This is a genomic window from Achromobacter sp. UMC46 (assembly GCF_014170335.1).
Taxonomy (GTDB): Bacteria; Pseudomonadota; Gammaproteobacteria; order Burkholderiales; family Burkholderiaceae_B; genus Achromobacter.
Window position 1 is genome coordinate 393970 of sequence record NZ_LZZS01000003.1, and the last position, 57671, is coordinate 451640.

Consider the following 57671-nt stretch of genomic DNA (forward strand, 5'->3'; position numbering starts at 1 on the left):
CGGTTGGCCAGCAGCCGCGCCACCGCGTCGGTGGCGCCGCCCGGCGTGAACGGCACGACGATCTTGATCGGCTGTTCGGGATACGCGGCATGGGCCTCGCCCGCATACGCGGCCACAGCAAGGTTGAACGCCATCACGGCGGCACAAAATCTAGCGGTCATGGCAAAGCTCTCGATCAGTCAGAGGGAAACATGGAAAAGGGCCGGACGGTCAGGCGGCCGCGGGAATAGCGCAGACGGCTACCGCCCCGCGCAGGGCGGCGCCCTGGTCGCCCAGGTCCCAGAACAGGCCGGCCATGATGGCCAGCCCCTCGCGCGCCACGCTGCCCAGCAGGTGCTCGTTGGGCGCGTGCTGCGCGCAAGCGGGGTAGGAGTGCGGCACCCACAGGGTGGGCAAGCCCAGCAGGTCGGCGAATATGTCGTTGGGCAACGAGCCGCCCAGGTTGGGCAGCAGCGCGGGGCGTTTGCCGGTCGTGCGTTGCAGCGACGCGGCGGCCCAGCGCACCCAGGCGTTGTCGGGCGACAAGCGCGTGGCGCCTGCCTGCATGCCAATCCGGACTTGCACGTCTTCAAACCCCGCCTGGCGCAAGTGTGCGCGCACATGGGTCTCAAGCGCACGCCAGTCGGTGCCGACCACGAAACGCAATTGGCACCAGGCCACCGCTTCGGGCGGGATCGCGTTGACGGGCTTGGCCGGGTCGCCCGCGCCGAAGGTCAGGACGTCCAGGCTGTTCCAGCCGAATACCTTCTCGGGCGCCGTCAGGCCGGGTTCGCCCCACCATGCGTTGATTTCGGGGTCGTCGGCGCCGCCGCCCACCTGCAGGTCGGCCAGCGCGCCGGCCACGGCGGCGGGGATGGGGGGCGGGCGCAGGCCGTCGACGGTGATGCGGCCGCGGGCATCCACCAGGGTGCCGATGGCGTGCATCAGCACGATGGCGGGGTTGGCCAGCAGGCCGCCCCAGTTGCCGGAGTGGTAGCCGCGTTCACGCGCGCGCAGCTTCAATTCGAAGTTCACCGCGCCGCGCGATCCCATGAAGAGCGTGGGGCGTTCCGCATTCAGGCGCGGGCCGTCGCTGGCGATGAACACGTCGGCCGCCAATGCGTCGCGCTGGGCCTCGCAAAAGGCGGCCAGGCCGGGCGAACCGGCCTCTTCGCCGGTCTCGATCAGCCAGGTCGCGTTGAAACCCAGCTTGCCGCCGCGCGCGGCGATCACGTGCCGCAAGGCTTCCAGGTTGATGGAGTGCTGGCCTTTGTTGTCGGCCGTGCCGCGGCCGTACCAGCGGTCGCCTTCGACCTGCAGGCGCCATGGGTCGCGCCCGGCGTCCCATTTGGCGGCGTTGCCGCGCACGACATCGCCGTGGCCATACATCAGCACGGTCGGCAGGCCGGCTTGTTCAATGCGGCGCGCCACCAGGACGGGCAGGTCCACGCCGGCGGGATTGGCATGGACCTCACAGGAGAAACCCAGTGCCGTCAGCAGCGGGATCAGGTCTTCATTCAGGTAGGCGTGCTGCGCGGGCGCCTGCTCCGGCACTTCGCTTTCCGTCGCGTAGGCGACGCGGCGCGCCAGCGCCGCCAGCAGGGCGCCGGAATCAAAGGCTTCAACGGCGTGGAGGATGGCTTGTTCGCGATTCACATCGACTCTCGGGTGCGCAAGGGAGGCACAAAGTTATTACGCTTCACCCCGTGCCACAATTAGATAATTAGCATCTATGCCATGCCTTTAAGGCATGGATTTCGGAGCCGACCATGATTTCACTGGCCTTGAGGTACTTCCTGGAAGTGGCCCGTTGCGGGTCCATCGCGGGGGCGGCGGCGGCGCAGCATGTGGCGGCCTCGGCCGTCAGCCGGCAGGTCGCCAAGCTGGAAGACGATCTGGGCATCGTGCTGTTCGAGCGCCAGGCGCGCGGCATGGCGCTGAGCGAAGCCGGCAGGCAGCTTGCCGCCTACGCCAATGCCGCGGCGCTGGAGGCCGAGCGCGTCACGACGCAGATCCGGCAGCGCGGCCATGTGGGCGACGTCACGATCAGGCTGGCCTGCACCGAAGGCTTCGCGCACCGTTTCCTGCCGCTCAGCATGGCCGAGTTCAAACGTGTGCGGCCGGAGGCGCGGTTCCACCTGCATGTGGAGCGGCCGGACGAGGTCAGTCGCCAGATCCTGGAGGGCCTGTCGCAGATCGCGTTGCGCTATTCCACGGCGCAGGACGATCGATTGAAGACTGAATTACTCACGCGGGCCCCCGTGTATGCGGTGATGTGCCGCGACCATCCACTGGCCAGCCGGCGCAGCGTAGGCATGCGGGACCTGGCGGACTACCCGCTGTCGCTGGGCGATCAGGGCACGACGGTCCGGCAGTTGTTCGACGCCGCATGCGCAAATGCCGGGCTGCATATCGAACCGGCCTACGTGTCGAACCATTCGGCGGCGTTCCTGCCGATGCTGCCAGGCAGCCGGATCGTGGCGCTGACGGGCTATCTGACGCTGATGGGCCAGGTGGGCAGCGACAAGCTGGCCGGCGTGCCGTTCACGAACCCCGAAATGCGGCAGCGGAGCATCCAGGTGCTGACGCTGCAGGGCAGGACCCTGCCGCCGCTGGCCCGGGAGTTCCTGGCGTTCATGTCCGAGCGGCTGACGGCGGCGACGCGCCTGCCCGAGTAGGTCCGCCGCCCCGGGACAGGCCGTCCCCGCGTGCCGGGGTCACTCGGGCGTGGCGCCGTCGCCGGGCTCGTTGCGGGTTTCGTTTCCAGCTTCGATTCCGGCGTCGTTTCCAGCTTCGTTTCTGGCTTCAATCGGCACGTCGATATGACAGGCGATGCCGTCGGATCTGAAATCCATGGCGGTCTTGGCGCGCAGCGTTAGCGCCAGCGCCTGCTCGATCAGGTCGCGGCCATAGCCGCGCCGTGTCGCGTCGGGCGCGGCGGGAAGCCCGGATTCGGTCCAATCCAGGATCAGGTGGTCGCGATTGCCGTCGCGGCGTTCGATGCGCCATTTGACGTCCAGCCGGCCCGATTCGTAGCGCAGCGCGCCGTACTTCACGGCGTTGGTCGCCAGTTCGTGGATGGCCAGCGCCAGGGTCTGGATGCGCTCCGGGGCGATGCGGACTTCCGGCCCGTTGATCGTCACCTGCCGTTCGTTGCCGACGGCGTCGAGTTCGCGGCGGATGACGCCGCCGAGTTCGATCTTGCCGCCATCGGATTCGGTCAGCAAGCCCTGGACGCGACCCAGCGCGGCCAGGCGGGTCTCGAATCGCTGAAAGGGCTCGCCGTCGCCCAAGGTGCGCCGCGCCACGCTCTGCACCAGCGCCAGCAGGTTGCGGGTGCGGTGCTGCAGTTCCGAGATCAGGACGCGATGGCGCCGTTCGGCGCGGGTGATGAGGGTGATGTCGATGAAGGTCACGACGACCCCGTCGACCTGGCTGTCGCTGCTGCGGTAGGGGACCAGGCGCAACAGGTAGTGCTTGCCGTCCAAGGTGCCCGCGATGCGGCGTTCGATCGGCTGGTAGTGGGTGTATACCTTGGCGATGTCGTTGGCGAACGAGGGCAGGTCGAAACGGCTGGCCAGATCGGTGATAGGGCGGCCGCAGTCGCTGGGCAGGATGTTGAAGACGTCGCCCATGGCCGGCGTGAAGCTGCGGATGATCAGGTCGCGGTCCAGGAACAGGGTGGCGATGGCCGTGCTTTCAAACAGGTTGTGCAGGTCGCTGTTGCTGCGGTCCAGTTCGTCGACTTTGCCGTGCAGTTCGGCGTTCACCGTGTGCAGCTCTTCGTTCAGCGATACGAGTTCTTCCTTGGAGGCTTCCAATTCTTCGTTGGTGGACTGGAATTCCTCATTCACCGACACCAGTTCTTCGTTGGAGGACTTCAGTTCCTCCAGCGCGGTTTCGTATTCCTCGATCATCGACTGCAGGCGTTCACGCGTGTCGCGCAATTCCAGTTCGATCTGCTGGGCCGCGCCTTGTTGCGTGACGCTGCCCTGCGCATAAGCCTCATCGCGGCTGAGCAAGGGGCCGTGGTCGGCGAACAGGATCAGGAACAGGGGCTCGTTTTCCTTGTGGTCGGCCAAGGGCTCCACCGTCAAGGTCACCATCTGGACGCGGCCGTCTTCCCCGTCCACGGCGACGTTCTCTCGCACCGCGGGCCGGCCGGTTTCGGCGGCTTCGTGCAACAGGGTGCGCAGGTCCAGGCGCAGGCCCTTGCGCGCCAGCGTCAGCACCTGGCGGGTCGGCACGCCGGCCGCGGCTTCCAGATACTTGCCGGTGCGGCCTGAGTAATAGACGATATCGCCGTCGCGGTTGACCAGCACGTGGGGCGGAGCATGTTGCGCCAGCACCTGGCTGTCGACGGAGTGGCGCAGCGTGGAGGTGCCGGTTTGCGTGCGGCGATGAGAGGAATGTGGCAGGTCCGGTTTATGCATGGAGGGCAAGGTGATCGGTGGGCGTGGGTGCGCGCCGATATCCGCTCGGCGCTGGAAGATCCGGTGCTTTTTGTCGATCGGGCTGAATAGGTCGTTGAATTGGCTGACGTTTTCCGACATGCCCAGGAACAGATAGCCGCCGGGACGCAGTGCATAGTGGAACGTCGGGATGACCTGCTTCTGGATGCCGCCGCCGAAATAGATCAGCAGATTGCGGCATGACACCAGGTCGATCCGGGAGAAAGGCGGATCGCGCAGCACGTTGTGAGGCGAAAAAATGCATAAATCCCGTACCGGTTTACTGACTACATAACTGTCGCCATCGGCTACAAAGTGACGTGCGCGCCGTTCGGGCGACAGGGCATCCAGCAAGGCGGCCGGGTAGCGCGCCGCGCGGGCGACGGCCAAGGCGCGGTCGTCGATATCGGTGGCGAAAACCTGCACCCGGGGCGCGGCAGGCAGCGTGTTCATGTGCTCGCGCAGCAGGATCGCCAGCGAATAGACCTCTTCGCCCGTTGCGCAGCCGGGCACCCACAGGCGTATGGTTTCGGTGGCCTCGCGGTCTTTCAGCAATTGCGGGATCACCAGCTTCTGCAGGGACTCGAAGGCCTCGGCGTCGCGGAAGAAATTCGTGACGCTGATCAGCAGGTCGCGGAACAGGGCGCCCGCTTCCTGGGTGTGTTGCTTCAGGAAAGCGACATAGGCGTCCAGGGTGGGCATCTGGTTCACGTGCATGCGGCGCTGGACGCGGCGCATGAAGGTCTTGCTCTTGTACCCGCTGAAATCGTGGCCGATGCGGGCGCGCAGGAGCGCATAGATTTCGTGTTTGGCGGCCTCCAGCCGGGCGCGCTCCGGCCCCTGGGCGGCGGTGTCGTCCAGATCGTCCAGATGGCCCAGCCCCGATGCGAAGTCAACCAGTTTCACGCCCATCTGATCCGCCGGCACGATGAAATCGACCAGCCCCGTGGCGATCGCGCTGCCGGGCATTTCCGGGCTGCTTGGCCCGAAGCCGTCGGTCGCCTGCGCCAGGGTCAGGCCACCTTGTTCCTTGATCGCCTTGATGCCCAATGTGCCGTCCGAGTCCCCGCCGGACAGCACCACGCCCGCAGAGGATTCGCCGCGGTCCAGGGCCAGCGAGGTGAAGAACAGGTCGATCGGGCGCGGCCCGCGCTGCTCGGGCACCCGTTGGCGCAGCCGCAGCCGACCTTCGTGGATCGACATGACGGCGTCGGCGGGCAGCACGTAGACGTTGTCGACCACGACTTCGGCGTCCTGCGTAGCCGTCTGGACCTTGAGCGGGGTGTAATGCTGGAGCACCTCGGGCAAGTGGCTTTCGCGCACGGGGCTCAGATGGGTCAGGACGACGAACGCCAGCCCCGGTTTTGGGGGCACCCCGCGGAAAAAGCCTTCCAGCGCTTCGACGCCGCCGGCGGAAGCGCCGACACCCACAATAGGGAAATCCGTTTGCACAGTCATGGTCTCTTCGGCCTGATCAAGCAGGTAAACAGCGTATGAAGCGTCAACGAATCAGAAACCAGGGAATGATGCGCCAGCTGCGGAAAAAAAGGAGGCGGCGCGGGTGCGTGCATAGTCCCCTTTTTTTCTGCGTCGGCGCCGGAACGCCATGGCTAACGCGCTGTTATCGGAATACACGCAGCGACATTACCATGGACGCCTGGGGATTGATATGCGAAGGACTAGCCCGGCCGGACTAGGGCGATTGGGCTATCGCAATCAGGACGCCGCCCGGACGCGCGCCGCGCGCACTTTCAGGCGCAGCCGTTCCAGCGCCAGATAGACGATGGGCGTCGTGTACAGCGTCAGGAATTGGCTGATCGCCAGGCCGCCGATGATCGCGACGCCCAGCGGGCGCCGCAGTTCGGAACCTTCGCCCATGCCCAGCACCAGGGGCAAGGCGCCCAGCAGACCCGCCAGATTGGTCATGACGATGGGCCGCAGGCGCAGCATCGCGGCGCGGTGGATGGCTTGCTCCGGCGTCAAGCCTTCCCGCCGTTCCAGGCTGAGCGCGAAGTCGATCATCAGGATGGCGTTCTTCATGACGATGCCGACCAGCAGGAACAGCCCCAATAGCGCGATCAGGGTGAACTCGATGTTGGCCAGCCGCAACGCCAGCAAGGCGCCCACGCCCGCCGAAGGCAGCGTGGACAGGATGGTCAGCGGATGCAGCGGGCTTTCATACAGGATGCCCAAGACCAGATAGATGGCGACCAGCACCGCCAGGATCAACCAGGGCTGGTCTTGCACGCTTTGCTGGAAGTTGCGGGCGTCGCCGCCCAGCCGCGTCTGGATCGACGAAGGCACCATCAGTTTGGCCGTCGTGGCGTCGATGGCAGCCAGCCCCTGTTCCAGCGATACGCCTTCGGCCAGGGAAAAACCCACGCCCACGGCCGCGAACAAGCCGTCATGGAACACGCGGTCGTTGACCAGGCCGTTCTCGTACGTGGCGAACGCCGTCAGCGGGACGCGCGTGCCGTCGGCGGCAATGACCTGCACCTGCTCCAGCACTTCGGGGTCTTCGGTGTAGCGGGGGTCCAGCTCCAGCACCACGCGGTACTGGTTCATCGCGTCGTACAGGGTGGCCACCTGGCGCTGGCTGAAGGAGTTGCTGAGCACGCTGCTGATCGTGTCCATGTCCACGCCCAGGCGCCGGGCGGCGCTGCGGTCGATGTTGATCACCACCTGTTGGGTGGCGCCGTCGCCCTCGGCGTCCACGTCGCGCAGTTCGGGGATGGCCTGCATGGCCTTGGATATCTTGCGCGACCATTCCCGCAGCGCGGGCACGTCGCTGGCCATGATGGCCAGTTCATGGTCGCCCGAGTTGCCGAATCCGCCGGGCATGCGCAAGTCCTGGTCCACGTTCAGGAAGAACATGCCGCCCGGCACCGGCGGCGCATTCAGGCGCAGCCAATTGATGACCTCGGTAGAGGATTCGCTTCGCTGGGACACGGGTTTCAACCGGATCAGGAACAGCGAATTGCTGATGCCCAGGCCGCCGCCGTTATAGCCGATGACGTCCTGCACGGCCGGATGCTTGAGCACCAGTTGGCGGTACTGGTCGATCTTGGGCTGCATGACCTGGAACGAGAAGCCGTCGTCGCCCCGCACGAACCCGACCAGCTGGCCGGTATCCTGCACCGGCAGGAAGCCCTTGGGCGCCGCGACATACAGGTAGACGTTCAGGCCGACGACGCCCGCCAGCAGCAGCAGCGTCAGGCGCGCATGGCCCAGCACGCGCGCAAGCGACGCGCCGTACCAGTCGTGCACGCGGGCGAACGCCGCCTGCATCCGCGTGGGGAGGACGGGTGTTGCCTGATGCGCCGTGCCGGGCTTGAGCCAGCGCGCGCACAAAGCAGGAATGATCGCGACGGATACCACCAGCGAGATCACCGTGGCGGCCACCAGCGTGATCGAGAACTCGCGGAACAGCCGTTCGACCAGCCCGCCCATGAACAGGATCGAGACGAACACCACGCTCAGGGCGACGGTCATGGCGACCAGCGTGAAGCCCACTTCGCGCACGCCGCGCAGCGCCGCCTTGGCGGGCGACAGGCCTCGTTCGATATGCCGCGAGATGTTCTCCAGCACCACGATCGCGTCGTCCACCACCAGCCCGGCGGCCACGATCAGCGCCATCAGCGACAGGTTGTTCAGTGAAAAACCCCACGCGTACATGACGGCGAAGGTGGCGATGAGGCATACCGGGATCGCCACGCTGGGGATGGCCGCCGCCCGCGCATTGCCCAGGAACAGCCACACGACCAGGATGACCAGCGCCGTGGCTAGCGCGAGGGTGATGTGCGCTTCGCGCAGCGTGGCGTTGATGCCGGGCGAGCGGTCCAGCGCCACGGTCAGGTCCACGTCGGCCGGCATCAGCGCGCGCAGGCCGGGCAGGGCCTCGTTGATGGCCTTGATGGTTTCGATGATGTTCGAGCCCGGCTGGCGGCTAATGGTCAGCACGACCGCCGGGTTGCGGTTGTGGAAGCCGCTGCTGTAGCGGTTTTCCACGGAATCGCTGACTTTCGCCACCTGGGCCAGCCGGATGACGGCGCCGTCCTGGTGGCGCACGATCAGGCTTTGGTATTCCTCGGCGCTGCGTGGTTGCGCGGGCGTGCCAACTTCCCAGCGCTGGCCGGCCGAATCCAACTGGCCTTGCGGGCGCATCGGCGCGGCGTCCGAAATGGCTTCGCGCACGTCGTCCAGCGCCACGCCGTAGTGCGCCAGCGCATTGGGATTGACCTGCACGCGCACGGCAGGCAGCGAACTGCCGCCCATCGTCACTTCACCCACGCCGTTGATCTGAGAGATCTTCTGCGCCAGCACCGTCGCGCCCAAGTCGTAGAGCTGGCCCGCCGGACGAGTGGGGGAGCTGAGCGCCAGCGCCATGATGGGCGCCTGCGACGGATTGATCTTGCGGTAGCTGGGGTTGCCGGGCATGCCCGCAGGCAGTTCGGCGCGGGCGGCGTTGATGGCGGCCTGCACGTCTCGGGCCGCTTCGTTGATGTCGCGGTCCAGGTCGAACTGCAACTGGACGCGCGTGGCGCCCTGGTTGCTGGACGAGGTCATGGCGCTGACGCCGGCGATGCCGCCCAGGGCGCGCTCCAAGGGCGCCGCCACGGTGCTCGCCATGCTTTCGGGGCTGGCGCCGGGCAGCTCGGCGCGCACTTCGATGGTGGGGAAATCCACTTGAGGCAGCGGGGCCACGGGCAGCAGCCGCCAGGCCACGGCGCCCAGCAGCGTCAGCGCCAGCGCCAGGAAAATGCAGGCGACCGGCCGGTGAAGCAGGGCCCGGATCATGCGGCGGGCCCGTCCGTCCTTGCGGGCTTGGCGCAAACGCCGCGCCGCTGGCCCAAGCGGTGGAAGAACAGGTAGACGGCGGGCGTCGTGAACAGCGTCAGCACCTGGCTGACCAGCAGCCCGCCCACCATGACCCAGCCCAGCGGCTGGCGCAGTTCGGCGCCGGAACCCGTGGCCAGCATCAGCGGCAACGCGCCAAACAAGGCGGCCAGCGTCGTCATCAGGATGGGGCGCAGGCGCAGCAGCGCGGCTTCGCGGATGGCGGCTTCCGGCGGCAGGCCGCGCGAGCGTTCGGCTTCCAGCGCGAAGTCCACCATCATGATGCCGTTCTTCTTCACCAGCCCGATCAACAGGATGATGCCGATGACGGCGATCAGGTCCAGCGGCCGGCCCGTGATCAGCAGCGCCAGCAGCGCGCCCACCGTGGCCGACGGCAGCGTCGACAGGATGGTGACGGGGTGGATCGCGCTTTCATACAGCATGCCCAGCACCAGATACATCGTGACCACGGCGGCCAGCATGAGCCACAGCGTGTTGGACAACGACGCCTGGAACGCCGACGCCGCGCCCTGCAGGCGCAGTTCGACGCTGGGCGGCATGCCGATTTCGTGCTGCGCGGCCTCGATGGCGGCGATGGCTTCGCCCAGCGAGCCGCCCGGGGGCAGGTTGAACGACAGGTTCACCGCCGGGAATTGCGACAGGTGGTTCACGGCCAGCGGCACGGCGCGTTCGCTGACGGTGGCCAGCGCCGACAGCGGAATCGCCTGGCCGGTTTCCGTCTGCAGATGGATGCGCTCCAGCGCGTCGGGGCTCAGGGCCAGCCGGCGGTCCACTTCCAGCACCACGCGGTACTGGTTGGACTGCGTGAACAGGGTGGCCACCTGGCGTTGGCCGAACGCGTTGTACAGGGTCTGCACCACGTCGTCCATCGTCATGCCCAGCCGCGCGGCGGTATCGCGGGACACTTGCAGGAACGCCTGGCGGCCGTCGCCTTGCAGGTCGGACGACACCTCGGCCAGCTCGGGCGACCGGGCCAGGCGCTGCGTCAGCGCGTGGCTCCATTGCGTCAGCAGCGCGCTGTCCGGCGATGTCAGCGTGAATTGGTACTGGCCGCGGCTGACGCGGTCTTCGATGTTCAGTTCCTGCACCGGTTGCAGGAAGAGCGAAATGCCCTGGATGTCGCGGGCGCGCGCGTCCAGCCGGGCCATGATGTCGGCCAGCGGCGCGCTGCGCTCGGCCCAGGGCTTCAAATTGATCAGCAGGCGGCCGGTGTTCAAGGTGGTGTTCATGCCGTCGATCCCGATGAAGGACGACAGGCTCTGCACGTCGGGGTCGGCCAGCAGGCTGTGCGCGACCGCCTGCTGGCGCCGGGACATGGCGTCGAACGAGGTGTTCTGCGACGACTGGGTCACGCCTTGCAGCACGCCGCCGTCCTGCACGGGGAAGAAGCCCTTGGGCACGGCCACGTAGAGCAGGCCGGTCAGCGCCACCGTGGCCAGCATGACCAGCAGCGTCAGGCGCTGATGGCGCAGGGTCACGTCCAGCCAGCCGGCGTAGCGCGCCTGGACGCGGTCCAGCAGGCCGGGGCGCGATTCCACGTGGGCGGGCAACAGGCGCGCGCACATCATCGGCGTCAGCGTCAGCGACACCGCCAGCGATATCAGGATGGCCACCGCCAGCGTGATGGCGAATTCGCGGAACAGGCGCCCCACCACGTCTTCCATGAACAGCAGCGGGATCAACACGGCGATCAAGGACAGCGTCAGCGACACCAGGGTGAAGCCGATCTGCCCGGCGCCTTTCAGCGCGGCCGACATGGGGCTATGCCCCTGTTCGCGGTAGCGCGCGATGTTCTCCAGCATGACGATGGCGTCGTCCACCACGAAACCCGCGCCGATGGTCAGCGCCATCAGCGTCAGGTTGTTGGTGGAAAAGCCGGCCAGATGCATGAAGCCGAAGGTGCCGATCAAGGACAGCGGCACGGCCAGGCTGGGGATCAGGGTGGCGGGCAGGTTGCGCAGGAACAGGAACGTCACCAGCACGACGAGGCCCACGGCGAACACCAGCTCCCACTGCACGCCGCGCACCGACGCGCGGATGCTCTCGGTGCGGTCGGTCAGGATGCGCACCTGCGCCGCGGCGGGCAGGCTGGCGGTTAACTGGGGCAGCAGCGCCTTGACCTGGTCGGCCACGGCGATCACGTTGGCGCCCGGCTGGCGCTGGATGTTGACCAGCACGGCGGGCTGCTTGTCGACCCAGGCGGCCAGGTAGCGGTCTTCGGCGCCGTCCTCGATCATGGCGACCTGGCCCAGCCGCACCGGCGCGCCGTTCTTCCAGGCCACGATCAGCTCGCGATATTCCCCGGCGCTTTGCAGCTGGTCGTTGGCGTCCATGATGACCGACCGCACCGGGCCGTCGAAACTGCCCTTGGGCTGATTCGAATTGGCCTTGCTGATCGCTTCCTGCACATCCGACAGTTGCAGGCCGCGGGCGGCCAGCGCCATCGGATTGACCTGCACCCGCACGGCGGGACGCTGGCCGCCGGCCAGGCTGACCATGCCCACGCCGGACAGTTGCGACAGGCGTTGCGTCATGCGCGTGTCCACCAGGTCGTAGACCTTGGGCAACGGCAGGGAATCGGAGGTGACCGCCAGGGTCAGGATGGGCACGTCGGCGGGGTTGACCTTGCGATAGATGGGGGGCGTCGGCAGGTCCGACGGCAGCAGCGAGCCGCTGGCGCTGATGGCGGCCTGCACTTCCTGCTCGGCCACGCCCAGGGATACGTCCAGGGAGAATTGCAGCGTGATCACCGAAATGCCGCTGCCGCTGGTGGACGACATCTGCTTTACGCCCGGTATCTGCCCGAAACGCCGTTCCAGCGGCGCCGTCACAGCGCGCGCCGTCACGGTGGGACTGGCGCCGGGGTAATGGGTGGTCACCTGGATGATCGGGTAATCCACCTGCGGCAGCGCCGCCACCGGCAGCATGCGCCAGGCCAGGATGCCCGACAGCAGCAGGGCGATCATCAGGAACGACGTTGCGACCGGGCGCAGGATGAAAGGGCGTGACAGGCTCATGCGCGGTTCAGGTTAGGGGCTCGACGATCTGGACGTCGCGTCCGTCGTGCAGGCGGTCCACGCCCTCGACCACGACGCGCTCGGTAACGGCCAGGCCCGCTTCCACGACCACGCGGCCGGCGTTGGCGGAACCCAGTTGCAGGACTCGCCGCGTGGCGCGCTGGTCGTCGCCGATGACGAAGACGAAAGCGCCCTCGGCGCCGTACTGCACGGCGGCGGACGGGATGGTGATGGCGTTGTCTTGCTGCACCACGGCCAGCCGGATGTTCACGAACTGGTTGGGGAACAGCGATTCGTCGGCGTTGTCGAAACGGGCGCGCAGCCGGACGGTGCCGCTGGCCGCCTGGATGCGGTTGTCCAGCGCCTCCAGCGTGCCTTCGGCCAGGATGCGGCGGTCGTCCGCGTCCCAGGCCTGCACGCGCAGCACCGCTGTCTTGGCCTGGGCCCGGCGCAGGATGTCCAGCCGGGTTTCGGAAATGCTGAAGATCGCCGAAATGGGCATCGTCTGCACCAGCGTCGTCAGGCCGTTGGTGTCGTTGGCCCGCACGTGGTTACCGGCATCGATGCGGCGCAGGCCGATACGGCCGTCCTGCGGGGCGACGATGCGCGTATGGCTCAGCAGGCGCTCGGCGTCGGCGACCTGGGCGCGGTGCAGCTGGCGTTGCGCGGTGTACGCGCGCACCTGGGCTTCGGCGGTGTCCAGTTGCTGGCCCGCCACGGATTCCTGACGCGCCAGCCGGCGATAGCGTTGCAAGTCGGCCTGGGCGTTGTCCAGCAGCGCCTGGGTGCGCGCCAGCTCGCCTTCGGCGGCGGCCAGCGCGGCCAGGTACGGCCGAGCGTCGATCTCGGCCAGCAAGTGGCCCCGGGTGACGGCCTGGCCTTCGGTGTAGTGCAGCCGGACCAATTCGCCGTCGACCTGGCTGCGCAACGTTACTTGCGCCAGCGGCGTGATGGTGCCCAGCGCGTGGAGGTCGCGCTGCAGCGGGCCCACGCGGGCGGCGGCAACGCTGACGGCAACGGGGATCTGCCCGTATTCGGGCAAGCGCGGGGCGGCGGGGCGCGTCTTTCCCGTCAGCCAGTACGCGGCCCCGATCAGCACGGCCAGCAACAGGGCGGCGGCGATCAGGATCAGGCGCTGGGTTCGGGAAGGGCGGCCCGCGAAAAAGGGCAGTGACATCAGGGCTGCCAGGCAGGATGTTGCGGACAGCCGGAATTCTATATTAATAATAATGATTAGCGTTATTAACGCCGTATTTCAAGAAGGGTTTTCGCCATGTCCCGGTAGGGAATTCAACGTAAAATCCGGCCGACGCCGTGAAGGTTCGGCGCAATACGCCTTCCCCTACGGCATGTACGTCGACCTCCATACCCTTTACCTCCTTATCATCGGGACGCTGCTGGCCAGCGCGGGGATGATCTTCTGGGAGCTCCGGGCCCACCCGCTGCGAAGCAAGACGCTGCGCCTGCTGGGCGTCGGCTTCGCGACATTGGCGGCCGGGTGCGTGCTGATCCTGTTCCGCCGCGAACTACCTGGGGCCTACGGCGCCGCGCTCAGCAATCTGGTCGTCCTGTCGGGCTATCTTCTGGTTTTGAATGGCGTGGCGTCCTTGCGTGGGCGCCAATACCGCGGGGCTTCCTTCGGCTTGCTGGCCGTGATGGCGCTGGTGTGGGCGGTCACGGGCGAACGATGGCTGGATATCGTCTGGGCCTATGCCAGCGCGGTGCCGATCGCGCTGATCAGCGCCATGACGTCGCTGGAGATGTTGCGCTGCCGGTCGATGCAGGCGTTGCAGCCGCGCCGGATCATCGTGGTGGTGACGGGCATCCATGCGCTGCTGTACGCGGGCAGGGCGTTCGTCTTGCCCTGGATGGTGGCGCAGTACGGTCAGCCGGTGCTGATGGCCGCCAGCAACATCACGATGTACGAAGGCGTGCTGTATTCGGTCATCTTGCCGATGACGCTGCTGAAGCTGATCCGCGAAGAAACCCACGGCCAGTTGTTGCAGGAATCCCAGACGGACTATCTGACCCGGCTGGGCAACCGCAGGTGGTTTTTCGAGCAGGGCGCGCGCGTCATCGGCGCGGCCGCGCCAGGCCCCGTTGCCGTCCTGGCGTTCGACCTGGACCACTTCAAGGTGATCAACGACCTGCATGGCCATGAAACGGGCGACAAGGTCCTGACGTCGTTCGCGGGCGTGGCCCAGGGCGCGGCAGGCCCGGGCGCGGTGCTCGCCCGGATCGGCGGAGAAGAGTTCGCGTGCCTGCTGGCGGGCGACGACGCGCGCCGCGCCCACTTGCTGGCCGAAGGCATCGTTCGGCGGTTTGCCGAGACCGTCGCGGATCCGGTCCGCGGCGTGGGGGTGCCGGCCACGGTCAGCGTCGGCCTGGCCCAGTTCGACGACGACGCCCCGGTGCTGGCTGCCGGACTGGCCGCGGCGGACCGGGCGCTGTACCGCGCGAAGGCGCTGGGCGGCAACCGCGTCGAATTGGCGGGCCTGTCGGCCAGTTCCGCGGCCGCCTGAGCCGCCAGTCGTTATAGTGGCGGCTATTTTCAATACCCGATCAGCAAGGAGCAGGTCCATGGGTGAGCATCCCCTCGAAAGTCCGCGGCAATGGTTCGAACGCCTTCAAGCAAGATTGGAGACCGAACGCGCCCGCTTGCGGCTGTGGCAGGCGCTTGAGGCGGATTACGGGCAGAAATATGCCGAAGGGTTGTCGCCGCTGGAGCAAAAGCTGCATGAACTGCGCATGAAGCTGGTGCTGTGCTTCGACCACGCGCACAAGAACATGGGGCTGTCCAAGTCGGAACGCGAATTCGTGTCCGAACTGGTAGTGGAGTTTTCAGAAGAACTGTTGCAATTGGCCGCCAAGGGTCAATTGCCGGCGGGCTGCGACGCCGGCCGGCTCAAGACGCTATATAAAAAGCATGGCGGATCCGACTACGACGCGGACGTGGCGGCAGAGACCGAGGATGCCAAGGTCGAGCTGGCCGATGCGCTCGGCCTGGATCTGGACGCCGATCCTGCCGCCTTGTCGCCCGCGCAGCTGCTTGCCCGCATCCAGGACCAGTACGAAGACGACGAGGCCGAGGAACTGCTGGCGCTGGCGCGGCTGGCCACCCGCACGTCCACGCCGAACGCCGTGGCGTGGCAAGCCTTGCAAGACGCCGAGCGCGCGCGTGTCGCCCAGGCCGCGCAGAACCCGGATCTTCAAGCCGTCGTGGATACGGCTGGCGACATCGCGGATGAGCGCCTGCCGCAAGTGAACGCCGTTTTGCAGGCCCAGCTGGACGAGGCCCTGCAGCAGGGCGCCTACGCCGAAGAGGGCTTCAAGTTGCGCTACGACCTGGACCCGTTCGCGTCGTTCGACCCGGAAACGGTGATGGAAGACCTGGACGCGGATATCGTCGACATCCAGGAATACATCCGCGAACTCGAGCACGAAGTCATGCAGTTTTCGGATCAGGGCTTGCTCAAGTCCTGGATCAAGGCGATGAAACGCGAAGTCGAGGCGATCGAGCGCCGTGAAGGCCAGGGGCGCGGCGGCTGAGGCTTTTGGCCTGGCGCTACGTGCGCCGGGCCACCGGCACCACGCGCATCACGGGCGCCGCCGGCTTGGCGGCGTCGGCGCGCGGCCGGATCATCATCGGGAAGAAACGCCACAGGTATAGCCCCAGGGCCAGCACCCAGGCGGTGGTCGAGGCGTGCAGGAAACCGATCGTGGCGGCGGTGGGCAGCAGGGCGGCCAAGCGCAGCAGCGCCGCCAGGATCATCAGCGCGTAGCTGGCCACCATGCTGCGGTCGGTTTTCAACGGCCGCCCCAGATGGCCTAGCGCGGTGCGCGTGACCATGCCCAGGATCAGGACCGAAAAACCGGCCACGCCGACCACATGGGCGGGCCAGGCCGGCCGCAGGACGTAGCCGGCCAGGTGCGCGGCGCCCACCAGCAGGCCGATCCCCACCCCCAGATACCCCGCATACAAAATCCATAGCAGCGGCACGCGGCGCACGGCCCAGGGCTTCCAGGACAGCCATTGCGCCAGTGCGATCAGACCGGTCGCCGCCAGCGCCAGCGCGGCCGCGCGCGGTGCGCCGGCGACCAGGCAGGCGATGGCGGCCACGCCCAGGGCCAGTTGCCAAAGCCCGCTGCGGGTGTGGGCCGGAATGTCCAGGCCCGGCACTGCGCGCTTGGCAAAAAAGGGCAGCACGCGGCGCGCGATCAGCAACGTCAGCACCGCCATGCACAGCAGCCCCACATTGAAGTAGCGCATCAGCGCCAGATAATCGCCCTGCACGGCGGCCCACAGATACATCGCGTTGGCGGCGGCCAGCCCCAGCAGCAGGAAGGGCACGCCGGCGTTGCGCTGGTTGCGCGTGACCCAGACAGCGCGGCCCAAGGCGGCGGCGCCCCACAGGAAAAACCCAAGATCCGCAGCGGCGGCGATCAGGAACGCTGGTCGGCCGGGCATCAGGTAGCCCGCGCGCGCCACGATCCACAGCAGGCAGAGGCCCGCCAGCGCGTTGCCGCGCAAGGGGTTCTTGCCCGTCCAGTTGGCCCCCGCCGTCAGCAGGAAGCCCACGGCGATGGTGGCGACGAAGCCCCACAGCATCTCGTGCGCATGCCAGAACACGCCGCCCAGCACGCCGGTGATGCGCGCGGGCGCATGCACCCACAGCCACACGGAGGCCAGCGCCCAGAAACAGCCCGCCAGATACAGCGGACGGAATCCCATTTCGGTGAAGGCGCGCCATTGGGGGCGGGGCGGCCGGGGCGGCTGCGCGGGTTCGTCGATGGTCAGTAACGGGGGCATGGCGGTCTGCGGTTTTAAAGGTGTATTCAAAATGCATATTAAACCTGGGGCGGCCTCGTCGCCAGCGGGTTTGTTTGATTCAGCGCAAACCCGCCCGGGAACCCTGCGGTGACTAGGCACATTGGCAGGGCCGGATGGTCAGCCGGCGAATGGCGGCGAAGGCGCCGGGTCCCTAGCCTAGCTGCATGTATCCGTGAGCCAAGCGAGAGTAACCATGACAGCAGCAACTTCCCCGTCCGGCAGGCCGATGCGGGTCCTGATTTCCAGCACGTTCGCCTTCACCATCTGTTTCGCGGTCTGGATGATCTTCGCGGTGCTGGGCATCCCCATCAAGGCGCAGTTGGGTCTTTCCGAAACGCAGTTCGGCCTGTTGGCCGCCATGCCCGTCCTGACCGGCTCGCTGGTGCGGGTGCCGCTGGGCATCTGGACCGACCGCTACGGCGGCCGCCCGGTGTTCTTCATCCTGATGCTGCTGGCGGTGGTGCCGATCTGGCTGCTGTCCTACGCGACCGAGTACTGGCAGTTCCTGGTGCTGGCGCTGTTCGTCGGCCTGACGGGCGGCTCGTTCTCGGTCGGCACGCCCTATGTGGCGCGCTGGTTCCCGCGCAGTAAACAGGGCTTGGCGATGGGCGTGTTCGGCGCCGGCAACTCGGGGTCGGCCATCACCAAGTTCGTGGCCCCGGCGCTGATCGCGGCCGCCGGCGGCGCCTGGGTCATCGTGCCCCAGGTGTACGCCGTGGCGTTGCTGGTCACCGCCGTGCTGTTCTGGATGTTCTCGGCCTCCGACCCGGCCCACCGCGTCACGCATGGCGCGACCCTGTCCGCGCAGTTCGCCATGCTGAAGGACCCGCGCGTCTGGCGCTACTGCCAGTATTACTCGGTGGTGTTCGGCGGCTATGTGGCGCTGGCGCTGTGGATGACCAAGTACTACATCGGCGAATACGGCTTCGACATGAAGCTGGCCGCGTTGCTGGCCGCCTGCTTTTCATTGCCGGGCGGGGTGCTGCGCGCCCTGGGCGGCTGGATCTCGGACCGCCACGGCGCCTACAAGACCACGTGGTGGGTGATGTGGGTGTGCTGGGTGGCGTTCTTCCTGCTGAGCTATCCGCAAACCGAATTCACCATCATGACGGCCAATGGCCCGCGCAGCTTCGGCATCGCGCTGGGCCCCGTCTCGTTCACCGCGCTGCTGTTCATCGTCGGCATCGCCATGGCGATCGGCAAGGCCTCGGTCTTCAAGTTCATCTCGGATGAATTCGGCGAAAACATCGGCGCGGTGTCCGGCATCGTCGGCCTGGCGGGCGGTTTGGGGGGCTTCGTGCTGCCCATCCTGTTCGGCGTGCTGCTGGACCTGACCGGCGTGCGCTCCAGCGCGTTCATGCTGCTGTACGGCACGGTCTGCGTGTCGCTGATCTTCATGCACTTCAGTTTCCGGCCCGAAAGCGCGGCCAGCGCTTCGGCGGCCGCCGCCAAGCAAACCGCCTGATCCCGACCCCTCCCACCCAAGCAAAGAGCCCTCATCATGTCCACTCAAGTCCTATCGCGTTGGGAGCCGGATAATCCCGGTTTCTGGAAGCAGACCGGCGCCCGCGTCGCCAACCGCAATCTCTGGATCTCCATCCCGGCGCTGATGCTGGCGTTCAGCATCTGGATGCTGTGGAGCGTGGTGGTGGTCAACCTGGACCGCGCCGGCTTCATGCTGTCGAAGAACCAGCTGTTCTGGCTGACCGCGCTGCCGGCGCTGTCGGGCGCCACCTTGCGGATCTTCTATTCCTTCCTGGTGCCGGTCTTCGGCGGCCGCAAATGGACGGCCATCTCTACGGCCTCGTTGCTGATCCCCGCGCTAGGCATGGGTTTCGCGCTGCGCGACCCGACGACGTCGTTTCCCACCTTGCTGATCCTGGCGCTGCTATGCGGCCTGGGCGGCGGCAACTTCAGTTCCAGCATGGCCAACATCAGCTTCTTCTTCCCCAAGGAAAAGAAGGGCCTGGCCACGGGCCTGAACGCCGGCATCGGCAACCTGGGCGTGTCGCTCGTGCAGTTCGTGGTGCCAGTCGTGATCTCGGTGGGCGTCTTCGGCGTGGCCGGCGGCGCGCCCCAGGAAATCACCGTCAACGGCGCGCAGCAGAACCTGTGGCTGCAGAACGCCGGTTTCATCTGGGTGATCCCCATCGCCATCGCGGCCATCGCGGCGTGGTTCGGCATGAACGACATCGCCGACGCGCGCGCCTCCTTCGCCGACCAGGCCGTGATCTTCAAGCGCAAGCACAACTGGCTGATGTGCTGGCTGTATGTGGGCACGTTCGGGTCTTTCATCGGCTTCTCGGCGGGCTTCGCCATGCTGACCAAGACGCTGTTCCCGGAGGTCAACCCCATGACCTACGCGTTCCTCGGTCCGCTGGTGGGTTCGCTGACGCGCCCGGTGGGCGGCTGGGTGTCCGACAAGCTGGGGGGCGCGCGCGTCACGCTGTTCACGTTCGCCGGCATGATCGCCGCGGTGCTGGGCGTGGTGGTGTTCCTGCCCGTGAACGGCCAGGGTGGCGACTTCAACGGCTTCCTGGCCATGTTCATCGTGCTGTTCGCCCTGACCGGCCTGGGCAACGGGTCCACCTTTCGCATGATCCCCGTGATCTTCCTGCGCGAACGCACGCAGGCGGCGAAAGGCAAGGGCGAGGCCGGCCAGAAGCAGGCCATGAGCGAAGCGGCCAAGGAATCCGCCGCCGTGCTGGGCTTTTCCGGCGCCATCGGGGCCTACGGCGGCTTTTTCATTCCCCGCAGCTTCGGCACGTCGCTCGACATGACGGGCGGCGTCCAGGCGGCGCTGTATTGCTTCATCGGCTTCTACGCCACTTGCATGCTGATCACCTGGTGGTTCTACGCGCGCCGCAATGCGCCGGTGCCTTGCTGAGCACGCGCCGCGCGCGCAGCCGGGGTGACTAGTCACTCTGCCGCGCCCGGCCTGTGCCACTGGCGAATAGGCGGGGGACAGAGCCGCGCCTAAAGTGGTTTCAACGGCATTGATCGCAGTACGCGCCGGCCAGGCCGGCGTTCTTGGAGAAACACAATGAGTCACTTTCTGGACCGGCTGAAGTTCATGTCGCGGGTGAAGTCCACCTTCGCGGACGGCCACGGCGAAACGGTCAATGAAGACCGCAAGTGGGAAAACGCCTACCGCTCCCGCTGGCAGCACGACAAGGTCGTGCGTTCGACCCACGGCGTGAACTGCACGGGCTCGTGCTCGTGGAAGGTCTACGTCAAGAATGGCCTGATTACCTGGGAAACGCAGCAGACGGACTATCCGCGCACGCGTCCCGACCTGCCCAACCACGAGCCTCGCGGCTGTCCCCGAGGCGCGTCCTACAGCTGGTACGTGTATTCGGCGCAGCGGGTGAAGTACCCGATGATCCGGGGCCGCCTGATGGAAATGTGGCGCGAAGCGCGCAAGACCATGGACCCCATCGCCGCATGGGAATGGATCAGCCAGGACCCCGTGCGCGCCAAGCGCTACAAGGCCATCCGCGGCCTGGGCGGCTTCGTGCGCGCCGACTGGGATACGGCAACCGAGATCATCGCCGCCGCCAACGCGCTGACCATCAAGAAGTACGGCCCCGACCGCGTGATCGGCTTTTCGCCCATCCCGGCCATGTCGATGGTCAGCTACGCCGCCGGCGCGCGCTACCTGAGCCTGTTGGGCGGCGCCTGCCTGAGTTTTTACGACTGGTACTGCGACCTGCCGCCCGCCAGCCCGCAGATCTGGGGCGAACAGACCGACGTGCCGGAGTCGGCCGACTGGTACAACTCAACCTACCTGATGGTGTGGGGCTCGAACGTGCCCCAGACCCGCACGCCCGACGCGCACTTCTACACCGAGGTCCGCTACAAGGGCACGAAGACGGTGGCCGTGTCCAGCGACTTTGGCGAAATGGTCAAGTTCGGCGACATCTGGCTGGCGCCCAAGCAGGGCACCGACGCCGCGCTGGCCATGGCCATGGGCCATGTAATCCTGAAGGAATTCCACCTGTCGGCCAACCGGTCGCCGTATTTCCAGGACTACGTGCGGCGCTACACCGACATGCCGATGCTGGTCCTGCTGAAAGAGCGCGACGGCTTCTACGCGCCTGACCACTTCCTGCGCGCGTCGCATCTGGACGGCGCGTTGGGCGAGCAGAACAATCCCGACTGGAAGACCCTGGTGCTGGACGCGCACACCGGCGACCTGGTCGCGCCCAACGGCAGCATCGGTTTCCGCTGGGGCGAAGGCGCGGTCAACGGCGGGGAAAAGGTCGGCCGCTGGAACCTGGAATCCAAGGACGGCGGCAATGGCCGCGAAATCGAACCGGTGCTGAGCCTGATCGGCGGGGACAGCGACGTGGTCGGCGTGGGTTTCCCGTACTTCGGCAGCGAACACGACGAACTGCTGGTGCGCAACGTGCCGGCCCGCCGCATCCGCCTGGCCGACGGCACGGACGCGCTGGTCGCCACCGTGTATGACCTGCAGATGGCCAACTACGGGCTGGACCGCGGCCTGGGCGGCGGCAACGTCGCCTCGTCCTTCGACGACGACGTGCCCTATACGCCCGCCTGGCAGGAAAAGCACACCGGCGTGCCGCGCGTGCAAGTGATCCAGGTGGCGCGCGAATTCGCGCAGAACGCGCACGATACCGAAGGCAAGTCGATGGTGATCGTCGGCGCCGGCCTGAACCACTGGTATCACATGGACATGATCTACCGCGGCATCATCAACATGCTGATGATGTGCGGCTGCGTCGGCAAGAGCGGCGGCGGCTGGGCTCACTATGTGGGCCAGGAGAAGCTGCGCCCGCAGTTTGGCTGGGCGCCGCTGGCGTTCGGGTCGGACTGGGTGCGCCCGCCGCGCCAGATGAACGGCACGTCCTTCTTCTATGCGCACACCAGCCAGTGGCGCCATGAAAAGCTGAACGTGCAGGAAATCCTGGGCCCCACCGCCGATCACGCCAAGTACGGCGAACTCAGCATGATCGACTTGAACGCCCGCGCCGAGCGCATGGGCTGGCTGCCGTCGGCCCCGCAGCTGCGCACCAACCCGCTGGACGTCGTGGACCAGGCTGAGGCCGCAGGCCTCGACCCCGTCGCGCATGCCGTCGAACAGTTGAAGTCCGGCGCGCTGCGCATGTCGTGCGAAGACCCGGACGATCCCGCGAACTTCCCGCGCAACATGTTCGTCTGGCGCTCCAACATCCTGGGCTCCAGCGGCAAGGGCCACGAGTACTTCCTGAAGTACCTGCTGGGCACGCAGAATGCGGTGTTCGGCGACGAAGGCGATGCGATCAAGCCTACGGAAGTCACGTTCCAGGACGACGCGGCCGAAGGCAAGCTGGACCTGCTGACGGTGCTGGACTTCCGCATGAGCACGACCTGCCTGTATGGCGACATCGTGCTGCCGACGGCCACCTGGTACGAAAAGGACGACTTGAACACGTCCGACATGCACCCCTTCATCCACCCGCTGAGCGAAGCGGTGCAGCCCCTGTGGGAAAGCAAAACCGACTGGGAGATCTACAAGCTGCTGGCCAAGAAGTTCAGCGAGATCGGCGGCCCCTATCTGGGCAAGCGCCGCGACCTGGTGCTGACGCCCCTGATGCACGACACCCCGGGGGAACTGGGCCAGGCCTTCGAGCCGAAGGACTGGAAGCTGGGCGAATGCGACCTGGTGCCGGGCAAGACGGCGCCGTCGATGACGGTGGTCGAACGCGACTACAACGACATCTACCGCAAGTTCACGTCGGTCGGCCCCTTGCTGGAAAAGCTGGGCAACGGCGGCAAGGGCATCAACTGGAACACCGAGCACGAAGTGCGCGAGCTGGCCGGCATTAATGAAAGCGTGGCCGACGCCGGCGTCAGCCAGGGCCGTCCGCGTCTGGACACCGCCATCGACGCCGCTGAAATGATCCTGACCTTCGCGCCGGAAACCAACGGCCACGTGTCGGTCAAAGCCTGGGAAGCACTGGGCAAGATCACCGGGCGCGACCACACCCATCTGGCCGCCGGCCGCGAGCACGACAAGATCCGCTTCCGCGACGTCCAGGCGCAGCCGCGCAAGATCATCTCGGCGCCCACCTGGTCGGGCCTGGAAAGCGAAGAGGTCAGCTACAACGCCGGCTACACCAACGTGCACGAACTGATCCCGTGGCGCACGCTGACCGGCCGCCAGCAGTTCTATCAGGACCACCGCTGGATGCTGGATTTCGGCGAAGGCTCTTGCGTGTACAAGCCGGCCATCGACACCAAGACGGTGGCGCCCATGCTGGGCCGCTACCCGAACGGTGAAAAGGAACTGGTCCTGAACTGGCTGACCCCGCACCAGAAGTGGGGCATCCACAGCACGTACTCCGACAACCTGCGGATGCTGACGCTCAGTCGCGGCGGCCCCCACGTGTGGGTGTCCGAGACCGAGGCCAAGCAGGCCGGGCTGGTCGACAACGACTGGGTAGAAGTCTTCAACGTGAACGGCACCTTGACTGCGCGGGTGGTGGTCAGCCAGCGCGTGCCGGTGGGCATGTGCCTGATGTACCACGCGCAGGAAAAGATCGTGAACGTGCCGGGCGCTGAAACCAGCGGCAAGCGCGGCGGCATCCACAACTCGGTCACGCGCACGGTGCTCAAGCCCACGCACATGATCGGCGGCTACGCACAGCAGGCCTACGGTTTCAATTACTACGGCACGGTCGGCGCCAACCGCGACGAGTTCGTGGTGTTGCGCAAGATGAAGAAAGTGGACTGGCTGGAAGGCCCGCTCGTGGAAGACCCCGCCATGGAAGCAACGCAACAAAAAGAGAAGCAATCATGAGGATACGCGCCCAAATCGGCATGGTGCTGAACCTGGACAAGTGCATCGGCTGCCACACTTGCTCGGTCACCTGCAAGAACGTCTGGACCAGCCGCGACGGTGTCGAATATGCCTGGTTCAACAACGTCGAGACCAAGCCCGGCATCGGCTACCCCAAGGAATGGGAGAACCAGGACAAGTGGAAGGGCGGCTGGAAGCGCACCGCCGCCGGCAAGCTGGAACCGCGCCAGGGCGGCAAGTTGCGCATCCTGGCCAACCTGTTCGCCAACCCGAACCTGCCGGCCATCGACGACTACTACGAGCCCTTCACGTTCGACTACGAGCATCTGCAGAACGCGCCGTTGCTGCAGACGCCGCCCACGGCGCGCCCCATTTCGGTGCTGACGGGCAAGAAGATGGAGAAGATCCATTGGGGCCCGAACTGGGAAGACGACCTGGGCGGCGAATTCAGCTCGCGCAGTCGGGACGCGCTGTTCGAAGGCGTGCAGAAAGAGATGTACTCGACGTTCGAGAACACCTTCATGATGTACCTGCCGCGCCTGTGCGAACACTGCCTGAACCCGGCCTGTGTCGCCAGCTGCCCGTCCGGTTCCATCTACAAGCGCGAAGACGACGGCATCGTGCTGGTGGACCAGGACAAGTGCCGCGGCTGGCGCATGTGCATCTCGGGCTGCCCGTACAAGAAGATCTACTACAACTGGAGCAGCGGCAAGGCTGAAAAATGCACCTTCTGCTATCCACGCATCGAAGCCGGCCAGCCGACCGTCTGTTCGGAAACCTGCGTGGGCCGCATCCGCTACCTGGGTGTCATGCTGTACGACGCCGACCAGATCGAACGCGCCGCATCCACGGCCAACGAGCAAGACCTGTACGAATCGCAGCTTGACCTGTTCCTGGACCCGCATTCGCCGGAAGTGATCGCCGCCGCGCGCGAACAGGGCATTCCGGAATCGTGGCTGGAAGCCGCGCGCCAGTCGCCCGTCTACAAGATGGCGGTGCAATGGCGCGTCGCGTTCCCGCTGCATCCGGAATACCGCACCTTGCCGATGGTCTGGTACATCCCGCCGCTGTCGCCTATCCAGACGGCCGCGGAATCCGGTCAGATGCCGCAGCGCACCGTGGGCAAGAGCGCCATGATCCCGGACGTGTCCAGCTTGCGCATCCCGGTGCGCTACCTGGCCAACCTGCTGACGGCAGGCAAGGAAGCGCCGGTGGTGCAGGCGCTGGAACGTATGCTGGCCATGCGCGCCTACAAACGGTCCGAGACCGTGCACGGAGAGCTCGACACCGCCTTGCTGGAACAGGTGGGCCTGACCGATTCGATCGTGCAGGACATGTACAAGATCATGGCCATCGCCGACTACGAAGACCGTTTCGTCGTGCCCAGCAGCCACAAGGAAGTGGTGGAAGACAGCTTCAACGAGAAGGGCAGTTGCGGATTCACGTTCGGCAACGGCTGCTCGGGCGGCGTGTCGGAAGGCACCTTGTTCGGACGCAAGCCCCAAGGCAGCGAGATCTTCATCGAGATGCCGAAATCCCGCAAGAAGGCCGCCCTGGCCCGCTAGGAAAGGAGAACACCATGAATCTGTACCGCTTGCTTTCCGCCTTGCTCAGCTACCCCGAGCCTGATCTGATGGACGCCCTGGGCGACGTGGAGTCGGCGCTTGCCGCCTCACCGGACGCCGAGGAAGCCCTGCAGCCGCTGATCGCCTATCTGGCCACGAACGACTTGATCGCCGTGCAAGAGAACTACGTGGCCACGTTCGACCGCAACCGTTCGCATTCGCTGCACCTGTTCGAACACGTGCATGGCGAAAGCCGCGACCGCGGTCAGGCCATGGTCGATCTGTTGGAAACCTACCGCGGCCACGGCTTTGAACCTGTCGTGTCCGAACTGCCGGACCACGTGCCGCTGTTCCTGGAGTTCCTGGGCGTGATCGAACCCGGAGAGGCGCAGGAGCTGCTGGATGAGGCGATCCACGTGCTGGCCGCCATCGGCGCCCGGCTGGCCAAGGGCGACAGCCCTTACGCCGGCGTCTTCGCGGTGCTGCGCGCGCAATCGACGGTGACCCCGCGCGAGCAGACGGCGCCGCCCGTGCGCGACATGGATGAAGCCATGGACACCTTCGGCGTCAGCCAGGACGGCGTGGAACCGCTGCTGCGGCCGTTCGCGGGCGATGGCGCGCAGACCGTGCGCTTCTACCCCCGGACGCCAAGCGCCCATTAATGCTCAGGACGACGCATCATGAATTCCCTGAATCAGTTTCTCTTCGGCATCTATCCTTATATTGCGCTGACGGTCTTTCTGCTGGGCAGCCTGGCGCGTTTCGAGCGAGAGCAATACACCTGGAAGACGGACAGCTCGCAGCTGCTGCACCGCGGCCAATTGCGGTTGGGGAACATCCTGTTCCACGTCGGCATCCTGGGCCTGTTCTTTGGGCATCTGGCCGGGCTGCTGACGCCGGTCGTGGTCTGGGACACGCTGGGCGTCTCGCACACGCTGAAGCAGACGGTGGCGATGGCGGCGGGCGGCCTCATGGGCGGGATCTGCCTGATCGGCCTCTTGATCCTGATCCACCGCCGCTTGACCGACCCGCGCATCGCCCGCACGACGCGCCCGGGCGACAAGCTGCTGCTGTTGTGGATCCTTGTCACCCTGCTGCTTGGCCTGTCCACCATCGTGCTGTCGGCCGGCCACATGGACGGTGAAATGATGGTGCGCCTGATGACCTGGGCGCAGCACATCGTGACCTTCCAGGGCGACGCCGCCAGCCATATCGCCGACGTGCCGCTGCTGTTCAAGGCGCACCTGTTCATGGGCCTGACGCTGTTCGTGATCTTCCCGTTCACGCGCCTGGTGCATGTCTGGAGCGGCTTCGCGTCGCTGGGCTATCTGGGCCGCGCGTGGCAGCTGGTCCGCCAGCGCTGAACCGACACGCACCCAGGAGCCGAACATGCCTGTCATCGTCAATGGCGTCGAATTGAACGACGCCGATCTGGAACGTGAACTGCCGCTGCACGCGGACGCCAGCAACCCGATGCGCCACGCGATCACCGCGCTGGTCTTGCGCCGGGTGCTGCTGGACGAAGCCGCCCGCCTCGGGCTGGCCGCCGAGGACGAGGAGGGCGCCATCAGCGCCTTGCTCGCCGCGCAGGCGCCGGCGCCCGAGGCCGACGACGCCGCCTGCCGCCGCTTCTACCAGATGCATCCGCAACGCTTCATGGTCGGGGAACTGGTCGAGGCCGACCATATCCTGTTCCAGGTCACACCCAGCGTGAATCTGGACATGCTGCGCGCCCACGGCAACGTGGTGCTGCAAGAGCTGCTGGCCGATCCCTCGCGCTTTTCCGACGTGGCGCGCGAACAGTCCAACTGCCCGTCGGCGACGGTGGGCGGCAACCTGGGCCAGCTGGGCCGGGGCGACACCGTGCCGGAGTTCGAGCGCGCCGTCTTCGCGCTGCCTTCGGGCGGGGTGCTGCCGCAGCTGCTGCAGACCCGCCACGGCCTGCACATCGTGCGGGTGACGCGCCGCATCGAAGGCCGGCTGCTGCCGTACGAGCATGTGGCGCAGCAGATCGCCATGGCGCTGACCGCCATGAGCCGCGACACGGCCTGGCGGCAGTACACCACGCTGCTGGTCGAGCGCGCCGACGTCCAGGGGATCGACCTTGCGGCCGGCGGCGAGTCCGACCGCGTCTACGGCGGGAGCGCCCCATGAGGGACGAGCCAGCTGCGGGACCCTTGACCGACGGGTTCGGACGCCGGATCGACTACCTGCGCGTTTCCGTCACCGACCGTTGCGACCTGCGGTGCAGCTATTGCCTGCCGAAAGACTTCAAAGGCTTTGAAACCCCGGCCAACTGGTTGCGCCATGACGAAATGGCCAGGCTGGTGGGTCTGTTCGCGAGCCTGGGCGTCAGCAAGGTCCGATTGACGGGCGGCGAACCGCTGCTGCGCCGGGGCGTGGCGGGCCTGGCCCGCGATATCGCCGCGATGCCCGGGCTGACCGACCTGTCCGTGTCCACCAACGGCACGCAGCTGGTCCGCCACGCTAGTGCGTTGCACGCCGCAGGCGTCACCCGGTTGAACATCAGCCTGGATACCCTGGACGCCGCCGCGTTCAGCCAGATCACCGGACGGGATTGCCTGGATTCCGTGCTGGCGGGCTTGGCGGCCGCCCGGCAGGCGGGCTTTTCCCCCATCAAGTTGAATAGCGTGGTGCACGCCGCCACGCCCGAGGCCGATGTGCGGCGCTTGCTGGACTATGCGGTCGGGCATGGGTTCGTGCTGCGCCTGATCGAACCCATGCCGATGGGCGAATGCGGCCGCGGCTTCACGCATACCGACCTGAACGCGCTGGGCGCGCGCCTGGCGGCCGACGCGGGGCTGGTGCCGGCGCTGGCCGGTTCAGGCGCGGGCCCCGCGCGCTATTGGACGGCGGGCGAGGGCGCGCCGGTATTGGGCGTGATCACGCCCATGTCCCGCCATTTCTGCGCCACCTGCAACCGGGTACGGCTGGGGGTGGACGGCACCCTCTACCTGTGCCTGGGGCAGGAAGCCCAGGTGCCGCTGGGCCGGCTGCTGCGCGGCGGGGCCAGCGACGCCGAGTTGGTGCGGGCGATCCGGGCGGGCATCGCCGCCAAGCCGGCGCGCCACGATTTCGTGGGCCGCCCCGAGCGCATCGTGCGGTTCATGGCGCAGACGGGGGGCTGACATGGGGGATATCGAACGCTTCATCGACGGCTTCCAGCGCTTTCAGCAGCAGTACTACGAACAGGCGCCCGCGCTATACCGCAACTTGCGCGACGGGCAGCACCCCAGCACCTTGCTGATCGGCTGCTGCGATTCCCGCGTGGACCCCGCCATGATGCTGGGCTGCGACCCCGGCGACATCTTCGCCGTGCGCAACGTCGCCAACCTGGTGCCGCCCGCCAGCGCCGACCGGGGGCTGCAGGGCGTGCTGGCCGCCATACAGTTCGCCGTCGAGCAATTGCAGGTCAGCCGCGTCATCGTGCTGGGGCACGCGCATTGCGGCGGCATCCGGGCGTTGATGGAGCGGCGCACCCGCAGCGACGGCGAGACCGATTACCTGGAGCGCTGGATGGATATCGCCGAGCCGGCCCGCCACCGCGTGCTGCGGCAGATGCCGCAGGCCAGCGACGCCGAACGCCGCCGCGCCTGCGAGCAGGCGTCCATCCTGATCTCGCTGCGCAACCTGGAAGAGCTGCCTTTCGTGCGCCGCGCCGTCCAGGCGGGCGACCTGACGCTGCATGGCTGGTACTTCGACCTGGTAGCGGGGGCATTGCTGGCATACTCGCCGCGGGCGGACGCATTTCTGCCCATGGTCTGTCCCTTGTTTACGGAGCATGCATGAGCCCAGTTTTCGGTATCGCCGGCCGGTCCGGCAGCGGTAAAACCACGCTGATCGAAGCGATGCTGCCCTTGCTGGCGGCGCGGGGCCTGCGCGTGAACGTCATCAAGCACAGCCATCACGACTTCCAGATGGAGCCGCCGGGCAAGGACAGCGCGCGCTTCCGTCTGGCCGGCGCGCAGGAAGTGATGGTGGCCTCGCCGTACCGCTACGCCATCGTGCACGAACTGCGCGATGCACCCGAGCCGACGCTGGCGGACCAGCTGGCCCGCCTGTCGCCGGCCGATCTGGTGCTGGTCGAAGGCTTCAAGCAGGCGGAAATTCCGCGCATCGAGGTCTACCGGCCCGCCCTGGGCAAACCGCCGCTGCACGCCGAAGACGGTAGTTTCCTGGCGGTCGTGACCGATGCGCCGCTGGATGCCGGCTTGCCGTGCCTGCCGTTGAACGACCCGACACGGGTAGTGGACTTCCTGTGCGGCGCGCTAGGCCTGGACTGAAGGCGACTACACTATCCACCGCATCGCGCCGCCCGTACCCATCGTCATGACGTCTTCCTCGCCCATCGCCGGACTTGATGGCCTGCCTTCCCCCCGGCATCGCCTGTCCACGCGCATCATCGCCAGTTCACTGGTGGCGCTGGTGGTGGTGCTGTCCATGATCAGCTGGACGCTCTGGCTGTCCTGGCAGCTGGAAGGCGCGGGCGCCGCCATCAACGACACGGGCAGCCTGCGCATGCGCGCCAACCGTGTGGCGGTTGAATTGATGCGCCCGCAAGCCGGCCGCGAAGTCCGCACCCAAGAGCAGATCGCGGTGCTGGACGAGACCATCGCGCGCTTGGCGCGGGGCAACCCGGCCCGGCCGCTCTTCATCCCCAGCAATGAGGCGATCCGCGCGCAATGGCACGATGTGGCCAGCTATTGGCAAGACGTCATGAAGCCGGCCGCGCTGCGCGCCTTGGCGCAACCCGACGCGGCGGTCTACCTGCAGACGCTGCCTGAATTCGTCGCCCGCGCCGACACGCTGGTGGGAATGATCGAACAGGACAACGCCGGCAAGACGACGTCGCTGCGCTTGTCGCAAGGCATCCTGGCGGCGATCGCCAGCGCAGGCACGCTGGCGATGATCTATCTGCTGTATCTGTGGATCATCGCGCCGGTGCTGCGTTTGCGCGATGGCTTGAGGCGCATGGCCGAGCGCGAATTCAGCACGCGGCTGCCGGTGGAAAGCCAGGACGAATTCGGCCTGCTGGCCCGCGGCTACAACCGCATGGCGGACGAACTGCAAGACCTGTACACCAGCCTGGAACAGCGGGTGGAACACAAGACCGCGCAGCTGGCCGCGCAGAACCGCGACATCGGCGCCCTGTATGACATGGCCGCCTTCCTGAACCAGCCGAACGAGATCGAGGCCATGTGCGACGGCTTCCTGCGCCGCGTCATGCTGCAGTTCGACGCCGAAGGCGGCAGCATCCGCGCGCTGGATCCCACCAACGAAAAACTGAACCTCGTGGTGTCGGTGGGTCTGTCGGACGAACTTGTGGAATCCGAACACTGCATGAAGGTCGACGACTGCTATTGCGGCGTGGCCACGCGGCAGGCCGGCGTCATCGTCATCCAGGATTTCCGCCATGCGCCGCCCGAACTGGACCTGAACTGCCAGCGCGACGGCTTCGCCAGCGTGGCGGTGTTCCGCATCGTGACCCGCGACGAAGTCCTGGGATCGTATTCGCTGCATTTCCGCCAGCAGCGGCGCCTGACGCCGTCTGACTCCCAGTTGCTGGAAACGCTGGGCCAGCACCTGGGCGTGGCGCTGGACAACCGGCGGCTAAGCGCCCAGGCCCGGCAACTGGCGGTGGTCCAGGAACGGGGGCTGGTCGCGCAGGGCTTGCACGACAGCCTGGCGCAGGGCCTGAATTTCCTGAACCTGCAATTGCAGATGCTGGACGCGGCGGTCAAGCGAGGCGACCAGGAAGAAATCACCGAGATCCTGCCGCTGCTGCGCACCGGCGTGGACGAAAGCTATCAGGACGTGCGCGAACTGCTGACCAACTTCCGCAGCAAGCTGGGGCAGGGAGACTTGCAGGCCGCCATCGAATCCACGGTGGACCGCTTCCGCCGGCAGACCGGCATCGAGACCGACCTGCGTTTCGGCCGTGACGAGGGCGGACCGCTGCCGCCCGAGCAGCAGCTGCAAGTGCTGTTCATCCTGCAAGAGGCGCTGTCCAATGTGCGCAAGCACTCCGAGGCCAGCCGGGTCCAGGTGTCGGTCAGCAACGAACGCGACTTCTTGCTCTTGATCCGCGACAACGGGCAAGGTTACGACGCGGCCGAAGTGGCTGCGCGCGGCGAATCCCACGTCGGCCTGCACATCATGCAAGAGCGCGCCGCACGCATGCGCGCCGTGATAAAACTTGAATCCCAGCCCGGCGCCGGCACGCGCGTCGCGCTGACTTTGCCTGGCAGCGAGCGCCAGGCCGCCTGACACGTTCCAAACATGCCTATCCGTATCCTGCTTGTCGATGACCACACGCTGTTCCGCTCGGGCGTGCGCCTGCTGCTGCAACGCCAACCCGATTTCGAGGTGGTGGCCGAGGCGGGCGACGGCGTCGAAGGCATCAAGCGCGCCAAGGAGCTCAAGCCCGACGTGGTGCTGCTGGACCTGAACCTGCCGGGCCTGTCCGGCCTGGAAACGCTGCAATTGCTGACGCAGGACCTGCCGTCCTGCGCCGTCATCATCCTGACGGTCTCGGAAGAGGCCGACGAGCTGGGCCAGGCGCTGCGCGACGGCGCGCGCGGCTATCTGGTTAAGAACATCGACGCCGACGTGCTGACCTCCGCCATCCGCCGCGCCGCCGCTGGCGAATCGGTCATCGCCGAAAGCATGACCGCCAAGCTGGTCGACCAGTTCCGCGGGCAGGCCACGCTGGCGGCGCAGGCTCCTGGCGGCGCGGAGCGCCATCGCCTGACGGCGCGAGAAACGCAGATCGTCCAATGCCTGGCGCGCGGCGCCAGCAACAAGGTCATTGCGCGCGAACTCGACGTGAGCGAAAGCACCGTCAAGATCCATGTGCAGAACGTGCTGAAAAAGCTGAACCTGACCAGCCGCGTGCAGGTCGCCGTGTATGCCGTGGAGCACGGGCTGCATTCCGAGGAATAGCGCTGCGTTTTTCCGTACGCGGGCGCGGCCCGGTTTGATCTTCGACAAGGCCGGGATGGCGGCCGGACCCTAGACTGGCCGGCATGCAAACTCGAACCTCTCCCATCGAGCTCGTGGCCCCCGCCGGCAGTCTTGCCGCCCTGATAGCCGCCATCGAGGCGGGCGCCGACACCGTCTATCTCGGGCTCAAGAACGCCACCAACGCCCGTAACTTCGCCGGGCTCAACTTCACCGAGAGCGACATCCGGGCAGGCGTCGACCTGGCGCACCGCAACGGGCGTCAGGTGCTGTTCGCCATCAATACGTTCGTGCAGGCGGGCCGCACGCAGGAATGGCGCGACGCGGTGGACGCCGCCCATGAATTGGGCGCCGACGCGGTCATCATGGCGGATCCCGGCCTGCTGGCCTACGCCAGCGACCGCTATCCCGATCTGCGCCTGCACCTGTCCGTGCAAGGCTCGGCCACGCATGCCGACGCCATTGAATTGATGAAGGAACAATTCGGCATCCGGCGTGTGGTGCTGCCGCGCGTGCTGACGCTGGCCGAAGTCGCGCGCATCTGCGCCAACGTCAGCGTGGAAGTGGAAGTCTTCGGTTTCGGCAGCCTGTGCGTCATGGCGGAAGGCCGCTGCCTGTTGTCGTCCTACGCCACAGGCGATTCCCCCAACAACAAAGGCGTCTGTTCGCCCGCGCACGCCGTGCGCTGGGTCGAGGAGAACGGCCGGATGGACGCGCGCCTGTCCGGCATTCTCATCGACCGCTACGAACCCGGCGAGCCGGCGGCCTACCCGACATTGTGCAAAGGCCGCTTTGAGGTCGACGGGCAGGCCGACCACGCGCTGGAAGAACCCACCAGCCTGAACGCGATCGGCCTGTTGCCGCGCCTGGCCGAAATGGGCGTGTCCGCCATCAAGATCGAAGGCCGCCAGCGCAGTCCGGCCTACGTGACGCAAGTGGTGTCCACCTTGCGCGCGGCGCTGGACAGCGTGCACGCGGACGCCGCGCGTTTTTCCCCGCGGCCGGAATGGAATGCCTTGCTGGCGCGCCATGCGGAAGGATCCCAAGTCACCCAAGGCGCATTTGAACGTCCATGGAAATGAAACCGAACGCATTCCAGATATCCGTCGGCCCGTTGCCGTACTACTGGCCGCGCCAGCGCACGCTGGACTTCTACGCCGATCTTGCCGACAGCCCGGCCGACATCCTCTATGTCGGCGAGACGGTCTGTAGCCGCCGCCACGAGCTGCGCGCCGAAGACTGGCTGGACCTTGCCCGCGACCTGCGGGCAGCGGGCAAGACGGTCGTGCTGTCGGGCCGTACCCTGATCGAAACCGGGGCCGAGGCGCACGCGCTGAAGAAACTGTGCGGCCAGGACGACTTCATGGTCGAGGCCGGCGAGCTGGGCGCCGTGCGTCACCTGTCGGGCCGCGCCTTCGTGGCCGGTCCGCACGTCAACGCCTATCACGGCGGCACGCTGCAATGGCTGGCCAGCCAGGGCGCGGTGCGCTTCGTGGCGCCGCTGGAGATGGACGGCAGCACGCTGGCGCGCCTGCTGCACGAGCGACCGGCCGACATGGCGGCCGAAGTGATGGTGTGGGGCCGCATGGCGCTGGCCTTTTCGGCGCGTTGCTTCACGGCCCGCCACTTCCGCCTGAAGAAGGACGATTGCGGCTTCCGCTGCATCGAACACCCCGACGGCCTGGACATGCGCACCCGCGAGTCGCACGACTTCCTGAGCATCAATGGCATCCAGGTGCAATCCGCCGCATGCCTGGACTTGCTGGCGCAGGCGCCCGAACTTGCCCGCATGGGCGTCGACGTCCTGCGCGTCAGCCCGCAGTCGGCCGGCACGCTGGACGCGGTGGCGGCACTGGATGCGACGCGCCACGGCGTCGAACCCAAGGCGGTTTCGCCACCGGTGGGCATCGGCCGCTGCAATGGCTACTACTACGGCCGGTCGGGCATCGAATTGCTGGAGGCCTCCGCATGAACGCCACTGTGCAAGTGGATCCCCCCGCGTGGTTCGCGCGACTGGGCCGGCGCATGCCCGCGCCGTTCGTGTCCCTGCATTTCGTCGCGGGGCTGGAACTGGCGCGCCGGTTCAAATGGCTGCAACCGCCGCCGGAACTGGACGGCCGCAGCTTTGCGATCACCATCGAAGACCTGGGCCTGCGCAGCGCGTTCGTGGTGCGCGCCGGCGCGTTCCGGCCGGCTTGGGACCGCGCGCCGTGCGAATTGGAACTGGGCGCCAAGCTGGGTGACCTGGTCAGCCTGATGCGGGCGGAGACCGACGCGGACACCTTGTTCTTTCAACGCCGACTGCGGATTTCAGGCGATACCGAACTGGGACTGATCGTGAAGAACTGGCTCGACGCCGCGCCTCGGCCGGCGTGGTTGCAGCGGGTCAGCGGGGCGGCGGGCTAGATGCGCTTTCGTGGCGGGGCAGCACGCAAGCGGTTGAAAATAAGGGTTTTTACTCATTAGCCAAAGTAATTCGGCGGATAAGAAATAAGAATTTTTCTTATGGTGGGGCCAGGGCTATAACAGCTGGCTGATAGACCTCAACCTACCTTAAGAGAGATAAACATGAGGGGAAAACCTGCGACGGGGCACCAGCCGGTGCGCGCGTCGACCGCCGCTTTTGTCGGCACCATGATCGAGTGGTACGACTTCTACATCTACGCCACCGCTGCGGCGCTGGTGTTCGGCAAGCTCTTCTTCCCGTCGGCCACGGGCTTCTACGGGACCCTGGCTGCGCTGGGCACGTTCGCCGTGGGCTTCTTCGCCCGCCCGCTGGGCGGCGCGATCTTCGGCCATATCGGCGACAAGATCGGGCGCAAGAAATCGCTGGTGATCACGCTGGTGATGATGGGCACCGTGACGGTGCTGATCGGCCTCTTGCCGACGTATGCTTCCATCGGCTTCTGGGCGCCGGTCCTGCTGATCCTGCTGCGCATCGTGCAGGGGATCGCGGTGGGTGGCGAATGGGGCGGGGCGGTGTTGATGGCCGGCGAGCATTCGCCGGACAAGAGCAAGCGCACCTTCTTCGCGTCCTTCGCGCAACTGGGCAGCCCCGCAGGGTTGATCCTGTCGATGCTGATGTTCAAGCTGGTGACGGGCCTGGACGACGACGCGTTCCTGACCTGGGGCTGGCGCGTGCCATTTCTGTTTTCGGCAGTGTTGCTGGTCGTGGGTTTCGTGATCCGGCTGAGCGTCAATGAATCGCCGGATTTCCTGGCCGAAAAACAGGTGCAGGCCGACCGCGCGAAAGCCGCTTCGTCCAGCAGGCACGCCACGCCCGTCCAGGCCCCGCTTGCGCAAGTGCTGCGCGGCGCGCCCCGATTGCTGATGCTGGCGGTCGGTGCCAACGTGCTGGGCATTGCGGGCTTCTACTTCACGAACACGTTCATGATCGCGTACACCACGCAGTATGTGGGCCTGAACCGGGCGGTGATCCTGGATTGCCTGCTGGTCGTGTCGATCATGCAATTCTTCATTACGCCGCTGGCCGCCTACGTCGCCAGCCGCGTCGGCAACCTGCGGTTCCTGGGCGCGATGGCGTTCGCGTCGATCTTCACGCCCTACGCCATGTTCAACCTGGTGGACCAGGGCTCGCTTACCAGTATTACGCTGGGCGTCGGCGTGGCGGTATTCTTCATGGGCGCCTACTACGCGGTGATCGCGGGTTATGTCAGCGACAGCTTTCCGACCCGCATCCGCTACACCGGCATTTCGATGGCCTACCAGTTGTCGGGCGCCATCTTCGGCGGTTTGACGCCCTTGCTGGGCACGGTGCTGGCTGAGAATTTCAAAGGCCAATGGTGGCCGCTGGCGTTGCTGTTTTCGGCGATATCGTTGCTTTCCCTGGTTTCCGTCCTGCTGCTGGGCAATATCGGCCAGCGCACCGAACAATTCCAACTGAAGGATCAGCAAGCATGAAGGCATTTTTCCACGACGACCAGAAGCTGCACCATCCGCAGACCTATTTTTCGCGCGGCAAGATGCGTACGCCCCAGGAAGTGCCGGCGCGGCTGGATGGCCTGGTGCAGGCGGCGCGGAAGCTGGGGTTCGACGTGCAGTCGCCCGCCGACCACGGGGCGGGCGCCTTGTCGGCCGTGCATTCCCTGGACTACCTGCGGTTCCTGCAAGGCGCGCACGAAGACTGGATGAAACTGCCGGGAGATTGGGGCGATGAAGTCGTCTCCAACGTATTCGTGCGCGAACCCAATGCCCTGCGCGGCGTGCTGGCCAAGGCCGGGCGCTACCTGGCCGACGGCAGCTGCCCGGTCGGCCCGCAGACCTGGCAGTCGGCCTATTGGTCGGCGCAGTGCGCGGTCGCTGGCGCCGAAGCCGTGCTGGCGGGCGACCGCCACGCCTACGCGATCTGCCGTCCGCCCGGCCACCACGCGCGCCGTGACGCCGCGGGCGGGTTCTGCTATCTGAACAACGCCGCCATCGCAGCCCAGCGCCTACGGTCGAAATTCCAGCGCGTAGCAATTCTGGACACCGACATGCATCACGGCCAAGGCATCCAGGAGATCTTCTACGAACGCAGCGACGTGCTGTACGTGTCCATCCACGGCGACCCCGAGAACTTCTACCCGGTGGTGGCGGGATTCGAGGACGAACGCGGGGCAGGCGAGGGCTACGGCTACAACATCAACCTGCCGATGCCGCACGGGTCGCCGGAATCGGTGTTCTTCGACCGGTTGGCGCAGGCGCGCCGCGCGATCGAGTTGTTCCAGCCGGACGCGCTGGTGTTGTCGCTGGGCTTCGACATCTTCGAAAAAGATCCGCAAGCCATGGTCAGCGTGACGGAAGACGGCTTCGAACGGCTGGGCCGCGACGTCGGCAGCCTGCGTCTGCCGACCCTGATCGTGCAGGAAGGCGGCTACTATATCGAAGGGTTGGAATCCAACGCATCGCGGTTTTTCGCGGGGTTGGCCGGCGTCTGACGCGCACGGCGCCGGCATGGCCGGCGGGGTTCGGAATCCGTCCTTTCTTTCGAACCCGTCCGCGACGCCATGCCTCATCCGCCCGCCCGAAAACCGACCTCGCCGCCTACCGCGCTGACGCTTGCGCCTGAACGCATGGACTGGAACCTGCTGCGCACCTTCATGTTCGTGGTGCAAGAGCGCGGGGTCGGCCGTGCGGCGCAAGCGCTGCACTTAAGCCAGCCGGCGGTCAGCCAGGCGCTCAAACGGCTGGAAGAGGCGGTAGGCGGCCTGCTGCTGCATCGGCGCAACGGCGAATTCCGCCTGACGGGCCTGGGCGACGAGATCTACGCCATCGCCCGCGACATGTACGGCACGATGGCACGCATCGAGAATGCCGCCACCCAGGACAAGGCCGAAATCGCGGGCACGCTGCGGCTGCTGGTGATGAGCAAGGTGCAAAGCCCCGCGTACGACGACTTCCTGGCGCAATTCCATCGGCGCTATCCCAAGATCGAATTCCACATGGACGTGCTGCCCAGCGCGGCTATCCTGGATGCGTTGGCCAAGCGGGTGCCGGCACTTGGCATCTGCCTGTGCCGCAAGCCCGTCGACGTCCTGGAGCGCCGCCTGTTCCTGAGGCACCAGTACGCGGTGGTCTGCGGCCGCCATCATCCGCTGTTCGCAAAGCAGCGCGTCAGCATCGAAGACCTGATGGACCAGAACTTCGTGTGCTTCGCCAGCGACCAGATCGGCGACACGCTGTCTCCACTGACCATATTCCGGGACCAGCAGGGTTTTACGGGCCGGATCGTGGGCACCTCGCCCAATATCGAAGAGGTGCGGCGCATGGTGGTGGCCGGCATCGGCCTGAGCTTCCTGCCCGAACACCTGATCCGGCAGGATGTCGTCAACGGCGAACTGCGCCGCCTGCCGCCTGCGGAGTCCGTGGCCGAAATCGATGTGTTCCTGACCTGGCACAAGCAGCGCAAGCTTACGGCGGTGGAAGTGGCGTACCTGAACGCCTTCGACCGGTTTTTGAACCGCACGCCGCTGGATTCGCGGGCGGGTTGACCTCCATGCGCCTGGCGACCCGGGACAGCGCCAGGCTCGCCGCGAAGTACAGCATCGCCACCGCCAGATAGACCTCGACGTGATAGGGCCGCCAGTCGGTGCCGGCCACCACCGCCTTGGCGGCGCCCAGCACGTCGAACACGCCGATGATGCTGACCAACGACGTGTCCTTGACGGCACCCACGAAGACGCCCAGCGCCGCGGGCGCGGCGATGCGGCGCGCCTGCGGCCAGATTACCGAGGCATAGGCGGTGGCGGGGCGCATGCCCAGCGCACGGGCCGCCATCATCTGGCCCGGGGGAATCGCTTGCAGCGCGCCGCGCAGCACTTCCGCCAGCAGGCAGGCGGTATGCAGCGTCAGCGCGGCTAACGCCATGCTGAATTTGGACACGCCGCCGCCCAGCAGCATCGGCATGACAAAGGACGCGAACAGCAGCTGCGTCACCAGCGGGATGCCTCGCACGCCTTCGATCAGGCCGGCGGCGGCAAGCGAGCCGGTGCGGTTGGCGGACCGGCGCAGCAGCGCCAGCGCGAAGGCCAGCGGCACGGCGGCGGCCAAGGCGGCGATGGCCAGTATCAGCGTCACCAGCAACCCGCCCCAGCGCTGGGGGCCGATCAAGGCGCCGCCCCAGGGCCAGCCCGTCAAGGCGCTGGCGACGATCAGCAGCAAGAGGGCCAGTGTGCCCGCGCGTGCCTTGCGCGGCACGCGCCGCCCGCCCAGCGCCAACGCGATTCCCCCCAGCAGCGCTACGCAAGCGATGGCGGCTGGCGTGCGGTCGGCGGCCGTCATGGTGCCGAAGAGCAGCAACGGCAGGTTTTCCCCGACAGCGGCCCAGCAGGCGCCGGCCGTGTTGGCGCAGGCCGAGGGTCCGCCCACCCATACGGCTCGCAGCACGGCCCAATCCAGCAGCGCCCAAGCAAGGGCGGCCAGCAGCACGGCCAAGATGGTAGACGCTGCTTTGCCGCGCCAGGGATGCGCGTCGCCACCTGTGGCGCGCCATAGCGGGCGGTCACCCAGCCTTGCCCCGTGCGTGTCGCCCGGGCCATGGCGGGTATTGCGCGCGTTCCAGGCCGACAAGCCGCCGCCCAGCACCAGCGCCAGCAACAGATAGGCGGCCACGGCCACTGCGATGCCCTCCAGCGCCAGCCCGGTCTGCGTGATGGCGGTGTTGATGACGGCCATCAGTTCCTGGTAGCCGATGGCGATCGCCAGCGTGCTGTTCTTCACCAGCGCCAGGCACTGGTTCGCGTAAGGCGGCAGGGCGACGCGCGTGGCATAAGGGGCGATCACCCGCCGTAGTACGGCCCAAGGCGTCAGGCCCATGGCCTGGCCCGCTTCAACCAGCCCGACCGGCACGGCGCGCACCGAGGCGCGCACGATATCGGCGATGTAGGCCGCGTGAAACACGACCAGTCCGATCAGCAGCGCCGCGAACTCGATGCTGGGCTGCCAGCCGCCTTGCAACCCCAAGCCGCGTTTGACGGGCAGGTCGATGTGCATGGCGGGCAGGATCGCCCAGGCTAGCGCGGCAACCAGCAGCGAGGCGATCGCCGCGCGGCGGCCCCATCGGCGTTGCGCGTGCCAGCCCAGCACCAGGGCTATCAGCGCGACGGCGGCATACGGCAGCCATCCTTGCACGGCTGGCAGCGCCAGCCCGCGGTTGGACAGCAACACGGAAGGCAAGGGGGACCACGCTTGCCGCACGTCCGGCAAGCGCAGCAGCAACCCGTACCAGACGAACAGTTGCAGCAGCACCGGCGTGTTGCGCAACGGCGCGATGACGGCGGCGGCGCAGCGCGCCGCCAGCGGGTGGGTGGACAGGCGCATGAGGCCCAGCGCGATGCCCAGCGCGGTGGCCAGCGGAATGGCTACGGCCGCCACGGTCAGCGTGTTGACCAGGCCCGCCGCGATCGACATCCAGTACGGGGCGTCGGGCGTGACGGCAAGCAGGCTTTCCGAAATTCGGAAGCCCGCAGGTTGAAACAGGAAGCCGAATCCGCCCTGGACGCCACGCGCCGCCTGCACGGATTCGACGTGCCGCAGCAGGACGGCGGCCATGCCGCCCAATGCCAGGATCCAGGCCAGGGGCGCCAGCCAGCGGCGCAGCGGGCCGGGCGGGGGGAAGGGAAGGGTCGGTGCAGTCGTCATGGCGGGGGGGCAATGCAAAAGGCGGGCCGTGGGCCCGCCCGCCGCGCTCAAAAGGGGCGCGAATTCAAAGGGGGCGCGACGTTATTGGAATGGCGGCGAATACAGCAGGCCGCCCTGGTTCCACTGCGCGTTCAAGCCGCGGTCCAGCTTCAACGGCGTGGCCGCGCCCAAGTTACGGTCCCACACTTCGCCATAGTTGCCCACGGCCTTGATGGCGTTCTTCGCCCAGCTTTCATCCAGGCCGAAGCTCTTGCCGATGCCCGCGTCCACGCCCAGCAGGCGGCGGACTTGCGCATCGGTGCTTTGCGCCTGGCTGTCGGCGTTCTTCGCCGTGATGCCCAGCTCTTCGGCGGCGACCAGCGCGTTGACGGTCCAGCGCACGATGGCCGCCCAGTTGGCGTCGTCCTGGCGCACGAACGGGCCCAGTGGCGACTTGTTGATCCGCTCGGGCAAGATCACGAAATCGTCCGGCTTGCCGGCGCGCGCGGCGCGGCTGGCCGCCAGCGTGGAAGCATCCGACAGATAGACGTCGCAGCGGCCGGCGTAGAAGGCCTGTTCCAGTTCCACCAGGTTCTCGATCACCACCGGCCGGTACGTGAGCTGGTGCTTCTTGAAGTAGTCGACCAGATTCTGTTCGTTGACGGTGCCGGGCTGCACGCAGACCTGGGCGCCATCCAGCTCGGTGGCGCTTTTGACTCCCAGCCTGGCGGGCACCAGGAAGCCCTGGCCGTCATAGAAGACAATGCCGGCGGACACGATGCCCAGGCCCGCGTCGCGGCTGGATGTGATGGTGGTGTTGCGGTTCAGCACGTCGATCTCGCCGGATTGCAGCGCGGGGAAGCGCTGCTGCGAACTGAGCGGCACGAAGCGCGTCTTCTCGCCGTCACCCAGCACGGCGGCGGCCAATGCGCGGCACAGGTCCGCGTCCAGGCCGGTCCAGCGGCCTTGCTTGTCGGCGATCGACAGGCCTGCCGAACCCTGGCTGACGCCGCATACCAGTTCGCCGCGCTTCTTGATGGCGTCGACCGTGCCGGCCTGGGCGGCGCCTGTGATCGTCAGCGCTGCAATCACGCCCGCCGCTTTGAATAGTTGAGTCAATCGCATGCCGTTCCCGTATTGTCTGTATGCAAGAAAGGCATGAATTATGGGCGGGCGCCGCGGGTTTTCGAGCGACTGTATGGTGATATGAATATAAGAACTAAGCCTTATCCAGATCCGCGTCATATACCTAGAATTCCGGCATACCAAGTTGGAATTACACGGAAGGTCGCGCATGAGCTGGCAGGACGAATTCAGGCAGTTGTTTCCCATCACGCGTGACAAGGCCTACGCCAACATCGCCTACACCAGCCCGCTGTCGCCCAAGGTGGCGGACGCGGTCGCCGCCTTCTTCGATGGCATCACGCATGCCCGCAGCGACAAGCCGCAGTGGTTGCGCGACGCCGACGCGCTGCGTGGGCGGCTGGCCCGCCTGATCGGCGGCGAGGCCCGCCGGCTGGCCTTCACCAAGAACACCACCGAAGGCTTGAACACCGTTGCGCAAGGGCTGGCATGGCAAGACGGCGACAACCTGATCGTGGACGATCAGGAACATCCCACCAATGCCTTGCCCTGGCTGAACCTGCGTCGCCGCGGCGTGCAGGTGCGGGTGGCGAAAGCGAATTCGCACCGCTACACGGTGGACGACCTGTGGCAGCACGTGGATGCCCGCACGCGCCTGATCGCCGTGTCGTGGGTGCAGTATGGGACGGGCCTCCTGACCGACATCGCCGAGTTGGGCCGCCGCTGCGCGGCGCGTGGCATCTGGCTGGTCGTCGACGGCATCCAGGGCGCGGGTCTGCTCCGCGCCAAGGTCGATGCGTGGCACGTGGACGCGTTCGCCTGCGGCGCGCACAAAGGTCTGCTGGGCCCGTTGGGCGTGGGTTTCCTGCACGTGTCGCCCAAGCTGCTGGACGCGCTGGATCCGCTGTACATCGGTCCGTCTGGCGTGACCACGCTGGACAAGTCCGGCCTGCAATGGCAGGTGGGCGTCTCGGATGCGGGCGATGCCCGCCGGTTGGAAAGCGGTAATCTCAATTACCCGGGCATCGCGGGTTGGGCAGGCGCGCTGGATTTGATCGAAGGCGCGCAACCCGAGCGCATCGAACCTTGGGTGCTGGAACTGTCGCAAGCGCTTGGCGAAGGCCTGCGCGCGCTGGGCGCGCAAGTGGTGTCGCCGGCCGACGCCGCGTTGCGCAGCACGACGACCGCATTGCGCGTGGCCGATCCCGCCGCCGCCTTGGCCCATCTGAACGAGGCGGGCGTGGTGGCCAGCGTAGTGGAGTATGGTTACGTGCGCCTGTCCGTCGGCGCCTATAACAATCATGCAGACGTTGAACGCATCTTGCGCGCCGTGCGCGCGCTTGGCGTCTGATCTGAATCATCGAAAACGCATCACCTGGAGAGACACATGACTGAACCGAAGAAGCCCAACTGGCGCCTGGAAACCGTTGCCGTGCATGGCGGCTACCGGCCCGACCCCACCACGCGCGCCGTGGCCGTGCCCATCTATCAAACGGTTGCCTACGCATTCGACGATACGCAGCATGGCGCCGACCTGTTCGACTTGAAGGTGCCGGGCAACATCTACACCCGCATCATGAACCCGACGACCGACGTGCTGGAACAGCGCGTGGCGGCGCTGGAAGGCGGCATCGCCGGGTTGGCGCTGGCCTCGGGCCAGGCCGCGGTCACCTACGCCATCCTGACCATCGCCGAAGCGGGCGACAACATCGTGTCGTCCAGCACGCTGTACGGCGGCACCTACAACCTGTTCGCGCACACGCTGCCGCAGTACGGCATCACCACGCGCTTCGCCAACCCCAGCGACCTGGCGGCGTTCGAAGCGCAGATCGACGACCGCACCAAGGCCATCTTCGCGGAGTCGGTCGGCAATCCGTTGGGCAACATCACCGACATCGCCGCGCTGGCCGACGTGGCCCACCGCCACGGCCTGCCGCTGATCGTGGACAACACCGTGCCGTCGCCGTACCTGTTGCGCCCGATCGAGCACGGCGCGGACATCGTGGTGCAGTCGCTGACCAAGTACCTGGGCGGCCACGGCACCAGCCTGGGCGGCGCCATCATCGATTCCGGCAAGTTCCCGTGGGCCGAGCACAAGGCGCGCTTCAAGCGGCTGAACGAACCCGACGTCAGCTACCACGGCGTGGTCTACACCGAAGCCTTCGGCGCCGCCGCCTACATCGGCCGCGCGCGGGTCGTGCCGTTGCGCAACACGGGTGCCGCGATCTCGCCGTTCAATTCCTTCCAGATCCTGCAAGGCATCGAAACGCTGGCGTTGCGCGTGGACCGCATCGTCGAGAACGCCGTCAAGGTCGCCAACTTCCTGCGCGAGCACCCGAAGGTGGAATGGGTGAATTACGCCGGCCTGCCGGACCACCCCGACCACGCGCTGGCGAAGAAGTACCTGGGCGGCAAGGTCCCCGGCCTGTTCACGTTCGGCGTGAAGGGTGGCCGCGAGGCGGGCGCGCGCTTCCAGGACGCGCTGCAACTGTTCACGCGCCTGGTCAACATCGGCGATTCGAAGTCGCTGGCCACGCACCCGGCGTCCACCACGCACCGCCAGTTGAATCCGGAAGAGCTGCAAAAGGCCGGCGTGCGCGAAGAGACGGTGCGCCTGTCGATCGGCATCGAACACATCGACGACCTGATCGCCGATCTGGAACAGGCGCTGGCGCAGGTGTGACGCAATGACGCTGATTCCCCGCAGAACCCTGTTGAAGCTGGCTGCCGGGCTGCCCGCCCTGGCCGCGGCACCGGCGGCGCTTGCCGCCACGCCGGCCAAGAAGGCCAAGACCTATGTGCTGGCGCACGGCTCCTGGCATGGCGGCTGGTGCTGGCGCCCGGTGGCGGACCGCCTGCAGGCGGCGGGCCATCGCGTGTACGCGCCCAGCTACACCGGCATGGGCGACCGCGCCCACCTGCTGAACAAGGGCATCACGATCGACACCTTCGTCGAAGACCTGGTGCAGGTCATCGAAACCGAAGAGTTGCAGGACGTGGTATTGGTGGGGCACAGCTTCGGCGGCATCCCCATCACCGGCGTGGCCGACCGCATTCCCGAGCGCCTGGCGCACCTGGTGTACTTCGACGCCATCGTGCTGCAAAGCGGGCAGGACGCGTTTTCGGTCTATCCGAAGGCGGATGCCGACGCGCGGATCGCGGCGGCCTCGAAGGCCACCGGCGGCCTGGCGGTGCCGATCCCCGATCCGATTCCGGCCGCCTGGGGCTTCATCCCGGGCAGCGCGGACGACGAATGGGTCAAGCGCCGCCTGACCGCGCATCCGCTGGCCAGCTACACCACGCCGCTGACGTTGAAGCATCCCATCGGCAACGGGCGCCCGCGCACCTATATCCATTGCACGCAGCCCGAACTGGCAGTGCTGGAAGCATCGCGCCAACTGGTGAAGTCGCAGCAGGGCTGGAGGTGGGTGGACATCGCCGCGCCCCACGAGGCGCACATCACGCACCCCGGCCTGCTGGCCGAGCTGCTGCTGGGATTAGGCTGAAATCCGGGGGCTTTCGCCTAGCCTTGCGCCGTGCGGCGCTTGCGCCAGATCGAAGGCGCCATGCCCTCCGTACGCTGGAACACGCGGCTGAACGCGGCCTGGGATTGATACCCCACGCGCTCGGCCGCATCCTGGATGCTCACGCCCTGGCCCAGCAGGCGGCGCGCGACGCGCATGCGCAGCAATTGCAGCAATTGCGCGGGCGTCGTGCCGCTTTGCAGCGTGAAGCGCCGGTGGAACGTCGCCTTCGACATGTGCAGGCGGTCCGCCATGTCCTGCATGCTCCAGGTGGAGGCGGGATTCTCCAGAATGGCTTGAAGCAGGCCCGCCATGGCCGAGTCGCGCGCCAGCACGAACAGGCCATAGGCCTGCCGGTCGTGGATGGCCAGATGCCGCAACATGAAGAAAATCAGCAGATCGGTCAGCCGTTCCAGCACCACGGGCGACGCGCCGGGTTCGCGCGCCGTTTCGCCAAGGATCAATTCGAAGACGCCCCGTGCCGTGCGGAAGCGCTCGTCATCGGCGCGCAGCACCAGATAGTCGGGCAACGTATCGGCAAGCATATCGGCCAGCCCGGGGCGAAATTGGAAAAAGCCGCAGGCAAGCCCCGTGCTGTCGGCCTGGCGGGGCAACAGCGGCTCCATGGCCGTGCACAAGGCGCCGCCTGGCGCCGGGTTGTCCAGCGGCGTCAAAGCATGCGGAATGTCGCGCAGGAAGAAGATGCCGTCGCCGGCTGCCAAGGTCAGCGGGTCTTGCCCTTCGCCCAGGTCGACCCGGCAGCGGCCATGCAGGATCAAATGGAAACTGGCGCGCGCCCGCCCGCTGGTGCTGGCGGACCAATTGCCGCAGTATTGCCCCAGGTGATACAAGCTGGACTGCACTTCCAGGCTGGACAGCAGCAGCGCATCGACGGCGGCTTGTTCGGTGTGGTCGGGATTGAAAGGCAAGATGGTTATAAGCGCATAGCTGAAAGTCGATAAGATCTAGCATCAAGTTGCGATCTTCATGCATTGTCGCTTGCCGCCGGGCACCCGCACAATAAGCTTTTCCACGATACCCCAGGAGACCTTCATGGCCCGTTTGCCCGTCCACACCGCGCAAAGCGCTCCCGAACCCACGCGCGACGCGCTGGCCGCCGCGGAAAAGGCGTCGGGATACCTGTCCAATCTGCTGGGGGTGCTGGCCAACGCGCCCGTCGCGCTGGAAGCGTATCAGACGCTGTCGCAGATCAATGCCCGTGCGGGCCTGACCTTGCAGGAACGCGAGGTGGTCCAATTGGTGGCCGGCACGCGCCACGGCTGCACGTTCTGCGTGGCCGGCCATACGGCGCTGGCCCGCAACAAGGCAAGGCTGTCGCCCGAAGTCGTGGACGCGCTGCGCGCCCAGGGCGTGGTGCCCGATGAACGCCTGCAGGCCTTGGCCGCCTTTACGGAAGCCGTCATCCAGACGCGCGGCCGTGTCAGCGACGAGGCCTATCAGGCGCTGCGCGACGCCGGCTACACGGACGGCAATGCGCTGGAAGTCATCGTGGGCGTGGGGCTGGCCACCATCTGCAACTTCGGCAACAACCTGGCCCAGACGCCGCTGAACGAACAATTGCGCGACTACGCGTGGAGCGGCGCGTGACGGCGGGGCAAGCGCTCAGCGCAGTGCCCGCCGCGGGCTGGGCCTTGCCCCAGAACCTGGCGGCATGGCTGGACCAGCACGCCGACGCGTTGGACGACGGTAGTCTCTCCGCCGCCGCCGTGCTGCCCCGGCTGGCCGATGCCGGCCTGTTCCGGATCGGCGTGCCGGTGGCCGAAGGCGGCTTGCCCGGCACCGATATCGGCGACGCCATCGAAGCGGTATCCCAGGTGGCCGAGCGCTCTGTCGCCAGCGCCTTCGTGGCCTGGAGCCAGCGCGTATTCATCGAATACCTGTTGCGCAGCCCGAACACCGCGTTGGCAGACGCCTGGATGGCGCGGCTGCTGGCGGGCGAACAAGCTGGCGCCACCGCGCTGTCCAACGCCATGAAGTTCCTGTCCGGCATCGAATCCCTGCAGATCGGCGCCCAGGACGACGGCGGCCAATGGGTGCTGGACGGGCGCATGCCCTGGGTGACCAATTTGCGGCCGCAGGGCTTTCTGGTGGCGGCCGCCGTCACCGCGCCGGATGGCACGCCCGCCGTGGTGGCGCTGCCGAACGGCATCGCGGGCCTGGTCCGCAGCCCGGACCTGTCCCTGCTGGCCCTGCAATCCAGCAACACCGCGGCGCTGACGGTGCAGGGCGTGCGCATCGGGCCGGAGTGGTTGATCCATCCCGATGCCCGGCAGTATCTGCCGCGCGCGCGTCCGGCGTTTGCCGGCCTGCAATGCGGTTTGTCCATCGGGCTGGCCCGCCGGGCATTGCAAGCCGCAACGCAAACGGGCCAAGGCCAGGCGTCGCGCGGCATCCTGGGTGAACCGTTGCAAGCGCTGGGTGAGCAGGTGGATGCGCTGGCCGCCAGCCTGATCGCCGGCGTGCGCAGCGAACGCTTCGTGGCCGAGCCTTGGGCCTTGTTCGAGATCCGCATCGCCCTGGCTGAAGCGGCCAACCAGGCGGTGCAGCTGGAATTGCAGGCCAGCGGCGGCGCCGCCTATTTGAAACCGGCGGGGGCCGGCTTCGCGCGGCGCTGGCGCGAAGCCGCGTTCCTGCCGATCGTCACGCCCAGTCTGGTCCAGTTGAAGACCGAGTTGGCCAAACGCCAGGCCAGACTGGCCGCCGAGGCCGCCGCATGACGGCCGGCGCGCCGACGGTATTGCAGGCGCGTGGCCTGGCGCTGCGCTACCCCGGCGCAGCCGGCCCCGTTTTCCACGAGGTGGACCTGGACCTGGCGCGCGGCGAAGTCGTGGCGGTGCTGGGTGCCAGCGGGGCAGGCAAGTCCAGCCTGCTGCGCGTGCTGGCCGGCTTGCAGCCCGCGACCGCCGGGTCGCTATTGATGGAAGGCGCGCCGTTGACCGGCGTGCATCCCCGCGTGGCCGTCGCATTCCAGGATCCCAGCCTCTTGCCTTGGCTGTCCTTGGAACGCAATGTCGCGTTCGGGCTGGACTTCAAGCATCAACCCGCGCTGACGGACAGCCAGCGCCGGAGCCGGATCGATCAAGCCATCGACGAAGTCGGCCTGTCGCATGCCCGGCATCTGCGGCCGTCGCAATTGTCGGGCGGCATGGCGCAACGCACTGCGCTGGCGCGCTGCCTGGCGCGCCAACCCTCGGTGCTGCTGCTGGACGAACCCTTCGGCGCGCTGGACGAAGTGACGCGCAGCGAGATGCAGGGGCTGCTGCGCAAGGTGGTGGCCGACTTCCAGACCGCGGCCGTCCTGATCACGCACGATATCGACGAAGCGCTGGTGCTGGCCGACCGGATCGTGCTGCTGGGCGGCTCGCCCGGCCGCATCCTGGGCGGTTGGACGGTCGGTCTGCCGCATCCGCGCGCCGACCTGCTGCCTGAAATGGGCGCGCTGCGCCTGGAAATCCTGACCCGTCTGCGCACCGCGCTGCGGGCCGTGCGCGGCGATGCCGCAATGGTTTGAACGGACGTTCGTCCACCAAGGAGCTCATTGATGTGCCTGGAACACATGTCGCGTCGCGACTGGTTGAAACTCTCGGCCCTGCTGACGGCAGGCGGTGCCAGCACCTTGTTGTCGGCGTTCAGCGCCCGCGCGCAAAGCGAGCCCGACGCACCGGTGCGCATCGGCTACCTGCCCATCACCGACGCCGCACCGCTGCTGGTGGCGCATAACAATGGCCTGTTCGACAAAGCCGGCGTCAAGGCAGAAAAGCCCACGCTGCTGCGCAGTTGGGCGCAGGTGATCGAGGCCTTCATTTCGGGCCAGGTGAATGTGGTGCACCTGTTGTCGCCGATGACGGTATGGGCGCGCTTCGGCAGCAAGGTGCCGGCCAAGGTGGTGGCCTGGAACCACGTGGGCGGATCGGGCCTGACGGTGGTGCCCGCCATCAACAGCGTCAAGGAATTGGGCGGCAAGACGGTCGCCATCCCGTTCTGGTATTCCATCCACAACGTCATGCTGCAGCATCTGCTGCGCGAGAACGGTTTGACGCCGGTGGCGCGCAAGGACGGCTCGGTCGGCGCGAACGAGGTCAACCTGATCGTCATGGCGCCGGCGGACATGCCGCCGGCCCTGGCGCAGAACCGCATCGCGGGCTACATCGTGGCCGAACCCTTTAACGCGGTCGCTGAAACCCTGGGCGTGGGCAAGGTGCTGCGCTTTACCGGCGATATCTGGCGCAACCACGCGTGCTGCGTGGTCTTCATGCACGAGCGCGACCTGGAACAGCGCCCGGAATGGTCGCAGAAGGTGGTTGACGCCATCGTGCAGGCCCAGTTGTGGATACGCGACCACCGTTCAGAGACCGCCCAGCTGCTGTCCAAGGAAGGCATCAACCGCTATACGCCGCACGGCCTGCCTGCGTTGACCAAGGTGCTGGCGCCGCCGGCGTCCGACCGCGAAGCGTACCTGGGCAGCGGCGCCATCCGCCACGCCGATTGGGACGAGCGCCGCATCGATTTCCAGCCTTATCCGTTTCCCAGTTACACCGAGGAGCTGGTGCGCCGCCTGCGCGACACGCTGATCGAAGCCGACCGGGGCTTCCTGGCCGACCTGGACCCGGCGCGCGCCGCCCGCGAACTGGTCGACGACCGCTACGTCAAACGTGCCATCGAATCGGTCGGCGGCCTGAACCGCTTCGGGTTCCCGGACGCCTATACGCGGACTGAAATGGTGCAGGCGTGACGGTACGCGAGTCGTTTGCCGATGCCGCAACGGGCGGTTCGGCGGCGGCGCAGGCCACATCGGCGGCATCTTCCGCGGAACCGGTCAGCCGCCCCGCCACGGCCGGCCCGGGCCTGGGCGGGCGCTGCCTGCTGGGGCTGGGCGGCTTGGCGGCCTTGCTGGCGTTGTGGTGGCTGGGCACCGATGTCCTGTCGCCCGCAGGCGGCATGGCACGGCGCTTTTCCCCAGGCGCCACTTTCGCCAGCCTGGCGGAACTGCTGACCGCGTCGGATCTGCCTATGCACATCCTGGTCAGCCTGCGGCGCATTGCCGTGGGACTGGGCTTCGCCTTGTTGATCGGCGTGCCGCTCGGCTTGGCGATCGGCAGCTGGCGGCGGCTTGAGGCCGCCGTATCGCCCGCCATGCAGTTCCTGCGCATGATTTCGCCGCTGTCGTGGATGCCGATCGCCGTGATGGTGTTCGGCGTCGGCGACGACCCGGTGTATTTCCTGCTGACCTTCGCCGCCGTCTGGCCCATCGTGCTGAATACGGCGGCGGGCGTGCAACAGCTGGATCCACGGTGGCTGCAACTGGCCCAGAGCGTCGCGGCCACCCGTTGGGAGACGCTGCGCAGCGTGATCCTGCCCGGCGTGCTGGGTCACATCCTGACCGGGGTGCGGCTGGCGATCGGCATCCTGTGGATCGTGCTGGTCCCCTGCGAAATGCTGGGCGTGTCGGCGGGAATGGGATATTTCATCCTGGACACGCGTGACCGGCTGGCCTATTCCGAACTGATGGCCATGGTGCTGATGATCGGCGTCCTGGGCTTCCTGCTGGACGCGGGCGCGCGGGCGCTGTACCGGTATTGGCGCGGGTAGGGCCGGCCCTGGCCTACTTGCGCACGGTCTTGCCCGGGGCGGGGCACACCATGGCGCGCAGCTTGCGCTGGACCGGGTCGCGCGCCACGGGCGCGTTGTGGATGCCCGCTACCGGAATCGACTCCACCAGTGCACCCGTCGCGTTATTGCCGGCGTAATGCCGGGTCTCGTTGACGGTGTAGGTGTTGGCGCCGCAGTTCAGCAATACGGGCTGAGAGACCGATCCGTAAGGCTGGCCATTCGTCTCCGACACGCGGGGCTGTGCATAGAACCACGCGACTGTCACCGCCATCACCACGGGCTTTTCGGATACCGGCGCAATCGACGACGTGTCGTAGAACACGCCGGGCATGGCCTGCGGATCCAGCGGCGTCCACGTGGGGCCGTCGCCAAACACGATGAGCGTTGCGTCAAGGTTGCGGGGCACGATATTCACGGCGCAGGCGTCCGGCGGAATCGGATCCCCTTCACGCACGGTCACCGCCTGGCAAACGTCCGGGGGCGCGGCCAAGGCCTGTTGCGTCCAACCGGCGGTCCCCAGCAGAGCCAGGGCCAGGGCGAAGCTTGCGTGCCTTGCGATCATGTCGGGTTTCCGTGTGCAGCCGGGTGCGGCGTGAGAGTATGTCACGTCAGTATAGAGAACGTCGCGCAACACGCTATAGTTTCGTCCATTCCCCCAAAAGCCGCCCGCCGGAAGGCGGACTCCCATGCATCAGGATGCTCTGCAGCCATGAACCTTAGACTGCTTGCCAGCGGTGCCGCGATCGTGGTCGCGGGGGTCATCGCCTATGGCATCTATCAACTGATGCCGATGGGTAAGCCGCTGGTCCGCAGCGAGGTGATCGGCGAGCTCAACGGTCCGCCATTCGCGTCGTCGTCGCGCGTGTCGCTGCAACGGTTCGGTGAACGCCAATTGCTGATCGGGCAGCGCCTGGTCACGGCCAAAGACCTGCCCGGCCTGGAAAAGGCGCCGCTGCTTGATGCGCAGGTGCCCGCGCTGAACGCGCGCCCGCAGAATCCATGGCAGTTGGCCGACACCCGCAACCTGATCTATGGCGGGCAGGGCACGGGCGTATTCGAACTGCTGGGCTCGATCAGCGGCGACACCGGTGTCAGCCTGATCGGCTCGCCCCAAGGCCGCACGCTGTACCTGATCACCGGAACGCCGCGCAGCCCGGGCCCTGCAAGCGAAGGCGATCCGCCCGCCGCCTGGGAAACACTGCGCTCGGATGACCTGGGCAAGACCTGGGCCTACGACCCGGCCGCCGTCCTGGGGGCGCCATTGCAGTACACGGTGTTCCTGACCCAAGACCGCGTCATCGCTTTGGAACGGCACGACGCCGGCCAGCGCCTGTTGGTCAGCGAAGACGGCGCGCGCCATTGGTCGGCCACCTTGCTGAACGAGCAGGTCTGGCCCGACGCGCAAGCCTTCGACCGCGCCTTTCAGGAAAAGGCCGGCAAGGACGGCAGCCAATTGGCCTATGACTGGTCGCTGTACCCCCTGGACGACAAGCGGGCAGTGGGCTGGAGCTGGCGCACGCGGATCAGCCTGAACGCCGCGGAAAAGAATGAGGTGCTGGAAACCCGGCGCTTCGAAGTGGCCTTCCAGAACGGCGCGTCCCCCGCCTTCCGCATCACCCCGAACGTGCCGCCCGTCCCGGCGCCCGCACCCGATGCGCGCTATACCCGCGACGAGCCCGTCTTCGAGACATCGGGCAGTGCCGTCTATGAACTGGACAAAGGCGACCGCACCTGGCGCCAGCGTTCGGTGTCGCCCACTGTGCAAGGCAAACCCAGCTGGATCGGCGACGCCTGGTTCAGCCGCAACGCCTGGGTGATCAAGACCTACGCGGACCATCTGTTTTCATTCAACGAATACACCAAAACCTATTTCACGACGCGCGACCAGGGCAAGACGTGGAGACCGTTCCAAATCCCCCAGGACGTGGAGACTGGGTTGCTGGGCATGGACGCGTCGGGTGAAGCCTTGCTGTCGCTGGCGGAGCGTGACGGGAAGACGGTGATTCGCAGGTATCCATTGGATTGAGGCTCGGCCGGGGTGTGCCATCTATTCAGAGGTCGTCCCTCTAAAAAATCGTCACCAACCAATCCCCCTCAAACCACCAGCACCGGACATGGCGCGTGCGCCAGGATCCTTCCACTGACCGACCCCATCAGCGCATTGACGAGCGGGCTGCGGTGATGCGATCCCAGCACGATGCAGGCGGCGTTGACGCTTTCCGCGTACGTGACGATCTTTCCGGGCGTGAATCCCGTCAGCTCGTGGCATTCGTAGTTGACGTTTCCGCGGCGAAGTATGTCCACCACCGAGCGCATCGCCTTGCCGCTTTCTTCGTGGTGCCAGGCGTCGATCTCGGCCTTGCCGATGAACGACTGGACGTCCCCCGACACGTCGGGTTCGCAATGGACCACATGCACGACGAAGTCGCGGTTCAGCAATGGGCTTGCGACCAGGTAGCGGGCCGCTTCATCGCTGTAGGTCGATCCGTCGGTGGCGAGAATGATCGTGTTCATGGCAACTCCTCGGTGTGTGCCTTCTTCACGTTGCGGCGGTTGGCCGGGGCCTTCCGCCTGGGCAGCAGCAAGCTGGCGCCGATGGATGCGGCCAACACCAGGCCGACCACGCCAAGCGACCAGTGCACCGGCACATGGACCCACTGCGCCGCCAGCATCTTGCCGCCGATGACGATCAGCACGATCGCCAGCCCATACTTCAGGTAATGGAAACGGTCCACCATGTCCGCCAACAGGAAGTAGAGCGCCCGCAGGCCCATGATGGCGAAAATGTTCGAGGTGAAGACAATGAACGGGTCCCGCGTCACGGCGAAGATTGCCGGGATGCTGTCGACGGCAAAGACGACATCGGTCGCTTCGATCATCAGCAGGACGACGAACATGGGGGTGGCGTAGCGCAACCCGTCGACGCGGACAAAAAAGGACTGCCCGTGGTAGTCGGGGGTGATGCGCATTCTTGCCCGCATGAAGCGGACCAGCGGGTTCTGGGCGATATCGGGCTGGCGTCCGGCCGTGGCCAGCATCCTGGCGCCGCTCAAGATCAGGAAGACGCCAAGCACGTAGAACAGCCATACGAACTGCGACAGCAGCCAGACGCCCGCAAGAATCATCCCGATGCGCATCACAATGGCGCCCAGCACGCCGTACAGCAACACCCGCCGCTGCAATTCCGCGGGCACCGCGAAGTACGTGAAGATCAGCGAAAAGACGAACATATTGTCCGCGGACAGGGACAGTTCGATCAGGTATCCGGTGAAGTACTCCAGCGCCTTTTGATTGGCCACGGCCCGGCCGGCGCTGGCGTCGAGAAACCACCACATCGACAAGCCGAAAAGCGTCGCCAGCGTGGCCCACGCAAGCACCCAGGCCAGCGCCTCCCGCGACGACACCCGGTGCGCGCGACGGCCGCCCAGCGCATACAAGTCAATCGCCAGCACAGCCAGCACGAAGCCGATGAATCCCATCCACATCGGCGTTGTGGCGAACGTCTCGACCTGACCCATTTGGCGCCTCCTGCAAAGTACGAGGCCAGTCTAGATCACGCCAATTCGTCGGACAATTCGCATATCATGAAGTGATAGTCAGATTTTTTGGATTGATCGGCCATGGTCACTCTCAACTACAAGCATCTGCGCTATTTCTGGATGGTCGCCAAGGCGGGCAGCATTGCCCGCGCGGCGCAGCAATTGCAGCGCACGCCGCAGTCGATCAGCGGCCAGTTGCAGGAACTGGAATCTTCGCTGGATTCCGCCTTGTTCCGGCGGGTGGGGCGCGGCCTTGAACTGACGGATATCGGCCGCCGCGCGTTGCAGTACGCGGACCGCATCTTCACGCTTGGCGACGAGCTGCTGGACGATCTGCGTGACCGGCCCGCGCGGCCCGCCGTGGAATTCAGGCTGGGGATCGCCGAAGGGGTGCCCAAATCGCTGGTGTACCGGATGATCGAACCGGTACTGCGACTGGAAGAGCGCGTGCGGCTGATTTGCCGCGAAGGCCGGCTGGCCTTCCTGCTGGCGGACCTGGCGGTGCACCGGTACGACATGGTGATCGCCGACCGCCCTATGCCCAGCCATTTGAATGTGCGCGGCTTCAGCCATCTGCTGGGCGAAAGCAGCCTGACGTTTTTCGGGGCGCCGGCGTTGCTTGAACAATTGCCGGGCCGCTTTCCGAAGATGCTGGATCAGGCCCCGTTCCTGCTGCCGGGCGAAGACGCGGCGATCCGGGCGCGCTTGGTGCAGTGGTTCGACGACCACGATATCCGGCCCCGCATCGTCGGCGAATTCGACGACAGCGCGTTGTTGAATTCATTCGGCCAGACCGGGGCGGGCCTGTTTGTGGCGCCGACGGCGACCACTGCCTATCTGGTCAAGCAATACCGGGTGCGCGCCATCGGCAGCACGGCTGCCGTCAAAGAGCAGCTGTATGCGCTGACCACCGAGCGGCAACTGCAGCATCCCGCCATCATCGCGCTGAACAAGGCCGCCCAGGAGGACATCTTCGGGCAGGGCGCCAAGCCGAGCCGCCGGCGTCATTCCGCCAGCACGTACTCCGGATAACGCTTGCAGATCTCGGCGACCTGGCTGAGCGTGCCTGACAGGTGTTCGCGCAGCACCTGCTGCGCGCGTTCGGGCGCTTGCGCCACGATGGCATCCAACAGGCGCTGATGGTCGTCCATGATGCGTTCGGCCTTGCCGGCTTCCGGCAGGTGCAGCCGGCGCAGGCGGTCCAGGTGGCCGCTGTAGCGTTGCTCCAGTTCCCACAGGCTGGTCACGCCCGCCGCCGCATGCATGTCACGGTGGAAGGCCTGGTCGGCGTCGATGAAATGCTGATATTCGCCGTTGGCATGGCTGACGCGTTGCAGGTCGATGCTGGCTTGCAGGCGCTTGTGCAGCATCGGGTCGGGCCGTTGCGCCAGCAGGTGCACGATTTCCAGCTCCAGCGATTGGCGCAGGAAGTGGGCCTGCCGGGCGGCGGGGATGTCGATGCGGCTGACGACGGTGGTGTGCTGCGGGTAGATCTCGACCAGCGCTTCTTCGGCCAGGCGCATCAGGGCGTCGCGGATGGGTGTCTGGCTCAGTCCATAGGTTTCCGCCAGCGTGACGCGCGACAACGCCGCGCCGGGCGCGAGTTCCAGCGACACGATCTGTTCGCGTAGATGTTCGAAGACCTGGGGCGCTGCGTGGCGCGACCGGTCCAGTCTGAGCTTTTGGCTTTGCATCCGAATGCGTGTCGGGAGTACGGTGGTCGAAGTCCGCAGTGTAGCGGGTTTCCACCTAGCTGACGCACTAATGTATTAGTGTTTAAATGATCCCATCCCCACCACGCTTTTCCCCCTCATCTCCTATGAAACGTTCCTACGAAAGTCTGCGCAGCGCCGCCTGGATGGCCAAGGATGACCTGCGTTCGTTCGGCCACCGTTCCCGCATGATGCAAATGGGCTATGGCCCTGACGATTGGGTCGGCCGGCCCATCATCGCCATCATCAACACGTGGTCGGACCTGAATCCCTGTCACAGCCATTTCAAGCAGCGCGTCGAAGACGTGAAGCGCGGCGTGTTCCAGGCGGGCGGTTTCCCGGTGGAGCTGCCGGCGATTTCGGTATCGGAATCGTTCGTCAAGCCGACGACCATGCTGTACCGCAACTTCCTGGCGATGGAAACCGAAGAGCTGCTGCGCAGCCATCCGGTCGACGGCGCCGTGTTGATGGGTGGTTGCGACAAGACGACGCCGGGCCTGATCATGGGCGCCATCAGCGCCGGGCTGCCATGCGTGTACGTGCCGGCGGGCCCGATGCTGCGCGGCAACTGGAAGGGGAAGATCCTGGGGTCGGGCTCGGACGCCTGGAAGCTGTGGGACGAGCGCCGCGCGGGCAAGATCACGCAAGAACAATGGACCGAAGTGGAGGGCGGCATCGCCCGCAGCTACGGCACCTGCATGACGATGGGCACGGCCAGCACCATGACTGCCATCGCCGAGGCCATCGGCATGACGCTGCCTGGCGCGTCCTCGATCCCGGCGGCGGACGTCAACCACATGCGCATGTCCGCCGAGTGCGGCCGCCGCGCGGTGGAGATGGTCTGGGAAGACCTGACGCCCCAGCGCATCCTGAGCCTGGCGTCTTTCAAGAATGCCATCAACGTCGCCATGGCGATGGGCTGTTCCACCAACGCCATCGTGCACCTGGTCGCGATGTCGCGCCGCGCCGGCCACGCGGTGGGCCTGGACGACTTCGACGCGGCCAGCCGCAAGGTCCCGGTCATCGCCAACATCCGGCCCAGCGGCGATACGTATCTGATGGAAGACTTCTATTACGCGGGCGGCCTGCCCGCGCTGATGTCGCGCTTGCAAGACCACCTGGATCCCACGGCCATGACCGTCACGGGCAAGTCGCTGGGCGAGAACATCGCGGGCGCCGAGGTCTATAACGACGACGTGATTCGCAAGCTGGACACCGCCATCTACGACGAAGGCGCGCTGGCCGTGCTGCGCGGCAATATCGCGCCGGACGGCTGCGTGATCAAGCCCAGCGCCTGCGCGCCGCAATTCCTTCAGCACACCGGCCCGGCGCTGGTGTTCGACGACTATCCCAGCATGAAGGCCGCGGTCGATGACGAGGACCTGGACGTCACGCCCGAACACATCATGATCCTGCGCAACGCCGGCCCGCAGGGCGGCCCCGGCATGCCGGAGTGGGGCATGCTGCCCATCCCGACCAAGCTGGTGAAGCAGGGCGTGCGCGACATGCTGCGTCTGTCGGATGCCCGCATGAGCGGCACCAGCTACGGCGCCTGCATTCTGCACGTGGCACCCGAGG

General features: G+C 66.6%; 46 protein-coding genes (2 of these 46 only partly in view). 32 read left to right on the top strand and 14 right to left on the bottom strand.

Annotation, left to right across the window (positions count from 1 at the left end; genetic code table 11):
• A protein-coding gene (locus A9973_RS02320) for a tripartite tricarboxylate transporter substrate binding protein (RefSeq protein ID WP_183012148.1) crosses the window boundary here: on the bottom strand, positions 1-161 show its 5' portion. The gene continues 820 nt to the left of window position 1, outside the view; the window shows 161 of its 981 coding nt (coding positions 1-161); it begins with the start codon at positions 159-161; its stop codon lies beyond the left edge, outside the window.
• Positions 162-210: 49 nt separating this feature from the next.
• A complete protein-coding gene (locus A9973_RS02325; protein WP_183012149.1) occupies positions 211-1635 on the bottom strand; it encodes a M20 family metallopeptidase in 1425 nt (474 codons plus the stop codon).
• A 113-nt stretch (positions 1636-1748) separates the two neighbouring features.
• Here A9973_RS02325 and A9973_RS02330 point away from each other — a divergent pair, with 113 nt between their 5' ends.
• On the top strand, positions 1749-2657 hold the full coding sequence (locus A9973_RS02330; protein WP_183012150.1) for a LysR family transcriptional regulator: 909 nt from the start codon (positions 1749-1751) through the stop codon (positions 2655-2657).
• A gap of 39 nt (positions 2658-2696) precedes the next feature.
• On the opposite strand, the gene A9973_RS02335 is transcribed toward A9973_RS02330, so the two are convergent.
• The 4 genes from A9973_RS02335 to A9973_RS02350 all read right to left on the bottom strand — a co-directional run bounded on the left by A9973_RS02335 (position 2697) and on the right by A9973_RS02350 (position 13481).
• Positions 2697-5888: a CheR family methyltransferase gene (locus A9973_RS02335; protein ID WP_183012151.1), complete on the bottom strand. Its 3192-nt coding sequence runs from the start codon at positions 5886-5888 to the stop codon at positions 2697-2699.
• A 258-nt stretch (positions 5889-6146) separates the two neighbouring features.
• Positions 6147-9227, bottom strand: coding sequence for an efflux RND transporter permease subunit (locus tag A9973_RS02340; RefSeq protein ID WP_183012152.1), 3081 nt, complete (start codon positions 9225-9227; stop codon positions 6147-6149).
• The gene (locus tag A9973_RS02345; RefSeq protein WP_183012153.1) at positions 9224-12304 is read right to left on the bottom strand and encodes a multidrug efflux RND transporter permease subunit; all 3081 of its coding nucleotides are present in this window, start codon (positions 12302-12304) and stop codon (positions 9224-9226) included. The genes A9973_RS02340 and A9973_RS02345 overlap by 4 nt, the downstream gene beginning before the upstream one ends.
• Positions 12305-12311: 7 nt before the next feature.
• Positions 12312-13481: an efflux RND transporter periplasmic adaptor subunit gene (locus tag A9973_RS02350; RefSeq protein WP_183012154.1), complete on the bottom strand. Its 1170-nt coding sequence runs from the start codon at positions 13479-13481 to the stop codon at positions 12312-12314.
• A 172-nt stretch (positions 13482-13653) separates the two neighbouring features.
• Here A9973_RS02350 and A9973_RS02355 point away from each other — a divergent pair, with 172 nt between their 5' ends.
• Complete coding sequence (locus A9973_RS02355; protein ID WP_183012155.1) at positions 13654-14826, top strand: diguanylate cyclase; 1173 nt, start codon at positions 13654-13656, stop codon at positions 14824-14826.
• A gap of 58 nt (positions 14827-14884) precedes the next feature.
• A complete protein-coding gene (locus tag A9973_RS02360) occupies positions 14885-15853 on the top strand; it encodes a molecular chaperone DnaJ (RefSeq protein WP_183012156.1) in 969 nt (322 codons plus the stop codon).
• A 16-nt stretch (positions 15854-15869) separates the two neighbouring features.
• Here the strand turns inward: A9973_RS02360 and A9973_RS02365 are convergent, their stop codons facing one another.
• The gene (locus tag A9973_RS02365; RefSeq protein ID WP_183012157.1) at positions 15870-17114 is read right to left on the bottom strand and encodes an NnrS family protein; all 1245 of its coding nucleotides are present in this window, start codon (positions 17112-17114) and stop codon (positions 15870-15872) included.
• Positions 17115-17328: 214 nt separating this feature from the next.
• Here A9973_RS02365 and A9973_RS02370 point away from each other — a divergent pair, with 214 nt between their 5' ends.
• The 18 genes from A9973_RS02370 (at position 17329) to A9973_RS02455 (ending at position 38476) form a co-directional block, all read left to right on the top strand.
• On the top strand, positions 17329-18600 hold the full coding sequence (locus A9973_RS02370; RefSeq protein ID WP_255468980.1) for a nitrate/nitrite transporter: 1272 nt from the start codon (positions 17329-17331) through the stop codon (positions 18598-18600).
• 36 nt (positions 18601-18636) lie between these two features.
• Complete coding sequence (locus tag A9973_RS02375; RefSeq protein WP_183012158.1) at positions 18637-20022, top strand: NarK family nitrate/nitrite MFS transporter; 1386 nt, start codon at positions 18637-18639, stop codon at positions 20020-20022.
• Positions 20023-20178: 156 nt separating this feature from the next.
• A complete protein-coding gene (locus A9973_RS02380) occupies positions 20179-23940 on the top strand; it encodes a nitrate reductase subunit alpha (protein ID WP_183012159.1) in 3762 nt (1253 codons plus the stop codon).
• Positions 23937-25505, top strand: coding sequence for a nitrate reductase subunit beta (gene narH / locus A9973_RS02385; RefSeq protein ID WP_183012160.1), 1569 nt, complete (start codon positions 23937-23939; stop codon positions 25503-25505). The genes A9973_RS02380 and narH overlap by 4 nt, the downstream gene beginning before the upstream one ends.
• 14 nt (positions 25506-25519) lie before the next feature.
• On the top strand, positions 25520-26167 hold the full coding sequence (narJ, locus tag A9973_RS02390) for a nitrate reductase molybdenum cofactor assembly chaperone (RefSeq protein ID WP_183012161.1): 648 nt from the start codon (positions 25520-25522) through the stop codon (positions 26165-26167).
• Between the two features lie 18 nt (positions 26168-26185).
• Complete coding sequence (gene narI / locus A9973_RS02395) at positions 26186-26869, top strand: respiratory nitrate reductase subunit gamma (RefSeq protein WP_183012162.1); 684 nt, start codon at positions 26186-26188, stop codon at positions 26867-26869.
• A 25-nt stretch (positions 26870-26894) separates the two neighbouring features.
• Positions 26895-27659 (top strand): peptidylprolyl isomerase, encoded by a 765-nt coding sequence (locus A9973_RS02400; protein ID WP_183012163.1) that lies wholly within the window; start codon positions 26895-26897, stop codon positions 27657-27659.
• Positions 27656-28654: a GTP 3',8-cyclase MoaA gene (moaA, locus tag A9973_RS02405; protein WP_183012164.1), complete on the top strand. Its 999-nt coding sequence runs from the start codon at positions 27656-27658 to the stop codon at positions 28652-28654. Before A9973_RS02400 ends, moaA begins: the two co-directional genes overlap by 4 nt.
• Before the next feature lies 1 nt (position 28655).
• On the top strand, positions 28656-29315 hold the full coding sequence (locus A9973_RS02410; RefSeq protein ID WP_183012165.1) for a carbonic anhydrase: 660 nt from the start codon (positions 28656-28658) through the stop codon (positions 29313-29315).
• Entirely contained in the window at positions 29312-29809 is a 498-nt protein-coding gene (gene mobB / locus A9973_RS02415) for a molybdopterin-guanine dinucleotide biosynthesis protein B (protein WP_183012166.1), read from the top strand. Before A9973_RS02410 ends, mobB begins: the two co-directional genes overlap by 4 nt.
• 46 nt (positions 29810-29855) lie before the next feature.
• Complete coding sequence (locus tag A9973_RS02420; RefSeq protein ID WP_183012167.1) at positions 29856-31793, top strand: type IV pili methyl-accepting chemotaxis transducer N-terminal domain-containing protein; 1938 nt, start codon at positions 29856-29858, stop codon at positions 31791-31793.
• 12 nt (positions 31794-31805) lie between these two features.
• Positions 31806-32468 carry a response regulator transcription factor gene (locus tag A9973_RS02425; RefSeq protein WP_183012168.1) on the top strand — a complete coding sequence of 221 codons (663 nt, stop codon included), beginning with the start codon at positions 31806-31808 and terminating at the stop codon, positions 32466-32468.
• Positions 32469-32551: 83 nt separating this feature from the next.
• Complete coding sequence (locus tag A9973_RS02430; RefSeq protein WP_183012169.1) at positions 32552-33568, top strand: peptidase U32 family protein; 1017 nt, start codon at positions 32552-32554, stop codon at positions 33566-33568.
• Positions 33565-34458, top strand: a complete 894-nt coding sequence (locus A9973_RS02435) for a U32 family peptidase (RefSeq protein ID WP_183012287.1) — start codon at positions 33565-33567, stop codon at positions 34456-34458. Before A9973_RS02430 ends, A9973_RS02435 begins: the two co-directional genes overlap by 4 nt.
• Positions 34455-34892: an SCP2 domain-containing protein gene (locus A9973_RS02440; RefSeq protein ID WP_183012170.1), complete on the top strand. Its 438-nt coding sequence runs from the start codon at positions 34455-34457 to the stop codon at positions 34890-34892. The genes A9973_RS02435 and A9973_RS02440 overlap by 4 nt, the downstream gene beginning before the upstream one ends.
• Before the next feature lie 162 nt (positions 34893-35054).
• Positions 35055-36407 carry an MFS transporter gene (locus A9973_RS02445; protein ID WP_183012171.1) on the top strand — a complete coding sequence of 451 codons (1353 nt, stop codon included), beginning with the start codon at positions 35055-35057 and terminating at the stop codon, positions 36405-36407.
• Positions 36404-37423, top strand: coding sequence for a histone deacetylase family protein (locus tag A9973_RS02450; RefSeq protein WP_183012172.1), 1020 nt, complete (start codon positions 36404-36406; stop codon positions 37421-37423). The genes A9973_RS02445 and A9973_RS02450 overlap by 4 nt, the downstream gene beginning before the upstream one ends.
• A 135-nt stretch (positions 37424-37558) precedes the next feature.
• Positions 37559-38476, top strand: a complete 918-nt coding sequence (locus A9973_RS02455) for a LysR family transcriptional regulator (RefSeq protein ID WP_183012288.1) — start codon at positions 37559-37561, stop codon at positions 38474-38476.
• On the opposite strand, the gene A9973_RS02460 is transcribed toward A9973_RS02455, so the two are convergent.
• Both A9973_RS02460 and A9973_RS02465 read right to left on the bottom strand, forming a co-directional pair.
• Positions 38397-40625, bottom strand: coding sequence for an ABC transporter permease subunit (locus tag A9973_RS02460; protein ID WP_183012173.1), 2229 nt, complete (start codon positions 40623-40625; stop codon positions 38397-38399). The two genes, A9973_RS02455 and A9973_RS02460, sit on opposite strands and share 80 nt — an antisense overlap.
• 81 nt (positions 40626-40706) lie before the next feature.
• The gene (locus tag A9973_RS02465) at positions 40707-41729 is read right to left on the bottom strand and encodes an amino acid ABC transporter substrate-binding protein (RefSeq protein WP_183012174.1); all 1023 of its coding nucleotides are present in this window, start codon (positions 41727-41729) and stop codon (positions 40707-40709) included.
• Positions 41730-41898: 169 nt separating this feature from the next.
• On the opposite strand from A9973_RS02465, the gene A9973_RS02470 reads away from it, so the two are divergent.
• From A9973_RS02470 to A9973_RS02480, 3 genes are read left to right on the top strand one after another with little or no spacing between them, the layout of a single operon-like run.
• Positions 41899-43038, top strand: a complete 1140-nt coding sequence (locus tag A9973_RS02470) for an aminotransferase class V-fold PLP-dependent enzyme (protein WP_183012175.1) — start codon at positions 41899-41901, stop codon at positions 43036-43038.
• A 36-nt stretch (positions 43039-43074) separates the two neighbouring features.
• Positions 43075-44370, top strand: a complete 1296-nt coding sequence (locus tag A9973_RS02475) for an O-acetylhomoserine aminocarboxypropyltransferase/cysteine synthase family protein (RefSeq protein ID WP_183012176.1) — start codon at positions 43075-43077, stop codon at positions 44368-44370.
• Positions 44371-44374: 4 nt separating this feature from the next.
• Positions 44375-45193 carry an alpha/beta fold hydrolase gene (locus A9973_RS02480; protein WP_183012177.1) on the top strand — a complete coding sequence of 273 codons (819 nt, stop codon included), beginning with the start codon at positions 44375-44377 and terminating at the stop codon, positions 45191-45193.
• A gap of 17 nt (positions 45194-45210) precedes the next feature.
• On the opposite strand, the gene A9973_RS02485 is transcribed toward A9973_RS02480, so the two are convergent.
• Entirely contained in the window at positions 45211-46140 is a 930-nt protein-coding gene (locus A9973_RS02485) for an AraC family transcriptional regulator (RefSeq protein ID WP_183012178.1), read from the bottom strand.
• Positions 46141-46264: 124 nt separating this feature from the next.
• Here A9973_RS02485 and A9973_RS02490 point away from each other — a divergent pair, with 124 nt between their 5' ends.
• Genes A9973_RS02490 through A9973_RS02510 form a run of 5 tightly spaced genes read left to right on the top strand, consistent with a single transcriptional unit; the run spans position 46265 to position 50821 of the window.
• A complete protein-coding gene (locus tag A9973_RS02490; RefSeq protein WP_183012179.1) occupies positions 46265-46819 on the top strand; it encodes a carboxymuconolactone decarboxylase family protein in 555 nt (184 codons plus the stop codon).
• A complete protein-coding gene (locus A9973_RS02495) occupies positions 46816-47949 on the top strand; it encodes an acyl-CoA dehydrogenase (protein ID WP_370539426.1) in 1134 nt (377 codons plus the stop codon). Before A9973_RS02490 ends, A9973_RS02495 begins: the two co-directional genes overlap by 4 nt.
• Positions 47946-48743: an ABC transporter ATP-binding protein gene (locus tag A9973_RS02500; protein ID WP_183012180.1), complete on the top strand. Its 798-nt coding sequence runs from the start codon at positions 47946-47948 to the stop codon at positions 48741-48743. The genes A9973_RS02495 and A9973_RS02500 overlap by 4 nt, the downstream gene beginning before the upstream one ends.
• A 30-nt stretch (positions 48744-48773) precedes the next feature.
• Entirely contained in the window at positions 48774-49964 is a 1191-nt protein-coding gene (locus tag A9973_RS02505; protein ID WP_183012181.1) for an ABC transporter substrate-binding protein, read from the top strand.
• Positions 49961-50821, top strand: coding sequence for an ABC transporter permease (locus A9973_RS02510; protein ID WP_370539427.1), 861 nt, complete (start codon positions 49961-49963; stop codon positions 50819-50821). The genes A9973_RS02505 and A9973_RS02510 overlap by 4 nt, the downstream gene beginning before the upstream one ends.
• A 13-nt stretch (positions 50822-50834) precedes the next feature.
• Here A9973_RS02510 and A9973_RS02515 read toward each other — a convergent pair whose 3' ends face one another.
• A complete protein-coding gene (locus A9973_RS02515; protein ID WP_183012182.1) occupies positions 50835-51404 on the bottom strand; it encodes a surface-adhesin E family protein in 570 nt (189 codons plus the stop codon).
• Between the two features lie 147 nt (positions 51405-51551).
• Here A9973_RS02515 and A9973_RS02520 point away from each other — a divergent pair, with 147 nt between their 5' ends.
• Positions 51552-52868, top strand: coding sequence for a hypothetical protein (locus A9973_RS02520; protein WP_183012183.1), 1317 nt, complete (start codon positions 51552-51554; stop codon positions 52866-52868).
• Between the two features lie 68 nt (positions 52869-52936).
• Here A9973_RS02520 and A9973_RS02525 read toward each other — a convergent pair whose 3' ends face one another.
• Together A9973_RS02525 and A9973_RS02530 are read right to left on the bottom strand one after the other, a co-directional pair.
• On the bottom strand, positions 52937-53356 hold the full coding sequence (locus A9973_RS02525; protein WP_183012184.1) for a universal stress protein: 420 nt from the start codon (positions 53354-53356) through the stop codon (positions 52937-52939).
• The gene (locus A9973_RS02530; protein WP_183012185.1) at positions 53353-54360 is read right to left on the bottom strand and encodes a TerC family protein; all 1008 of its coding nucleotides are present in this window, start codon (positions 54358-54360) and stop codon (positions 53353-53355) included. Before A9973_RS02530 ends, A9973_RS02525 begins: the two co-directional genes overlap by 4 nt.
• Positions 54361-54462: 102 nt before the next feature.
• Here A9973_RS02530 and nhaR point away from each other — a divergent pair, with 102 nt between their 5' ends.
• A complete protein-coding gene (nhaR, locus tag A9973_RS02535) occupies positions 54463-55413 on the top strand; it encodes a transcriptional activator NhaR (RefSeq protein ID WP_183012186.1) in 951 nt (316 codons plus the stop codon).
• On the opposite strand, the gene A9973_RS02540 is transcribed toward nhaR, so the two are convergent.
• Complete coding sequence (locus tag A9973_RS02540; RefSeq protein ID WP_183012187.1) at positions 55386-56075, bottom strand: GntR family transcriptional regulator; 690 nt, start codon at positions 56073-56075, stop codon at positions 55386-55388. The two genes, nhaR and A9973_RS02540, sit on opposite strands and share 28 nt — an antisense overlap.
• A gap of 125 nt (positions 56076-56200) precedes the next feature.
• On the opposite strand from A9973_RS02540, the gene araD reads away from it, so the two are divergent.
• Positions 56201-57671 carry the 5' portion of an L-arabinonate dehydratase gene (gene araD, locus A9973_RS02545; RefSeq protein WP_183012188.1) on the top strand. It continues 260 nt past the right edge of the window, so the window shows 1471 of its 1731 coding nt (coding positions 1-1471); the start codon lies at positions 56201-56203; its stop codon lies beyond the right edge, outside the window.

Excerpts from the sequence above, each read along its gene's own strand:
- A9973_RS02330 (WP_183012150.1), top strand. The coding sequence starts at position 1,749 with ATGATTTCACTGGCCTTGAGGTACTTCCTGGAAGTGGCCCGTTGCGGG.
- A9973_RS02335 (WP_183012151.1), bottom strand. The coding sequence starts at position 5,888 with ATGACTGTGCAAACGGATTTCCCTATTGTGGGTGTCGGCGCTTCCGCC.
- A9973_RS02340 (WP_183012152.1), bottom strand. The coding sequence starts at position 9,227 with ATGATCCGGGCCCTGCTTCACCGGCCGGTCGCCTGCATTTTCCTGGCG.
- A9973_RS02345 (WP_183012153.1), bottom strand. The coding sequence starts at position 12,304 with ATGAGCCTGTCACGCCCTTTCATCCTGCGCCCGGTCGCAACGTCGTTC.
- A9973_RS02350 (WP_183012154.1), bottom strand. The coding sequence starts at position 13,481 with ATGTCACTGCCCTTTTTCGCGGGCCGCCCTTCCCGAACCCAGCGCCTG.
- A9973_RS02355 (WP_183012155.1), top strand. The coding sequence starts at position 13,654 with ATGTACGTCGACCTCCATACCCTTTACCTCCTTATCATCGGGACGCTG.
- A9973_RS02360 (WP_183012156.1), top strand. The coding sequence starts at position 14,885 with ATGGGTGAGCATCCCCTCGAAAGTCCGCGGCAATGGTTCGAACGCCTT.
- A9973_RS02365 (WP_183012157.1), bottom strand. The coding sequence starts at position 17,114 with ATGCCCCCGTTACTGACCATCGACGAACCCGCGCAGCCGCCCCGGCCG.
- A9973_RS02370 (WP_255468980.1), top strand. The coding sequence starts at position 17,329 with ATGACAGCAGCAACTTCCCCGTCCGGCAGGCCGATGCGGGTCCTGATT.
- A9973_RS02375 (WP_183012158.1), top strand. The coding sequence starts at position 18,637 with ATGTCCACTCAAGTCCTATCGCGTTGGGAGCCGGATAATCCCGGTTTC.
- A9973_RS02380 (WP_183012159.1), top strand. The coding sequence starts at position 20,179 with ATGAGTCACTTTCTGGACCGGCTGAAGTTCATGTCGCGGGTGAAGTCC.
- narH (WP_183012160.1), top strand. The coding sequence starts at position 23,937 with ATGAGGATACGCGCCCAAATCGGCATGGTGCTGAACCTGGACAAGTGC.
- narJ (WP_183012161.1), top strand. The coding sequence starts at position 25,520 with ATGAATCTGTACCGCTTGCTTTCCGCCTTGCTCAGCTACCCCGAGCCT.
- narI (WP_183012162.1), top strand. The coding sequence starts at position 26,186 with ATGAATTCCCTGAATCAGTTTCTCTTCGGCATCTATCCTTATATTGCG.
- A9973_RS02400 (WP_183012163.1), top strand. The coding sequence starts at position 26,895 with ATGCCTGTCATCGTCAATGGCGTCGAATTGAACGACGCCGATCTGGAA.
- moaA (WP_183012164.1), top strand. The coding sequence starts at position 27,656 with ATGAGGGACGAGCCAGCTGCGGGACCCTTGACCGACGGGTTCGGACGC.
- A9973_RS02410 (WP_183012165.1), top strand. The coding sequence starts at position 28,656 with ATGGGGGATATCGAACGCTTCATCGACGGCTTCCAGCGCTTTCAGCAG.
- mobB (WP_183012166.1), top strand. The coding sequence starts at position 29,312 with ATGAGCCCAGTTTTCGGTATCGCCGGCCGGTCCGGCAGCGGTAAAACC.
- A9973_RS02420 (WP_183012167.1), top strand. The coding sequence starts at position 29,856 with ATGACGTCTTCCTCGCCCATCGCCGGACTTGATGGCCTGCCTTCCCCC.
- A9973_RS02425 (WP_183012168.1), top strand. The coding sequence starts at position 31,806 with ATGCCTATCCGTATCCTGCTTGTCGATGACCACACGCTGTTCCGCTCG.
- A9973_RS02430 (WP_183012169.1), top strand. The coding sequence starts at position 32,552 with ATGCAAACTCGAACCTCTCCCATCGAGCTCGTGGCCCCCGCCGGCAGT.
- A9973_RS02435 (WP_183012287.1), top strand. The coding sequence starts at position 33,565 with ATGAAACCGAACGCATTCCAGATATCCGTCGGCCCGTTGCCGTACTAC.
- A9973_RS02440 (WP_183012170.1), top strand. The coding sequence starts at position 34,455 with ATGAACGCCACTGTGCAAGTGGATCCCCCCGCGTGGTTCGCGCGACTG.
- A9973_RS02445 (WP_183012171.1), top strand. The coding sequence starts at position 35,055 with ATGAGGGGAAAACCTGCGACGGGGCACCAGCCGGTGCGCGCGTCGACC.
- A9973_RS02450 (WP_183012172.1), top strand. The coding sequence starts at position 36,404 with ATGAAGGCATTTTTCCACGACGACCAGAAGCTGCACCATCCGCAGACC.
- A9973_RS02455 (WP_183012288.1), top strand. The coding sequence starts at position 37,559 with ATGGACTGGAACCTGCTGCGCACCTTCATGTTCGTGGTGCAAGAGCGC.
- A9973_RS02460 (WP_183012173.1), bottom strand. The coding sequence starts at position 40,625 with ATGACGACTGCACCGACCCTTCCCTTCCCCCCGCCCGGCCCGCTGCGC.
- A9973_RS02465 (WP_183012174.1), bottom strand. The coding sequence starts at position 41,729 with ATGCGATTGACTCAACTATTCAAAGCGGCGGGCGTGATTGCAGCGCTG.
- A9973_RS02470 (WP_183012175.1), top strand. The coding sequence starts at position 41,899 with ATGAGCTGGCAGGACGAATTCAGGCAGTTGTTTCCCATCACGCGTGAC.
- A9973_RS02475 (WP_183012176.1), top strand. The coding sequence starts at position 43,075 with ATGACTGAACCGAAGAAGCCCAACTGGCGCCTGGAAACCGTTGCCGTG.
- A9973_RS02480 (WP_183012177.1), top strand. The coding sequence starts at position 44,375 with ATGACGCTGATTCCCCGCAGAACCCTGTTGAAGCTGGCTGCCGGGCTG.
- A9973_RS02490 (WP_183012179.1), top strand. The coding sequence starts at position 46,265 with ATGGCCCGTTTGCCCGTCCACACCGCGCAAAGCGCTCCCGAACCCACG.
- A9973_RS02500 (WP_183012180.1), top strand. The coding sequence starts at position 47,946 with ATGACGGCCGGCGCGCCGACGGTATTGCAGGCGCGTGGCCTGGCGCTG.
- A9973_RS02505 (WP_183012181.1), top strand. The coding sequence starts at position 48,774 with ATGTGCCTGGAACACATGTCGCGTCGCGACTGGTTGAAACTCTCGGCC.
- A9973_RS02515 (WP_183012182.1), bottom strand. The coding sequence starts at position 51,404 with ATGATCGCAAGGCACGCAAGCTTCGCCCTGGCCCTGGCTCTGCTGGGG.
- A9973_RS02520 (WP_183012183.1), top strand. The coding sequence starts at position 51,552 with ATGAACCTTAGACTGCTTGCCAGCGGTGCCGCGATCGTGGTCGCGGGG.
- A9973_RS02525 (WP_183012184.1), bottom strand. The coding sequence starts at position 53,356 with ATGAACACGATCATTCTCGCCACCGACGGATCGACCTACAGCGATGAA.
- A9973_RS02530 (WP_183012185.1), bottom strand. The coding sequence starts at position 54,360 with ATGGGTCAGGTCGAGACGTTCGCCACAACGCCGATGTGGATGGGATTC.
- nhaR (WP_183012186.1), top strand. The coding sequence starts at position 54,463 with ATGGTCACTCTCAACTACAAGCATCTGCGCTATTTCTGGATGGTCGCC.
- A9973_RS02540 (WP_183012187.1), bottom strand. The coding sequence starts at position 56,075 with ATGCAAAGCCAAAAGCTCAGACTGGACCGGTCGCGCCACGCAGCGCCC.